This window comes from Pseudonocardia kujensis, from assembly GCF_021283305.1.
Classification (GTDB): Bacteria; Actinomycetota; Actinomycetes; order Mycobacteriales; family Pseudonocardiaceae; genus Pseudonocardia; species Pseudonocardia kujensis.
On the sequence record NZ_JAJSOK010000044.1, the window covers coordinates 1 to 56,304 of the forward strand.

The 56,304-nt window shown below is 74.7% G+C and carries 55 protein-coding genes and 1 pseudogene (1 of these 56 only partly in view); 26 read left to right on the top strand and 30 right to left on the bottom strand.

Translation table 11 applies throughout. From position 1 onward, the window contains the following. Positions 1-359: helix-turn-helix domain-containing protein (locus tag LWC35_RS25690; RefSeq protein WP_232872825.1), on the top strand; the 359-nt coding region annotated here is incomplete at its 5' end. 137 nt (positions 360-496) lie between these two features. On the opposite strand, the gene LWC35_RS25695 is transcribed toward LWC35_RS25690, so the two are convergent. Next, the gene (locus LWC35_RS25695; protein ID WP_232872826.1) at positions 497-1,543 is read right to left on the bottom strand and encodes an MBL fold metallo-hydrolase; all 1,047 of its coding nucleotides are present in this window, start codon (positions 1,541-1,543) and stop codon (positions 497-499) included. Positions 1,544-1,627: 84 nt separating this feature from the next. Between LWC35_RS25695 and LWC35_RS39575 the strand changes: the two genes are divergently transcribed. The 3 genes from LWC35_RS39575 to LWC35_RS25705 all read left to right on the top strand — a co-directional run bounded on the left by LWC35_RS39575 (position 1,628) and on the right by LWC35_RS25705 (position 4,484). Continuing rightward, positions 1,628-3,382, top strand: a complete 1,755-nt coding sequence (locus LWC35_RS39575) for a bifunctional lysylphosphatidylglycerol flippase/synthetase MprF (protein WP_269804785.1) — start codon at positions 1,628-1,630, stop codon at positions 3,380-3,382. Beyond that, positions 3,358-3,744, top strand: a complete 387-nt coding sequence (locus LWC35_RS39580; protein WP_308194667.1) for a phosphatidylglycerol lysyltransferase domain-containing protein — start codon at positions 3,358-3,360, stop codon at positions 3,742-3,744. Before LWC35_RS39575 ends, LWC35_RS39580 begins: the two co-directional genes overlap by 25 nt. Before the next feature lie 89 nt (positions 3,745-3,833). Continuing rightward, complete coding sequence (locus LWC35_RS25705; RefSeq protein WP_232872827.1) at positions 3,834-4,484, top strand: TMEM175 family protein; 651 nt, start codon at positions 3,834-3,836, stop codon at positions 4,482-4,484. 40 nt (positions 4,485-4,524) lie between these two features. Here the strand turns inward: LWC35_RS25705 and pheT are convergent, their stop codons facing one another. The 6 genes from pheT to infC form a co-directional block, all read right to left on the bottom strand. Continuing rightward, positions 4,525-7,017: a phenylalanine--tRNA ligase subunit beta gene (gene pheT, locus LWC35_RS25710; RefSeq protein WP_232872828.1), complete on the bottom strand. Its 2,493-nt coding sequence runs from the start codon at positions 7,015-7,017 to the stop codon at positions 4,525-4,527. A gap of 10 nt (positions 7,018-7,027) precedes the next feature. Then, positions 7,028-8,056 (bottom strand): phenylalanine--tRNA ligase subunit alpha, encoded by a 1,029-nt coding sequence (pheS, locus tag LWC35_RS25715; RefSeq protein ID WP_232872829.1) that lies wholly within the window; start codon positions 8,054-8,056, stop codon positions 7,028-7,030. A 9-nt stretch (positions 8,057-8,065) separates the two neighbouring features. Beyond that, a complete protein-coding gene (locus LWC35_RS25720) occupies positions 8,066-8,854 on the bottom strand; it encodes a TrmH family RNA methyltransferase (protein WP_232872830.1) in 789 nt (262 codons plus the stop codon). Positions 8,855-8,892: 38 nt separating this feature from the next. Continuing rightward, positions 8,893-9,279 carry a 50S ribosomal protein L20 gene (rplT, locus tag LWC35_RS25725; protein ID WP_232872831.1) on the bottom strand — a complete coding sequence of 129 codons (387 nt, stop codon included), beginning with the start codon at positions 9,277-9,279 and terminating at the stop codon, positions 8,893-8,895. A gap of 134 nt (positions 9,280-9,413) precedes the next feature. Beyond that, positions 9,414-9,608: a 50S ribosomal protein L35 gene (gene rpmI / locus LWC35_RS25730; RefSeq protein ID WP_232872832.1), complete on the bottom strand. Its 195-nt coding sequence runs from the start codon at positions 9,606-9,608 to the stop codon at positions 9,414-9,416. Positions 9,609-9,700: 92 nt separating this feature from the next. Further along, positions 9,701-10,294 carry a translation initiation factor IF-3 gene (infC, locus tag LWC35_RS25735; RefSeq protein WP_232872833.1) on the bottom strand — a complete coding sequence of 198 codons (594 nt, stop codon included), beginning with the start codon at positions 10,292-10,294 and terminating at the stop codon, positions 9,701-9,703. Positions 10,295-10,648: 354 nt separating this feature from the next. Between infC and LWC35_RS25740 the strand changes: the two genes are divergently transcribed. Further along, positions 10,649-11,050, top strand: a complete 402-nt coding sequence (locus LWC35_RS25740; RefSeq protein WP_232872834.1) for an endonuclease domain-containing protein — start codon at positions 10,649-10,651, stop codon at positions 11,048-11,050. Between the two features lie 27 nt (positions 11,051-11,077). On the opposite strand, the gene LWC35_RS25745 is transcribed toward LWC35_RS25740, so the two are convergent. Continuing rightward, the gene (locus LWC35_RS25745) at positions 11,078-11,419 is read right to left on the bottom strand and encodes a DUF3817 domain-containing protein (protein WP_232872835.1); all 342 of its coding nucleotides are present in this window, start codon (positions 11,417-11,419) and stop codon (positions 11,078-11,080) included. 156 nt (positions 11,420-11,575) lie between these two features. On the opposite strand from LWC35_RS25745, the gene LWC35_RS25750 reads away from it, so the two are divergent. Both LWC35_RS25750 and LWC35_RS25755 read left to right on the top strand, forming a co-directional pair. Further along, entirely contained in the window at positions 11,576-12,178 is a 603-nt protein-coding gene (locus LWC35_RS25750; RefSeq protein ID WP_232872836.1) for a TIGR03086 family metal-binding protein, read from the top strand. A gap of 27 nt (positions 12,179-12,205) precedes the next feature. Next, entirely contained in the window at positions 12,206-13,393 is a 1,188-nt protein-coding gene (locus tag LWC35_RS25755; protein WP_232872837.1) for a trans-sulfuration enzyme family protein, read from the top strand. A gap of 159 nt (positions 13,394-13,552) precedes the next feature. Here the strand turns inward: LWC35_RS25755 and LWC35_RS25760 are convergent, their stop codons facing one another. After that, the gene (locus LWC35_RS25760; RefSeq protein ID WP_308194668.1) at positions 13,553-15,886 is read right to left on the bottom strand and encodes a transglycosylase domain-containing protein; all 2,334 of its coding nucleotides are present in this window, start codon (positions 15,884-15,886) and stop codon (positions 13,553-13,555) included. A gap of 192 nt (positions 15,887-16,078) precedes the next feature. Between LWC35_RS25760 and tatA the strand changes: the two genes are divergently transcribed. Genes tatA through LWC35_RS25775 form a run of 3 tightly spaced genes read left to right on the top strand, consistent with a single transcriptional unit; the run spans position 16,079 to position 17,899 of the window. Beyond that, complete coding sequence (tatA, locus tag LWC35_RS25765) at positions 16,079-16,390, top strand: Sec-independent protein translocase subunit TatA (protein ID WP_232872838.1); 312 nt, start codon at positions 16,079-16,081, stop codon at positions 16,388-16,390. Positions 16,391-16,447: 57 nt separating this feature from the next. Continuing rightward, the gene (locus tag LWC35_RS25770; RefSeq protein WP_232872839.1) at positions 16,448-17,350 is read left to right on the top strand and encodes a TIGR03854 family LLM class F420-dependent oxidoreductase; all 903 of its coding nucleotides are present in this window, start codon (positions 16,448-16,450) and stop codon (positions 17,348-17,350) included. A gap of 57 nt (positions 17,351-17,407) precedes the next feature. Further along, complete coding sequence (locus tag LWC35_RS25775; RefSeq protein WP_232872840.1) at positions 17,408-17,899, top strand: DUF309 domain-containing protein; 492 nt, start codon at positions 17,408-17,410, stop codon at positions 17,897-17,899. A 25-nt stretch (positions 17,900-17,924) separates the two neighbouring features. Here the strand turns inward: LWC35_RS25775 and LWC35_RS25780 are convergent, their stop codons facing one another. Further along, the gene (locus LWC35_RS25780; protein WP_232872841.1) at positions 17,925-19,025 is read right to left on the bottom strand and encodes a dipeptidase; all 1,101 of its coding nucleotides are present in this window, start codon (positions 19,023-19,025) and stop codon (positions 17,925-17,927) included. 47 nt (positions 19,026-19,072) lie between these two features. Here LWC35_RS25780 and LWC35_RS25785 point away from each other — a divergent pair, with 47 nt between their 5' ends. Beyond that, complete coding sequence (locus LWC35_RS25785; RefSeq protein WP_232872842.1) at positions 19,073-19,999, top strand: NAD(+)/NADH kinase; 927 nt, start codon at positions 19,073-19,075, stop codon at positions 19,997-19,999. A 160-nt stretch (positions 20,000-20,159) separates the two neighbouring features. Here LWC35_RS25785 and LWC35_RS25790 read toward each other — a convergent pair whose 3' ends face one another. From LWC35_RS25790 to LWC35_RS25800, 3 genes are all read right to left on the bottom strand, one after another. After that, on the bottom strand, positions 20,160-21,275 hold the full coding sequence (locus LWC35_RS25790; protein ID WP_232872843.1) for an NDMA-dependent alcohol dehydrogenase: 1,116 nt from the start codon (positions 21,273-21,275) through the stop codon (positions 20,160-20,162). Between the two features lie 314 nt (positions 21,276-21,589). Beyond that, entirely contained in the window at positions 21,590-22,330 is a 741-nt protein-coding gene (gene dprE2, locus LWC35_RS25795; protein WP_232872844.1) for a decaprenylphospho-beta-D-erythro-pentofuranosid-2-ulose 2-reductase, read from the bottom strand. 22 nt (positions 22,331-22,352) lie between these two features. Then, on the bottom strand, positions 22,353-22,628 hold the full coding sequence (locus tag LWC35_RS25800) for a hypothetical protein (RefSeq protein WP_232872845.1): 276 nt from the start codon (positions 22,626-22,628) through the stop codon (positions 22,353-22,355). A 238-nt stretch (positions 22,629-22,866) separates the two neighbouring features. On the opposite strand from LWC35_RS25800, the gene LWC35_RS25805 reads away from it, so the two are divergent. The 6 genes from LWC35_RS25805 to LWC35_RS25825 all read left to right on the top strand — a co-directional run bounded on the left by LWC35_RS25805 (position 22,867) and on the right by LWC35_RS25825 (position 26,854). Beyond that, entirely contained in the window at positions 22,867-23,148 is a 282-nt protein-coding gene (locus tag LWC35_RS25805; protein ID WP_232872846.1) for an MSMEG_0570 family nitrogen starvation response protein, read from the top strand. 25 nt (positions 23,149-23,173) lie between these two features. After that, a complete protein-coding gene (locus tag LWC35_RS25810) occupies positions 23,174-24,025 on the top strand; it encodes a shikimate dehydrogenase (protein WP_232872847.1) in 852 nt (283 codons plus the stop codon). Positions 24,026-24,147: 122 nt separating this feature from the next. Beyond that, positions 24,148-24,390, top strand: a complete 243-nt coding sequence (locus LWC35_RS25815; RefSeq protein WP_232872848.1) for a DUF3253 domain-containing protein — start codon at positions 24,148-24,150, stop codon at positions 24,388-24,390. After that, complete coding sequence (locus LWC35_RS25820; RefSeq protein WP_232872849.1) at positions 24,391-25,176, top strand: methyltransferase domain-containing protein; 786 nt, start codon at positions 24,391-24,393, stop codon at positions 25,174-25,176. 92 nt (positions 25,177-25,268) lie between these two features. Then, positions 25,269-25,520, top strand: coding sequence for an NAD(P)-binding protein (locus tag LWC35_RS40480; protein WP_308194670.1), 252 nt, complete (start codon positions 25,269-25,271; stop codon positions 25,518-25,520). Next, on the top strand, positions 25,421-26,854 hold the full coding sequence (locus LWC35_RS25825; RefSeq protein WP_308194671.1) for a flavin-containing monooxygenase: 1,434 nt from the start codon (positions 25,421-25,423) through the stop codon (positions 26,852-26,854). Before LWC35_RS40480 ends, LWC35_RS25825 begins: the two co-directional genes overlap by 100 nt. On the opposite strand, the gene LWC35_RS25830 is transcribed toward LWC35_RS25825, so the two are convergent. The 3 genes and pseudogenes from LWC35_RS25830 to shbA form a co-directional block, all read right to left on the bottom strand. Beyond that, positions 26,821-27,396 (bottom strand): class I SAM-dependent methyltransferase, encoded by a 576-nt coding sequence (locus tag LWC35_RS25830; protein WP_232872850.1) that lies wholly within the window; start codon positions 27,394-27,396, stop codon positions 26,821-26,823. The genes LWC35_RS25825 and LWC35_RS25830 overlap by 34 nt on opposite strands. A 1,041-nt stretch (positions 27,397-28,437) precedes the next feature. After that, positions 28,438-29,202, bottom strand: a pseudogene (locus tag LWC35_RS25835) (maleate cis-trans isomerase family protein); the annotation flags it as partial. Positions 29,203-29,290: 88 nt separating this feature from the next. Continuing rightward, positions 29,291-29,878 (bottom strand): RNA polymerase sigma factor ShbA, encoded by a 588-nt coding sequence (gene shbA / locus LWC35_RS25840; protein ID WP_232872851.1) that lies wholly within the window; start codon positions 29,876-29,878, stop codon positions 29,291-29,293. A gap of 181 nt (positions 29,879-30,059) precedes the next feature. Between shbA and LWC35_RS25845 the strand changes: the two genes are divergently transcribed. Beyond that, positions 30,060-30,713 (top strand): DsbA family oxidoreductase, encoded by a 654-nt coding sequence (locus LWC35_RS25845; protein ID WP_232872852.1) that lies wholly within the window; start codon positions 30,060-30,062, stop codon positions 30,711-30,713. 4 nt (positions 30,714-30,717) lie between these two features. Here the strand turns inward: LWC35_RS25845 and LWC35_RS25850 are convergent, their stop codons facing one another. The 3 genes from LWC35_RS25850 to ilvD all read right to left on the bottom strand — a co-directional run bounded on the left by LWC35_RS25850 (position 30,718) and on the right by ilvD (position 33,766). Beyond that, the gene (locus LWC35_RS25850) at positions 30,718-31,146 is read right to left on the bottom strand and encodes an LLM class oxidoreductase (protein ID WP_232872853.1); all 429 of its coding nucleotides are present in this window, start codon (positions 31,144-31,146) and stop codon (positions 30,718-30,720) included. A gap of 143 nt (positions 31,147-31,289) precedes the next feature. Then, the gene (locus LWC35_RS25855) at positions 31,290-32,057 is read right to left on the bottom strand and encodes a hypothetical protein (RefSeq protein WP_232872854.1); all 768 of its coding nucleotides are present in this window, start codon (positions 32,055-32,057) and stop codon (positions 31,290-31,292) included. Positions 32,058-32,086: 29 nt separating this feature from the next. Further along, positions 32,087-33,766, bottom strand: coding sequence for a dihydroxy-acid dehydratase (ilvD, locus tag LWC35_RS25860; protein ID WP_232872855.1), 1,680 nt, complete (start codon positions 33,764-33,766; stop codon positions 32,087-32,089). 210 nt (positions 33,767-33,976) lie between these two features. Here ilvD and LWC35_RS25865 point away from each other — a divergent pair, with 210 nt between their 5' ends. Then, a complete protein-coding gene (locus tag LWC35_RS25865) occupies positions 33,977-34,480 on the top strand; it encodes a L,D-transpeptidase (RefSeq protein ID WP_232872856.1) in 504 nt (167 codons plus the stop codon). 85 nt (positions 34,481-34,565) lie between these two features. Here LWC35_RS25865 and LWC35_RS25870 read toward each other — a convergent pair whose 3' ends face one another. Next, entirely contained in the window at positions 34,566-36,221 is a 1,656-nt protein-coding gene (locus tag LWC35_RS25870) for a DEAD/DEAH box helicase (RefSeq protein WP_372463102.1), read from the bottom strand. A gap of 541 nt (positions 36,222-36,762) precedes the next feature. On the opposite strand from LWC35_RS25870, the gene LWC35_RS25875 reads away from it, so the two are divergent. After that, positions 36,763-37,467 carry a tyrosine-protein phosphatase gene (locus tag LWC35_RS25875; protein WP_232872857.1) on the top strand — a complete coding sequence of 235 codons (705 nt, stop codon included), beginning with the start codon at positions 36,763-36,765 and terminating at the stop codon, positions 37,465-37,467. A gap of 83 nt (positions 37,468-37,550) precedes the next feature. On the opposite strand, the gene LWC35_RS25880 is transcribed toward LWC35_RS25875, so the two are convergent. Next, positions 37,551-39,989, bottom strand: a complete 2,439-nt coding sequence (locus LWC35_RS25880) for a Tex family protein (RefSeq protein WP_232872875.1) — start codon at positions 39,987-39,989, stop codon at positions 37,551-37,553. 277 nt (positions 39,990-40,266) lie between these two features. Here LWC35_RS25880 and LWC35_RS25885 point away from each other — a divergent pair, with 277 nt between their 5' ends. Continuing rightward, positions 40,267-41,778 (top strand): alpha/beta hydrolase, encoded by a 1,512-nt coding sequence (locus tag LWC35_RS25885; RefSeq protein WP_232872858.1) that lies wholly within the window; start codon positions 40,267-40,269, stop codon positions 41,776-41,778. A gap of 22 nt (positions 41,779-41,800) precedes the next feature. Here LWC35_RS25885 and LWC35_RS25890 read toward each other — a convergent pair whose 3' ends face one another. The 3 genes from LWC35_RS25890 to LWC35_RS25900 are packed head-to-tail and all read right to left on the bottom strand — an operon-like array spanning position 41,801 to position 45,997. Next, positions 41,801-42,670 (bottom strand): HTD2 family dehydratase, encoded by an 870-nt coding sequence (locus LWC35_RS25890; protein WP_232872859.1) that lies wholly within the window; start codon positions 42,668-42,670, stop codon positions 41,801-41,803. Positions 42,671-42,699: 29 nt separating this feature from the next. Then, entirely contained in the window at positions 42,700-43,911 is a 1,212-nt protein-coding gene (locus LWC35_RS25895) for a class I SAM-dependent RNA methyltransferase (RefSeq protein ID WP_232872860.1), read from the bottom strand. After that, positions 43,895-45,997: an APC family permease gene (locus LWC35_RS25900; protein WP_232872861.1), complete on the bottom strand. Its 2,103-nt coding sequence runs from the start codon at positions 45,995-45,997 to the stop codon at positions 43,895-43,897. The genes LWC35_RS25895 and LWC35_RS25900 overlap by 17 nt, the downstream gene beginning before the upstream one ends. Positions 45,998-46,125: 128 nt before the next feature. On the opposite strand from LWC35_RS25900, the gene LWC35_RS25905 reads away from it, so the two are divergent. Continuing rightward, positions 46,126-46,788: a potassium channel family protein gene (locus LWC35_RS25905; RefSeq protein WP_232872862.1), complete on the top strand. Its 663-nt coding sequence runs from the start codon at positions 46,126-46,128 to the stop codon at positions 46,786-46,788. A 22-nt stretch (positions 46,789-46,810) separates the two neighbouring features. Then, positions 46,811-47,470 (top strand): potassium channel family protein, encoded by a 660-nt coding sequence (locus LWC35_RS25910; RefSeq protein ID WP_232872863.1) that lies wholly within the window; start codon positions 46,811-46,813, stop codon positions 47,468-47,470. A gap of 43 nt (positions 47,471-47,513) precedes the next feature. On the opposite strand, the gene LWC35_RS25915 is transcribed toward LWC35_RS25910, so the two are convergent. From LWC35_RS25915 to dut, 4 genes are all read right to left on the bottom strand, one after another. Further along, complete coding sequence (locus LWC35_RS25915) at positions 47,514-48,245, bottom strand: DUF3159 domain-containing protein (RefSeq protein ID WP_232872864.1); 732 nt, start codon at positions 48,243-48,245, stop codon at positions 47,514-47,516. 44 nt (positions 48,246-48,289) lie between these two features. After that, on the bottom strand, positions 48,290-48,670 hold the full coding sequence (locus LWC35_RS25920; RefSeq protein ID WP_037051928.1) for an OB-fold nucleic acid binding domain-containing protein: 381 nt from the start codon (positions 48,668-48,670) through the stop codon (positions 48,290-48,292). A gap of 502 nt (positions 48,671-49,172) precedes the next feature. Then, positions 49,173-52,484: a DUF3710 domain-containing protein gene (locus LWC35_RS39585; RefSeq protein WP_308194672.1), complete on the bottom strand. Its 3,312-nt coding sequence runs from the start codon at positions 52,482-52,484 to the stop codon at positions 49,173-49,175. Further along, the gene (gene dut / locus LWC35_RS25930; protein WP_232872876.1) at positions 52,481-52,957 is read right to left on the bottom strand and encodes a dUTP diphosphatase; all 477 of its coding nucleotides are present in this window, start codon (positions 52,955-52,957) and stop codon (positions 52,481-52,483) included. Before dut ends, LWC35_RS39585 begins: the two co-directional genes overlap by 4 nt. Before the next feature lie 62 nt (positions 52,958-53,019). On the opposite strand from dut, the gene LWC35_RS25935 reads away from it, so the two are divergent. Continuing rightward, the gene (locus tag LWC35_RS25935) at positions 53,020-53,508 is read left to right on the top strand and encodes a DUF3093 domain-containing protein (RefSeq protein ID WP_232872865.1); all 489 of its coding nucleotides are present in this window, start codon (positions 53,020-53,022) and stop codon (positions 53,506-53,508) included. A 129-nt stretch (positions 53,509-53,637) separates the two neighbouring features. Here the strand turns inward: LWC35_RS25935 and LWC35_RS25940 are convergent, their stop codons facing one another. Then, positions 53,638-53,940, bottom strand: coding sequence for a DUF4193 domain-containing protein (locus LWC35_RS25940; RefSeq protein WP_232872866.1), 303 nt, complete (start codon positions 53,938-53,940; stop codon positions 53,638-53,640). Between the two features lie 329 nt (positions 53,941-54,269). On the opposite strand from LWC35_RS25940, the gene cei reads away from it, so the two are divergent. Further along, on the top strand, positions 54,270-54,911 hold the full coding sequence (cei, locus tag LWC35_RS25945) for an envelope integrity protein Cei (protein WP_232872867.1): 642 nt from the start codon (positions 54,270-54,272) through the stop codon (positions 54,909-54,911). 43 nt (positions 54,912-54,954) lie between these two features. Here the strand turns inward: cei and LWC35_RS25950 are convergent, their stop codons facing one another. Then, a complete protein-coding gene (locus LWC35_RS25950; protein ID WP_232872868.1) occupies positions 54,955-55,836 on the bottom strand; it encodes an inositol monophosphatase family protein in 882 nt (293 codons plus the stop codon). A gap of 324 nt (positions 55,837-56,160) precedes the next feature. Between LWC35_RS25950 and LWC35_RS25955 the strand changes: the two genes are divergently transcribed. Next, positions 56,161-56,304: the 5' end (the start) of an RNA polymerase sigma factor gene (locus LWC35_RS25955; protein ID WP_308194673.1), read on the top strand. The gene runs 1,230 nt beyond the window's last position; 144 of the gene's 1,374 nt are visible here — the first part of the coding sequence; the start codon lies at positions 56,161-56,163; the stop codon falls past the right edge of the window.

A 56,304-nucleotide genomic window follows, 5' to 3' on the forward strand; every position in this document is an offset into this window, starting at 1 on the left:
TGGCCGGCGCCCTGAGCGTCTCCCTGCTCGCCGTCACCGGCATCACCAACAAGAGCCTGCGCGCCTTGATGACCGGACTGCTCGGCCAGCCCTACCCCACCAGCCGGGCCAGCTACGACCTGACCCGACTGCGCCGCAACGGCCTGATCACCCGCGTCGAAGGCCGCAACCTCTACCGGCTCACCGACGACGGCCACGCCTTCGCCATCTTCTACACCAAGGTCCACAACCGCCTGCTCCGACCACTCATGGCCAGCGCACCACCCACCCCGCCACCCCTGCGGGGGGCGCTGCGCACCATCGACCAGCACATCAACGCCCGCTTCGCCGAAGCCCGTCTACCGTCGGCGACCGCCTGAAACCCTGGACAACTGCCAAAGCCCTAGCGACCAAGGATCGCTAGTCCCGCGAGTCGGCACTTCCGGGTCACCGAACCGCACCTCCCGGGACCGCACGTTCGGTCGCGCGGGAGTGCCGGCTCGCGGATCAGCTCCCATTAGAGGGTGTAGGTGCTGCCGGCGCTGGGGGCGATCCACGCGTCGGGCAGGGCGGCGGCGAGGGCGTGCTGGGCACGCCAGCCCGTGCAGTGCCCGGGGACCAGCACGGCCGGGTCCGCCGCGCGCAGCGCCGCGACGGTCGGTGCGATGACCGGCTCGAAGTGGGGACCGCCGAGGTGCAGGCCGCCGATCAGCGCGTACAGCCCGGCGACGCCGGTCAGCCGCTGCGCGTGCCGGACGATGTTGACCGCGCCGGCGTGCCCGCAGCCGGTGAGCACCACCAGCCCCTTGTCCCGCACGTGCACGACGAGCGCCTGGTCGTCGACCACGGCGGCGTCGTGCTCCCAGGCCGACCCGGTCCACGCCTGGTGCGCGGGCGGCATGCCGCGCTCGAACTCCGTGGTCCGGTCGACCTCGCCGGTGATCAGGACCGCGCCGTCGAGCAGCACCGACGGGACCCGCCGCTCGACGAGCGCGAACCCCTCCCCCGCCAGCGCCCGGGGGCTGAGCGTCGGCAGCTCCCGGGTGTCGCCGCCGGGCAGCGCGAACCGGCGCCGGGTCCACGCCGCCGGGTGCAGGACCATCGGGAGCGCGCGCGGGCCCTTCCGCCCGGCGAGCCCGGCCAGCCCGCCCGCGTGGTCGGGGTGCCCGTGGCTGAGCACGATCGCCTGCACGCCGGTGAGGTCGGCGCCGACGCGCTCGGCGTTGACCGTGAGCGCATCGGGCGAGAGGCCGGCGTCGAGCAGCAGCGAGGTGGTCGCCGCGCCGCGCCGCACCGTGACCAGCGCGGCGAACCCGTGCTCGGCCCTCAGCCCGACGTCGGCGGCGCCGCCCACGAACTGCGCGGCGGTGGCGCGGCCCGCGCCCAACCCGACGCGCGAGACCCGCTCGTCGCCGGTGAGCAGGGCGTCGAACACGTTCTCCACCAGTGTGGTGATCCGCACCTCGTCGACGGGTTCGAGCTGGATCGGGTCGACCGCGGGTCCCTCGGCGGGCCGGGGCACGCCCTGCGCGACCTCGGTCGGGCTCGCATGTCCGTCGCACATTGCCGCACCGTAACGCCGCCCTCGATCCGCCGAACAGCCAGCAGACGACGGCGCGGTCACGGCGCGGCGCCCGGGGAGGCGATCATGACCGACGGCACGACGGCTCGTCCCGCCCGCCGCCTCCCGGCACTCGCCCCGCTGGCGGCGAAGGTGCGGACGCTGGTGCGCCGCACCCCGTTCACCAGCACGGTCGTGCTCGTGATGATCGTCGCCGGGTTCGCCACCGGTGCGTTCTGGCGAGCCGCCGACGGCCAGGCCTGGTACCCGTGGATCGCCTACGGGGTGCCCTCGCTGGAGAGCGGCCGCTGGTGGACGGTGCTCACCGGGCCGTTCCTCGCCGTCGTCCCGCCCTTCTACCTCGCCATGACCGGCAGCTTCGCGCTGTTCGTCGGCTGGGCGGAGTGGCGGCTGGGCACCGGGCTCGCCGCGCTCACCGCCGTCGCCGGGCAGCTGCTCGGCATCCTCACCGCGCTGGGCTTCCTGCTCCTGGTGCGCGGCAACGGCTGGCCCTGGGCGGACGCCACGAGTCGGTTGCTCGACGTCGGGTTCTCGGCGGGCGCGCTCGCCGCGCTCGCCGTGACCAGCGCGACCCTGCGCCCGCCGTGGCGGCTGCGGCTGCGGCTCGCCCTGGCCCTCTACGTGCTCGCCTCGGCGGTCTACCTGGGCTCGCTGGCCGACCTGGAGCACCTCGTCGCGGTACTGATCGCGCTGGTGGTGGGGCCGCGGTTGGTCCGCGGCCGGGCGGTGCCGGCCGGACGGCCGAGCCGGCGGGAGTGGCGCCTGCTCGCGGTGTTCGTGCTGATCCTCCAGGCGGCCGGGTCGGTGCTGAGCTTCCTGCTCCCCAACGACGGCCCGCTCGGGCCGACCGGGAACCCGGAGTCGAGCTGGATCGACCTCGCGATCACGGTCGTCGTGGTCGCGCTGCTGGTCAACGGCCTGCGCAAGGGCCGGCGCGTCGCCTGGCGATGGGCCGTGGGGCTGTCCGTGTTCAACGTGCTCCTGGGCCTGCTCGTCGCCGCGGTGTTCGTCGTCGCGGCGCATGTGGAGGGGGGTGCCGCGACCCTCGACCAGCCGGGCATCTTCGTCGCCGACCGGCTCGCCTGGACGGTGCTGCTCGTGCTGCTCCTGGTGGGGCGGCGCGCGTGGCGGGTGCCGTCGCGCCGGGCCCGACGAGCGGTCGGCGGCGTCACCGACCGCGAGACGGCGGTCGCCCTGCTGCGCCGGCACGGCGGCGGCACCGTCTCGTGGATGGCCACGTGGCCGGACAACGAGTGGTTCGTGACCGCGGACGGCGAGTCCTGCGTGGCCTTCCAGCGGCACGCCGGGGTGGCCATCGGCCTCGGCGACCCGATCGGGCCGCAGCCGCTCGCCGCCCTCGGGGAGTTCGGGGTGCGCAGCGAGACGGCCGGGCTCATCCCGTGCCTCTTCTCCGCGTCCGACCGCACCGCCCGCGCGGCCCGGGACGCGGGCTGGTTCAGCGCGCAGGTCGCCGAGGACACCCTCGTCGACCTGCCCGACCTGGAGTTCCGCGGGAAGGCCTGGCAGGACGTGCGGTCGGCGCTGAACAAGGCGGGCAAGCAGGGGATCACCCACCGGCTCGTCCGGCTGGCCGACGAGCGGCACGCGGTCGTCGACCAGGTGCGGGAGCTCTCCGAGCAGTGGGTCGGCGGCAAGGGCCTGCCGGAGATGGGGTTCACCCTCGGTGGCGTCGACGAGGCTCTGGACCCGAACGTCCGGGTCGGGCTGGCGGTCGACGCCGACGGCCTGGTGCACGGCGTGACCTCGTGGCTGCCGGTGTACGCCACGGGCGGCACGTGCGGGGCTGGACGCTCGACGTGATGCGGCGGCGGGAGGGCGGGTTCCGGCCCGTCGTCGAGTTCCTCATCGCCTCGGCCTGCCTGGCGTTCCGCGAGGAGGGGGCGGCGGTCGTGTCGCTCTCGGGCGCCCCGCTGGCCCGTACCGACGCCTCCGGCGACACGGCGGTGCTCGACCGGCTCCTCGACACCCTCGGCGCCCGGCTGGAGCCGCTGTACGGCTTCCGCTCGCTGCACGCGTTCAAGGCCAAGTTCCAGCCGCGGTACGAGCCCATGCACCTGGTCTTCCGCGACGAGGCGGACCTCCCGCGGCTGGGTGTGGCGCTCACCCGCGCCTACCTGCCGGACACCTCGACCCGCGAGCTCGTGCGGCTCGCCCGGGCGTAGGCACTCCTCCGGCCGGTGCCTGCTCCCCCGCCGGCCGGCGGGGGTCGTGAACCGTTCCCGCCGGGGGGACTGATCGCTAGAGTCCGCGCATGGCCGAGGCGTCCGCCCAGCAGTCCGAGGACGAGTTCGCTCCGACCGAGCGCGGCGCGGCCGAGCGGCTCACCTTCTTCTCCGACGCGGTCGTGGCCATCGCGATCACGCTGCTCGCGATCGAGCTGCCGGTGCCGCAGGGCGCCACCGCCGCCGAGCTCGCGGCCGGGTTCCTGGCCAACCGCGGCGAGTACCTGGCGTTCCTCATCAGCTTCGCGGTGATCGCCCGGCACTGGATCAGCCACCACCGGGTCTTCCGCTACGTCGGGCGCGCCACCCTCCCGCTGACCTGGCTGAACATGCTGTGGCTGCTGATCATCGTGCTCACGCCGTTCTTCACCCGGCTCATCTCCGAGGAGCACATCGACTTCGCGCGCTTCGCCGTCTACGCCCTCGCGGAGACCGTGCAGATCGGCACCTTCGCCGTCATCCTCGCGGTCCTCAGCCGCAGCCGGGGGTACATCGTCGGGACGCCGGGGCAGCTCGTCCGCTACGGCTGGGTGCCGTCGGCGGTCACCGGGTTCGCGTTCCTGGTGTCCATCCCGTTGTTCCCGCTGCTCGGCGTGTGGTCGTTCGCCGTCTGGGCGGTCGTGCCCTTCCTCGGGGACCGGATCACCGCCGCGATGGGCATCACCGGCGACGACATCTGAGCCGGTGCGACACGCACGCCGGGGCCGGCCGCCGGGGCGGTCACCGCAGGACGGCCCCGACGCGCTCGGCCGCGAGGGCGACCGCGGCGTCGCGGGCCGCGTTCGCCTCCTCGTTGGTCAGCGTGCGGTCCGGAGCCCGGAACCGGAGGGCGTAGGCGAGCGAGCGGTTCCCCTCGCCGACCTGCGCACCGGTGTAGACGTCGAACAGCCGGACCTCCTCGAGCAGCGCGCCGCCGCCCTCGGTGAGGGCCGCGGCGACCTCGGCCGCCGGGACCGCCTCGTCCGTGACCAGGGCGACGTCGACCGAGACCGGCGGGTACGGCGAGACGTGCGGCGCCGGCCGCGCGTCCTGCAGCGGGATCGCGTCGAGGTCGAGCTCCATCGCGCAGGTGCGCGGCGGAAGGCCCAGCGCCTCCACGACCTTCGGGTGCAGCTCGCCGGCATGCCCGACGACCCACTCCCCCACCCGCAGCGCGCCGCACCGGCCCGGGTGCCACGGGGCCAGCTCCGCCTTGGTCACCCGCAGCGCGACGCCCGCGGCGGCGCCGACGAGCCGGCCCGCCTCGATCGCGTCCTGCCAGCCGGCCCTGCGCCCGGGGCCCCACCAGCCGCGCGGCTCGCGGTCCCCGGCCAGCACGACGCCGACGTGCACGGGCTGGGCGGGCAGCGCCGCCTCGATCATCGCGATCTCGGAGTCCGTCGGCCGCCGGTCGACGCCCGGGTCCGGCATCGGCACGGGGTTGCGGTGCGGCAGCACGACCTGGGACAACGCGTAGAGCGCGAGGTCGTCGAACCCGCGGGCCTTGTTGCGCACCAGCGTCTCGAGCAGGCCCGGCAGCAGCGTGGTCGCGAGCCGGTCGCGGTCCGCGTCGAGCGGGTTGGCCACCGTGACGGTCCGCCGCCGGACGTCGTCCTCGGGCAGGCCCAAGGCGTCCCACACCGCGTCGGCGACGAACGGGAAGGGTTCCACCTCGACGTGCCCGGCCTCGGCCAGCGCGCGGGACACGGACCGCTTGCGCAGCTGGGCGGGGGTCAGCCCACGCCCGGCCGGCGCCGGCGGCAGGGTCGACGGGATGGTCTCGTAGCCCTCGAGCCGCAGGACCTCCTCGACCAGCGCCGCGGGCAGGTCCAGGTCCGGCCGCCACGACGGCGGCGTCGCGACCACCAGGGTGGTCGAACCGGCCTTGCCGTCGCCGCTGGTCTCCAGCTCCACCGCGCAGCCGACCTGGGCGAGCCGCGCGACCGTCGCCCCCCGCGCGTAGGTCACGCCGGCGGTGCGGTCCGGCAGGTCCAGCGCCATCCGGACCGGCGGGAGCACCGGCGCGGCGCCCACGTCGGTGCGGCCCGGCTCGATCCGGCCGCCGCCGTGCTCCACCAGCAGGTTCGCGACCGCTTCGGCCGCGATCGGCGGGAGCTGCGGGTCGACGGAGCGCTCGAAGCGCTTCGACGCCTCACTGGGCAGCTTGTGCCGGCGGGCGGCGCGCGCGATGACGGTCGGCGCGAAGTGCGCGGCCTCGATCACGACGTCGACCGAGCCCGTCCTGTCCAGCGGGATCTCGGTGGAGGCCCCGCCCATCACGCCGGCGAGGCCGATCGCCCCGGAGTCGTCCGCGATGACCAGGTCGTCCGGGTCGAGGGTGCGCTCGACGTCGTCGAGGGTCCGGAGCTTCTCCCCCGCCTCGGCCCGGCGCACGACGATCTCGCCCTGCAGCCGGGTCGCGTCGTAGGCGTGGATCGGCTGGCCCAGGTCGAGCATCACGAAGTTGGTGACGTCGACGGTGAGCGAGATCGGCCGCATCCCGGCGGCCAGCAGCCGGCGCTGCATCCACCACGGGGTGGGAGCGCTCGCGTCGACGCCGGTGACCCGCCGGGTGACGAACCGCGGGCAGCCGGCCTCGTCGGCGATGCGGACCGGCCAGGCCGGGCCCTCCGCCTCCGGGACCTGCACCCGTCGGGCCGGGTCGGTGAAGTCCTCGCCGAGGGACGCGGCGAGCTCGCGGGCGATCCCGCGCACGGCGAAGCAGTAGCCCCGGTCCGGCGTGATGGCCAGCTCGACGACCGGGTCGTCGACCCCGAGCAGCGGCAGCGCGTCGGCCCCGGGCTCGGCGGTGCCCGGCGGCAGCACGAGGATGCCCGAGTGGTCGGCGCCGAGGCCGAGCTCCTTGGCCGAGCAGATCATCCCGTTCGAGGTGCGGCCGTAGGTCTTGCGCGCCGAGATCGGGAACGGGCCCGGCAGGACCGCGCCGGGCTGCGCGACGACCACGAGGTCGCCCGCCACGAAGTTCCGCGCGCCGCAGACGATCCCGCGCACGCCGTCGCCGAGGTCGACCTGGCAGTACCGGATCGGCTTCTTGAACTCGGTGAGCTCCTCGATCTCCAGCACGCGCCCGACGGTCAGCGGACCGGTCAGCTCCGGCGTCCCGTGGATCTCCTCGAGCTCCAGGCCGACGCGCACGAAGGCCTCGCCGACCGCCGCGGCGTCGGCGGGCACCTCGGCGACGTGGTCGCGCAGCCAGGACAGGGGGACTCGCACCGAATACTCCTCAGATACCGAACGCGCGGCTGAACCGGACGTCGCCCTCGACCATGTCTCGCATGTCGGGCAGGCCGTTGCGGAACTGCAGGGTGCGCTCCAGGCCCATGCCGAAGGCGAAGCCGGAGTAGACCTCCGGGTCGACACCGCAGGCGCGCAGGACGTTGGGGTTGACCATCCCGCAGCCGCCCCACTCGACCCAGCCGGCGCCGCCCTTCTTCTCCGGGAACCAGACGTCCACCTCGGCCGACGGCTCGGTGAACGGGAAGAAGCTCGGCCGCAGCCGGGTGGTCGACTCGGCCCCGAACATGGCGCGGGCGAACGCGTCGAGCGTGCCCTTGAGGTGCGCCATGGTGATGCCCTTGTCCACCGCCAGGCCCTCGACCTGGTGGAAGACGGGGGTGTGGGTGGCGTCGAGCTCGTCCGTGCGGAAGGTCCGGCCCGGGCAGACCACGTACACCGGCAGCTCGCGCTCCAGCAGGGCGCGGACCTGCACCGGCGAGGTGTGCGTGCGCAGCACCGTGCCCTGGTCCGAGCCCAGGTAGAACGTGTCCTGCATGGTGCGCGCCGGGTGGTCCTTGCCGAAGTTCAGCGCGTCGAAGTTCAGCCAGGAGGACTCCACCTCGGGGCCCTCGGCGACCTCGTAGCCCATCGCGACGAACACGTCCGCGATCCGCTCGGCGATCTGGGTGATCGGGTGCCGGGCACCACGCGGCCGCCGGTCCCAGGGCAGGGTGACGTCGACGGACTCCTCGGCCAGCACGCGCGCGTCCCGCTCGGCGAGGAGGACCTCGCGGCGGGAGTCGAACGCGGTCTGGACCTCCTGGCGGGCGGCGTTGACCCGCTTCCCGGCGTCGGCCCGCTCGGGGCCGGGCAGGCTGCCGAGGGAGCGGCGGGCCAGCAGCACCGGCGCCTTGTCGCCGAGGTGCGCGGGCTTGGCCGCGGCCAGGGCGTCGAGATCACCCGCGGCGTCGAACGCCTCGACCGCGGCCTTGACGGCGGCGTCCAGCGACGCGGCGTCGAGCAGGTTCTCGGTCATCGGGTTCCCTCATGCACGGTCGGTGATCCTAGAGCGCCGGTGTGCGGCGCTCGCGTACAGGCAGACCGCCGCGGCGGTCGCGAGGTTGAGGCTCTCGGCGCGGCCGTAGAGCGGCACCCGGACCCGGTGGTCGGCCGCGTTCAGGACGGTCTCCGGGACACCGTGTGCCTCGCCACCGAATATCCATGCCACCCGGCCGCCGAGGACCTCCGCGGCCTCCGGGGCGTGCAGGTCGAGCTCGCCGCGCCCGTCGGCCGCGAGCAGGGTCAGCCCGGCGGCGCGGCAGGCCTCGAGCAGGCGGGGGGTGTCCCGGTCCCGCGCGACGGGCAGGTGGAAGACGCTGCCGGTGGAGGCCCGGACCGCCTTGCCGTTGTGCGGGTCGACGCTGTCGCCGGCCAGGACCACGGCGTCGGCGCCCGCCGCGTCGGCGGCGCGCAGCACGGTGCCGGCGTTGCCGGGCTCGGACACGCCCGCCAGGACGGCGACGAGCTGCGGGGAGTCCGCGAGTGCGGCGGCGACCGGGACGTCGATCAGGTCACAGACGGCCACGAGGCCCTGGGGGGTGACCGTGTCGGAGAGGACCTCGGCGACCCGGTCGCTCACCACGGTCACCGGGATGCCCCGGCCCTCGGCGATCCCGACGATGTCGGCGTTGCGCTCGACCGCGAGCGGGGTCGCGAAGAGCTCGTGCACCCGGACCTCGGCGGTCACGGCCTCCCGCACGGCCTGGGCGCCCTCGACGAGGAACCGCCCGGCCTTGTCACGACCCGCGCGCCGCAGCAGCTTGCGGGCTGCCACGACGCGCGGGGTGCGTTCCGTACCGAGCACGTGCTCGGTCAGGCGGCACTCTCGTTCTGCGGCGCCTGCGCCGGGACGTTGGCCTTGGCCAGGTCGACCAGGGCGGCGAACGCGGTCGGGTCGCTGATCGCGAGCTCCGACAGGTTCTTGCGGTCCACCTCGACGCCCGCGGCCTTGAGGCCCTGGACGAAGCGGTTGTAGGTCATGCCGTTGGCACGGGCCGCGGCGTTGATGCGGGTGATCCACAGCTGCCGGAAGTCGCCCTTCTTGGCGCGACGGTCGCGGTAGGCGTAGGTCATCGAGTGGAGCTGCTGCTCCTTGGCCTTGCGGTAGAGCCGCGACCGCTGACCGCGGTAGCCGGCGGACGCCTCGAGGATCGTCCGGCGCTTCTTCTGGGCGTTCACCGCGCGCTTGACGCGTGCCATGGGTCTGTCCTGTCTCTCGGGTGGCCGGCCCCGGGGGATGGGCAGGCCGGTTCAGCGGGTGGGTGCGGTGAGCCTCGCGCAGATGTTCGCTGCGCAAGCTGCGCCTGCGCAGACGTTCGCTGCGCAAGCTCCGCTCAGCGGCCGAGCAGCTTCTTGACGCGCTTGACGTCGGCCTTGTTCACCGGGACGACACCGGACAGGTCCCGGGTCTCCTTGCTCGACTTGACCTCGAGGCGGTGGCGCAGGCCGGCCTGCTGGCGCAGGAGCTTGCCGCTGCCGGTCACCTTGACCCGCTTGGCCGTTCCCTTGTGCGTCTTGTTCTTGGGCATGGCTGATCCGTTCGGTGTCGCGGTGCGCCCGGGGACGCACCGTGGGGTACCTCCCGGCCGGGACCGGGAGGTTCGTGCCGCTTGCTTCAGACTCAGGCCTGGGGCTCGGCCTCGGCGGCGGCGGCCTGCTGGGCCGCCGGGCGCTTGACCGGCTTCTTGGTCGGAGCGAGCACCATCGTCATGTTGCGGCCGTCCTGCTTCGGGGCGGCCTCGACGGTCCCGAGCTCCTGCACGTCCTCGGCGAGCCGCTGCAGCAGCCGGTAGCCCAGCTCGGGCCGGCTCTGCTCGCGACCGCGGAACATGATGGTGACCTTGACCTTGTTGCCACCCTCGAGGAAGCGCACGACGTTGCGCTTCTTGGTCTCGTAGTCGTGGGTGTCGATCTTCGGCCGGAGCTTCTGCTCCTTGATCACCGTGAGCTGCTGGTTCCGCCGGGACTCCCGGGCCTTCTGCGCGCTCTCGTACTTGAACTTGCCGTAGTCCATGAGCTTGCAGACGGGCGGGCGGGCCTGGGCCGCGACCTCGACGAGATCGAGCTCGGCCTCCTGCGCCAGCCGCAGGGCGTCCTCGATACGCACGATGCCGACCTGCTCGCCGTTCGGGCCGACGAGTCGGACCTCGGGAACGCGGATGCGGTCGTTGATGCGTGTCTCTGTGCTGATGGGGTCTCCTCGTTGTGCCGTCATGTCCTGCGACGACAAGCAAAGACCCGTCGATCAGAGCGGCCCGCGCTGAGGCGGACCGCCGACCGGGACCCGATCACCTGTCACTGCAGGCGGTGAGCGGGTGGGAGCGGGGCTCCACTTGATCGCCCTGACGCGCGGTTCAACGCGCGACGGGGTGGTCGCATTCCGCAGCGTACACGGCCCCCTCTCCCCCCGTCATCGAGGGGGCGGGGTGGGGCGCATGAGCGTCGCATTCGGAACGAAGTCCGCGCTGAGCGCGGGTTCCGTTCCACTCCCGGCGATCATGGCGAGGAAGTGCGCACGAACTCGCGCGAAACAGCTCGCCGCGGCCGCTCCTCCGATCATTCTGCCCGCATGGGCAACATGGGTGCGCGCGGCTGGTCGCGGGCGGGCCGACTGAATGCCGCGGCGGCGGACCGGGCGGAGTCGGAGGCCGAGCGACGGTTCCGCGCCCTCCTCCGCGGGGCCGGCATCACCGGGTGGGTGCTCGGCCTGGAGACCCCCGCCCGCGAGGTCGACGTGGCGTTCCCCCTGGCTCGCGTCGCCGTCGAGGTGGACGGCTGGGCCTGGCACGTCGACGTCGACCGCTTCCGCGCCGACCGGCGGAAGCAGAACGCGCTGGTACTCGCCGGGTGGAACCTGCTCCGGTTCACGTGGCACGACCTCGTGAACCGACCCGACGCCGCCGTCGCGCAGCTCCGTGCCGCCCTCCGACTCGCAGCATGGTCACCGGACGCGGAACGGAACCCGCGGTGAGCGCGGATTTCGCTCCGGAGCCGGCGATCAGGGGGTCCGGAGCTTGCCCTGCCGGGCGGCGCGGCGCTCGAACCAGACGGTCATGAGCGGCGGGATGCTGGAGAAGAGCGCCAGGACCAGCGTGCCGGCGCTCCAGCGGAGGCGGCGCGCGGCGAGGAGCGCAACGATCACGTAGAGCACGAACAGGGCGCCGTGGATCGGGCCGAAGATCTTCACGCCGATCTCGTTCTGCACCACCACGTACTTAAAGAACATGCCGATCAGCAGGCCGACCCAGGAGCAGGCCTCGGCGATGGCGACGGCGCGGAAGAGCCGGCCGATCCCGGTGACGGCAGTGCCCGCGGCGGTGGTGTCGGTGCTCGTGCTCATCGGGCTCCCAGTCTGGATTGTCCGGATCGACGGTTCACCCTCCATGGTGCCCCATCGACGCCGCGGAACTTCTACCGGGTGTCGAACTCCACGTCCGCCGATGACTCCGGGAAACGGGCGCGGTCCTCCCTGCAGACCGACCACCGAGGAGGAGCCGTGACCGCCGCGACCGCCAGCACCGCCCCCACGATCGACCTGGGCCCCGCTGCCCGCCGGGTCGCCGCCCTGCTCCCGGCGATCCGTGCCGAGCAGCTCACCGCCCCGACGCCGTGCCCGGACTTCACCGTGGCCGCCCTGCTCGACCACCTCATGGGCCTGACCACCGCCTTCACCGACGCCGCCCACAAGACCCCGGCGGGCGGCGGGGCGCCCGTCCCGTCGGCCGCGCACCTCGACCCCGACTGGCGCACCGAGCTCCCGGACCGGCTGGCCGCGCTCGTCACCGCCTGGCGTGAGCCCGCCGCGTGGGAGGGCGAGACCGAGGCGGGCGGCGTCGTGCTGCCGGCGCAGGTGCACGGCGTGGTGGCGCTCGACGAGATCGTGGTGCACGGCTGGGACCTGGCCCGCGCCACGCGCCAGCGCTTCTCGGTCGACGCGGCGAGCGCGGCCGCGTGCCTGGAGTTCTGCTCGTCGTTCGCCCACGGTGAGGCGGTCGAGGGGCTGTTCGGGCCGGCCGTGCCGGTCGGCGCGGGCGCCCCGGTCTTCCACCAGGTGCTGGGCTACGCCGGCCGCGACCCCCGCTGGTCCGCGAACCGGTGACCGCGGGGCGGCGGCGAGAATGCCGCCGTGCACCATCTGCAGACCCTCAGCGTCCACGCGGGCAACGACGTGGACCCCGGGACCGGCGCCATCCGCCGCCCGGTCGTCATGGCCAACTCCTACGCACTGCCGGACGACCCCTCCACGCTGAGCTGGTCGGACTTCGGCACGCCCCTCTACACCCGCAACGGCGGCGCCAACCAGGGCTGGCTCGAGGAGAAGCTCGCCCTGCTCGAGACCGCGGGCGAGCGCGGTGAGGTCGACGCCGTCGCCCTGGCCAGCGGGGTCGCGGCCCTGCACGCGGTCTTCTTCACGTTCCTGCGCAGCGGGGACCACGTGGTGTCGTCGGACGTGACGTACGTGGCCGTGTACCGGCTGCTCACCGAGCTGCTCCCGGAGAAGTACGGGATCACCGCGACGCTCGTCGACTCGTCCGACCCGGAGGCCGTGCAGGCCGCGATCCGGCCGGAGACGCGGCTCGTGCACGTCGAGACCCCGGCCAACCCGACGACGCGGATCACGGACGTCGAGGCCGTCGCGCGGATCGCGCACGAGGCGGGCGCCCTGCTCAGCGTCGACGCGACCTTCGCCACACCGGTCCTCCAGCGACCGCTCGCGTTCGGCGCCGACCTCGTCGTCCACTCGCTGACGAAGTACCTCAACGGCCACGGCGACGCGATGGGCGGCGCCGTGATCGGCGACCGCGCGCTGACCGACCGGATCCGGGCCGACGCGATGGTCAACGTCGGCGGCGCGATCAGCCCGTTCAACGCGTGGCTGATCATGCGCGGGGCGGTGACCCTGCCGTTGCGCATGCGCCAGCACTGCGAGAGCGCGCAGGCGGTCGCGGAGTTCCTGCAGGCGGACCCGCGGGTGGCGTATGTCGCCTACCCCGGGCTGGCGGACCACCCGCAGCACGCGCTCGCCGCCCGCACCATGAGCGGCTTCGGCGGGATGCTCGCCTTCGCGGTGCGGGGCGACGGCGACACGCAGAACCGTTTCGTCGCGAACCTGCGGGTGATCACGTCGGCGGTGTCGCTCGGGCACGACGAGTCGTTGATCGTGCACGTCGCGGGCGACGACGAGCGGGCCGGCGCCTACCCCGAGGAGTTCCGGCGGTGGGGCCACCTGCGCTTCTCGGTCGGGCTCGAGGACCCGCGGGACCTGGTGGCCGACCTCGACCGGGCCCTGACGACGACCCTCGGCCCGCGCTGACCCCTCCCGCGGGTCGGCGGTCCGAGGCTTCCGGACCGCACCTCTCGAGAGCTTCCGGGATGTGCAGTTCGCCCGGAAGTGCCGACTCGCGGGTCCGGAACGCGCGACTCGCGTGTTCGGAACGCGCGACTCGCGGAAGCCCAGCGCGCGACTCGCGGGTCAGTCGCCGTTGTCGCCCCCGTTGTTCCCGCCGTTGCCGCCTCCGTTGTTCCCGCCGCCGTTCCCTCCGTTCCCTCGTCCGCCGTTGCCGCCGTTGCCGCCGTTGCCGCCGTTGCCGCCGTTGCCGCCCCCGTTGTCGACGCCGTTGTCCCCGTTGTTGCGGCCGTTGCCGCCGTTGTCGCCGCCCCGGTCGCCGTTGCGGCCGGTGTCGTTCGGGGCGTTCTCGCCCTGGCCCTGGTCGGGGGCGGGCGGGGTGGCGACCTGGACCGACGGGATGGTGCCGGTGAGGTAGCGCGGGTCGGTGGGCGGCAGCGGCACGACCGGTTGGCCGGCGAGGATGTCGCCGAAGGCCCGGTAGAAGGTGCGGGCGGGGGCCTTGCCGCCGTAGATGTTGCCGCCGGAGCAGCTGCGCGGCGGGCTGCCGTCGCAGATCGGCCGGGGCGCGTTGGAGTCGTCGAACACGATGGCGGCGCCCGCGAGCTGCGGTGTCGCGCCGACGAACGCGGCGGACTTGTACTCCTGGGTGGTGCCCGTCTTCGCCGCGATCGGCCGGTTCCAGCCCATCTGCCCGGCGGCGGCCGCCGAGGTGCCGCCCGCGGCGTCGTCCTTCGACAGGCCGGTCATGAGGGTGTCGGCGATCGCCGGGTCGAGCGCCTGCCGGCACGCCGCCTGCGTGACCGAGACCGACTGCCCGGTCCGGTCGGTGATCGACTGCAGCGGTGAGGGCGGGCACCACGTGCCGTGGCTGGCCAGCGTGGCCTGCACGTTCGCCAGCTCCAGCGTGCTGGTCGGCGTGACGCCCAGGGTGAACGACGCCTGGTTCTGCTGCTTCATGACGTCGGCGATCGAGGCCGTGCCCGGCTTGCCGCTGTACGGCGTCTCGGCGAGCGAGGTGAGGCCCAGCCGGACCGCCATGTCGACCACCGGCGGGATCCCGGTGCTCTCCTCCAGCTTGACGAACGCCGTGTTGGGCGACTCGGCCAGCGCGTCCTGCAGGGTCAGCGCGGTCCGGTAGTTCCCGGCGTTGCCCACGGGGATCGGCCGCCCGGTCCCGTTCCTGTAGATCGGCGACGTGTAGCCGCTCGGCGGCACCGGGATCACGGTGTCGATGCCGATCAGGTGCTGCTCCATCGCCGTGGCCGCCGTGAAGATCTTGTAGACCGATCCCGCGCCCATGTTCTCGGGCTCGTAGGGCAGCCCGTAGCTCGACTGGCCCGGCTTGTTGCCGAAGGTGCGGTTGGCCGCCAGCGCGACGACCTGGTGGGTGTCGGCGCCGGGCCGGACCACGGCCATGACGTCGGCGACGTGCGGCTGCGTCGGCGGCACCTGCCCGTCGATCGCCGCCTTGGTCTTGGCCAGCGCGTCGGGGTCGAGGCTGGTCCGGATCGTGTACCCGCCGCCCGCGAGCTGGTCGGTCGGGAAGCCCGACTGCTTGAGGTAGGCGAGCACGTAGTCGCAGAAGTAGCCGGCGTCGCCCGCGCCGATGCAGCCCTCGGCCGGGATCGTCGGGTCCGGCACCACCCCGAGCGGCGCCGTCGCGGCGTGCGAGGCCTGCTCCTGGCTGATCGCGCCCTGCTGGCGCAGCGCCTCGATCACGACGTTGCGCCGGCCGGTGGCGCCGTCGGGGTGCGCGATCGGGTCGTACTCGGCCGGGCTCTGCACCATGCCGGCCAGCAGCGCGGCCTGCGGGACGGTGAGGGCGGAGGCGTCGACGCCGAAGTACGCCTTCGCCGCGGCCTGCACCCCGTAGGCGCCGTGCCCGAAGTAGACGACGTTGAGGTAGCGCGTGAGGATCTCGTCCTTCGACAGCTCGTGGTCCAGGCTGACCGCGAGCTCGGCCTCCTTCAGCTTGCGCGCGTAGCTGGGGGCGACGGCGGCCCGGCGCTCGGCGTCGGTCTGTGCGGCCACGTAGAGGTCGTAGTTCTTGACGTACTGCTCGGTGAGGGTCGACGCGCCCTGCGTCGCACCGCCGTTGGAGTTGTTGACCAGGGCGCGGGCGGCGCCGATCGGGTCGAACCCGCCGTGCTCGTAGAAGCGCCGGTCCTCGATGGCGACGATGGCCGCCTTCATCGCCTGCGAGATCCGGTTGCTCTCGACCGGGACACGGTACTGGTCGTACAGCGAGGCGACGGTCCTGCCCGTGGCGTCCTCGACCGTGGTGACCGCGGGCAGCACGCCCGCCTTCAGATCCGCGTTCGTGCCCACGGCGGAATCGCTCACCGCGCCGGCGAGGAGGCCGATTCCGCCGGCGAACGGGAACAGCATTCCGGCGACCAGGACCCCGGCCACGACGACCAGCACCGCCAGCCGCCGCACACCCCACGCGACACCCACGACTGCACTGTCTATCAGCAGCGACCGTCGGCCGCCGGTGAGCCCACGCGCGTGCCGAACCGCCCCTTCCGGACGATCATCCGCAATTCGTACGCAATTTCCTGCGGCTCCCGGAAATTGCCGACCCCGACGGTGGAGTGCGATTCCGGGGAGGCGCACACTGGGCGGGTCGCACGACGTGGAGGGACGGCGATGGGTGAGCTGAGCGCCTGGCACTGGCTGATCGTCATCGGGGTGTTCGTGCTGCTGTTCGGGGCGCGCAAGCTGCCCGAGGCGGCCCGCGGACTCGGCCGGTCCGCCCGCATCCTCAAGGCCGAGCTGCGGGCCGAGGACACCGCGCCCGAGGACACCGCGCCCGCCCCGGCCCCGCCCGCGGGACCGACGGCACCCGCGGCACCCCCGGCGCCCGCGACGGCACCCCCGGCGCCACCGACGCCCGCCGCGGCGGCCCCGGTCCCGGAACCCGCTCCCGCCCCCGAGACCGCCCGCCCGAACGGGACGTGACGATCCCCGCCCGACGGTCGGTCGACACCGCCCCGGCGGCGACCTAGCGTCATCCGGGTGAAGGTCAGGATCGGGATCGGGTCGCTGCCCACGCCGGCGACCGGGGGCGGCGGGTTCGCGGAGCTGGTCGACGAGCTGGAGGCCCGCGGGATCGACTCCGTCTGGCTGCCCGACCTGGTCGGCACCGACTCCGTCGACGCCCTCACGGGCATGGCGTTCGCCGTGGGTCGCACGCGCTCGCTCAAGGTCGGTACCGGGGTGCTCGTCCTGCCGGGCCGCAACCCCGCGCTCGTCGCCGCGCAGCTGGCGTCGCTCGCGGCGTTGGCGCCCAAGCGGATCCTGCCCGCGTTCGGCGTCCGCCCCGCCCGGCCGCGGGAGCGCCAGCTCTACCCCGTGCCCGAGGGCGAGCGGGCGGCCGTGTTCGAAGAGGCACTCGTCGTCGTCCGGCGGCTGCTGGCCGAGGAGCGCGTCACGCACCACGGCGCGTTCTTCCACCTCGACGACGCGACGATCGGCCCGCGCCCGCCGGGTCGCCTCGATCTCTGGCTCGGCGGCCGCGCACCCGTCGGCCTGGACCGGATCGGCCGGCTCGCCGACGGCTGGCTGGGCAGCTTCGTGACCCCCGCCGAGGCCGCCGAGTGCCGCGCGACGATCGAGCGGGCCGCCACCGCGGCCGGCCGGGAGATCGAGGAGGACCACTACGGCACCAACCTCGCCGTGGTCCCGCCCGAGGCGACGCCCGAGCAGGTCGAGGCGGCGCTCGCGGCGTCCCTGGACCGGCGGCCGGACGTGGACCCGCAGAAGATCGTGGCGCACGGCTGGGCCGAGGCGCGCGACCGGATCCGGGAGTACGTCGACGCCGGGTTGACCAAGTTCGTGGTGCGCCCGGCCACCCCGGTCGCCGCGTGGCGGGACTTCCTCGACCAGTTCGACCAGGAGCTGCGACCGCTCGAGACGTGAGTGGCCGGCCACGCCGCGACAGGAACGCCGGTCCCCGGTGTGGCAGGCTCCGGACACGTGAGCGCTCGACGGGTCCGTGATCGAGACGAGGCGGGACGCGCCCGCAACGCCCGCCCCCGGGACGCCTCCGGGCGGCCCCTCCCCTACGGCACCCCGGGCGTCCCGCAGGTGCCCGACGATCTCGACCTCACCCCCGAGGAGACCGTCACCGAGGCCCAGCGGCTGCTCGACGAGGGGCTGCCGTTCCAGGCGCACGAGGTCCTGGAGGCGGCGTGGAAGTCGTCTGGACCCGAGACCCGTGACCTGTGGCGGGCGCTCGCGCAGTACGGCGCCGGGCTCACGCACGCCCAGCGCGGCAACGCCCGCGGCGCCGTCTCGCTGCTCGAGCGGGCGTCGGACGGGATCGCCCGCTGGGTCGGCGACCCGCCCGCAGGCCTCGACCTGCGCGGCCTGCAGGACCACGGCTTCGCCCTCGCCGCACGGATCGAGCGGGCGGGCAGCACGGACGGCGTCACGGCCGAGGACCTGCGGCCGGCGCTGCGGAGGTGAGCGGGAGGGCGATCCGGGAGGCCGGTCAGGCCGCGACCTCGTCGACCGCCCGGAGCACCCGCAACGCGTTGCGGCCGGCCAGCTTCCCGCAGTCGGCGGCACTCCAGCCCCGGGCGAGCAGGGCGTCGAACAGCCGCGGGTAGCCGCTGACGTCCTCGAGGCCGGCGGGCAGCTCCGCCACGCCGTCGTAGTCGCCGCCGATCCCGATGTGGTCGATCCCGGCGACCTCGCGCACGTGCTCGAGGTGGGCGACCACGTCGTGGAGCGTCGCGCCGGGTGGCGGCGGGCCGTCCCAGCTCGCGGCGAAGGCCTCCCGCGCCCTCAGGTCCCGGTGGTCCTGCCCGGCCGCGGTCATCGCGTCGGCGAGCCGGGCGTCCCAGTCCGCGACGGCACGCGACACGAACCGCGGGACGAAGGTCACCATGCACACGCCGCCGTTGTCCCGCAACGACTCCAGGACGTCGTCGGGCACGTTGCGAGGATGGTCGGTGACCGCGCGGGCCGACGAGTGCGTGAACAGCACGGGCGCGGTGGTGGTCCCGAGGGCCGCGCGCATGGTGGTGGCGGCGACGTGCGAGAGGTCCACGATCATTCCGATCCGGTTCATCTCGGCGACGACGGTGCGGCCGAAGCCCGACAGCCCGCCGTGCACCGGCTCGTCCGTCGCGGAGTCCGCCCACTCCGTGTTCAGGTTGTGCGTCAGCGTCATGTACCGGACCCCGGAGCGACGCAGCGCCCGCAGGACCTGCAGCGAGCCGCCGATGCTGTGCCCGCCCTCGGCACCGAGCAGCGAGGCGATCCAGCCGTCGGCGAAAGCGGCCTCGACCTCGGCGGCCGTGGTGACCACGCGCAGGTCGGCCGGATAGGTCTCGGCGAGCCGGTGGACCCGCTCGACCTGCTCGACGACGGCCCGGACCGCGGCGTCGCCGGTGTAGGAGCAGGGCACGTAGACCGACCAGAACTGCCCGCCCACCTTCCCCGCGCGCAGCCGCGGCAGGTCGGTGTGCAGACGCGGCTCGCCCCGGGCCAGGTCGGGCTCGGGATCGCCGAGCGTGCGCAGGGCCCAGGGCAGGTCGTTGTGCCCGTCGATCAGCGGGGTGCCGGAGAGGAGGTCGGTGGCGTGCACAGCCGAGCAGTGTGCACCGATGATCGTGGACCGGCAGACTGGGCCGCGTGGACGGCTCCCCCGGTGTGGCCCGCGTGGCCCTGGTCCTGCACCCGCGCAACGACGTCACGGAGGTCGCCGAGCGCCTCGTCGGCCTCGCCCACGCCCACGGTCTGGAGGTGCTGGTGCGTGCCGCCGACGCACGCCGGGTACCCGGCGCGGTCCCGGTCGGGGCGGACGACCTGGCCGCGGAGGCCGACGGCGTGGTCAGCCTGGGTGGCGACGGCACCATGCTCGGCGCCCTGCGGCTGGTCGCCGACCGGCCCGTCCCGGTGCTCGGCGTGCACCTCGGCAACCTGGGGTTCCTCGTCGAGGTCCACCCGTCGGAGCTGGACTCCGCGCTGGCCCGGCTGCTCTCCGGGGACTTCGTGGAGGAGCCGCACAGCGCCCTGCGGATCACGGCCGGCGAGCGGCGGTCGGTGGCGTTCAACGACCTGGCCCTCGCCCGGCACCCCGGGCGCGGCACGGTCGACGCCACCCTCGCCGTGAGCGGTCTGCGGTACGGCTACTACCGGTGCGACGCGCTGGTCGTGGCCACGGCCGCGGGGTCGTCGGCGTACAGCTACGCGGCCGGCGGCCCGCTGGTGTCGCCCTCGGTGGGCGGGATCGTGGTCACGCCCTCGGCGCCGATGTCGGGGATCTCCCGGCCGCTCGTGCTGTCCGAGTCGGACACGCTGCAGCTGGAGCTCAACCCGCGGTGCGGGGCGCTCGCCCTGGAGGCCGACGGCATCGGCCAGGGCGAGGTCGGGGCCGGCGACCGGGTGGAGGTCGCCGTCCAGACAGCGGCCGGGCGGGTCGTCCGGCTGGATCCGGACGTCCACGCCCAGCGCAGCCGGGTCAAGCTGAGCCTGCTGGACCTCCCCCTGCTCCCCGAGCAGCTGCGCGAGCTGCTGCCCGGGGAGGTGCGGGAACGGCTGGAGGCCCGCAGCGGCTAGGCCGTGTCTCTCAATCCGGCGCCGCCGGGCCCGGTGATCCACGTCGTTCCCGGCAAGGCAGCCGGGCCGCCCTCATACCGGGCGTATTCGGGTGGCCCGGCAACGCCGGCGGGGACGGCGTGGGCGCCGGGAGCGGTGGTGGCGGATTGGGAGACACGGCCTAGTACAGGATCACGCCGCGGATGTTCTTGCCGTCGTGCATGTCCTGGTAGCCCTGCTGGATCTCGTCGAGCGAGTAGGTCTTGGTGATCAGCTCGTCGAGCTTGAGGTGCCCCTGCTGGTACATCTCCAGCTGGCGCAGGATGCCGAAGCTCGGCGCCGAGGCGCCGAACAGCGAGCCCTGCAGGCGCTTCTGGAACAGGGTGAGCTCGGAGATCGCGATCGGCACGCCGACCTCGGTGATGTCGCCCAGGCCCGTCACGACCGCCGTGCCCGCCTTGCGGATCGCGGCGAAGGCCTGCCCGACGTGCTCGGGCTTGGTCACGCCCACGGTGACGATCGCCGAGTCGGCGCCCTGGCCGTTGGTGAACTGCTTGGCGAGCTCCGTGGCCTCCTCCATCGTGTCGACCGCGTGCGTGGCACCCAGCTCCTGCGCCTTCTCGCGCTTGAAGGCCACCGGGTCCACGGCGATGATGTTCGACGCGCCGGCGTGCCGGGCGCCCTGCACGGCGTTGATCCCGATGCCGCCGATGCCCATGACGATCACGGTGTCGCCGGGCTGGACCTCCGCGGAGTTCACCGCCGAGCCCCAGCCGGTGCCGACGCCGCAGCCGACCAGGCAGGCCTTGTCGAGCGGGATGTCGTCCGGGACCACGACGGCCGAGTCGATCGCGACCGTGGTGGTCTCGCAGAAGGTCGAGATGCCGCACATCTGGCCGACGGGCCGGCCGTCGAGGTGCAGCCGGAAGCTCTCCGGGTCGTCCCAGCGCGAGCCCTGCAGCAAGGTGGATCCGAGGTCGCACAGGTTCTGCCGGCCCGTGGCGCACCAGCGGCAGCGGCCGCAGCCGGGCAGGAACGAGAAGACGACGTGGTCGCCCTCCTTGTAGCCGCGCGTACCCGGGCCGACCTTCGTCACGATGCCCGCGCCCTCGTGGCCGCCCGCGAACGGGTAGCAGCCGACCGGGATGTCGCCCGTGGCGATGTGGTCGTCCGAGTGGCACATGCCGGACGCGACCATCTGGACCTGGATCTCGCCGTTCTGCGGGTCGTCGAGTTCGAGATCGACCACCTCGTACTTGCCGGGCGCCTGCCGAATCACTGCTCCGCGGGTCTGCACGTCGTGTTCCTCCTGGGACACCGTCGTCACATGGGGAGATGCGCACCCGACCCTATGACCGGGGTCACGGAAGGGGAAGAGCCGGGTGGTCCGGCGTCACGCGACCGAGGAACGTCGGCCACCCGGCGCCGCGGGTCGGTACGGGCTGACGCCCCTGATGCTCTTGCCGCCGTGCACGTCCTGGTGCCCCTCGGCGACCGGGTCGAGGGTGGAGGTCCGGGTGACCAGCTCGTCGAGCGTGAGGACGCCGGCCTCGTACAGCTCCAGCCGACGGCGGACGTCGTCGTCCGGGTTGTGCGCCTACCGACCCGACCTCAGCGAGGCATGCGGCGCCAGAGCGCGCGGGGCGCGTGGCGGAGCAGGGCGAAGACCGGCTGCAGGATCCGCGGCACCCACACCTCGTCGCGCCCGCCCCGCAGCGCGGCGACCGTGGCCTCGGCGACCTGGTCGGGGGTGCTGGAGAAGGGCGCCGGCCGCATCCCCTCGGTCATCCGGCCGATCACGAAGCCCGGCCGCACGAGGACGAGCCGGACCCCCGAGCCGTGCAGGGCGTCCGCCAGCCCGGAGGCGAACCCGTCGAGCCCCGCCTTGGCGCTGCCGTAGACGTAGTTCGCGCGGCGCACCCGCGCCCCCGCCACGGACGAGAACACGACGATCGTGCCGCGCCCGCGCGCCCGCATGACCTGGGCGAGCTCGGTGAGGACCTGCACGTGCGCGACGTAGTCGGTGTGCACGATCTGCACGGCGTGCGCGGGGTCGACCTCGGCGCGCGCCTGGTCGCCGAGCAGTCCGAACGCGACGACGGCGAGGTCGATCCCGCCGTGCCGGGCCACCACGTCGTCGAGCAGGGGTCGGTGGGCGGCGAGGTCGTCGGCGTCGAACTCGACGCGCTCGACCGCCGCACCCTGCTCGCGGATCGCCTTCTCCTCGGCGTCGAGGTCACCGCTGCGGCGGGCGGCGAGCACGACGGTCGACGCCTCGCGCCCCGCCAGCCGCCGCGCCACCGCGATCCCGATCTCGCTCCGCCCACCCAGCACCAGCAGCGTCCCGGCCATGGCCGGAGTCTGGCAGGGGCGGTCAGTCGCCGAGCGACAGCCCGGGTCCGGAGCGGAGCTCGTCGGCGCTGGAGGTGAGGGTGCCCCGGTGCGACACGGTGACCTGGTAGAAGTCCTCGCCGGCCGGCACGTCGGGCACGGTGAAGGCGAAGTCGCAGGTGGTCGGGCTGCTCGCGCGGCCGGTCGCCAGCGCGCCGGTGGCGACCACGGCACCGGACGCGTTCGCGATCGTCACCCCGGTGCCGGCGTGGATGTCGGAGTAGCCGCCGCTGCCGCTGCAGGTCGTGCCGGAGCTCAAGCCGCGGTCACGGCCCCCTCACCCCGGACGACCTCGTCGGGCAGCTCCCCGGCCGGGTCGGCGGACGGGCGCTCGGGGTGGGTGGCGGTCATCGGGGTCCTCTCCGACGGCGATCGCGGACACCCGGCACATCGCCGCCCGGGCCGGGACCATGAACGACAGCGCAGCCGTTTCCTCACGATGAGGTACACAGCGCGCGGCAACACCGGCGAAACACGGGCCCCCTACCGTCGGGGGCGTGCCCGAGGTGATCTTCGACGTCCGCTGGCCGGACGGCTCCCGGCAGTCCTTCTACTCCCCCTCCCTGATCGTGGAGGAGCACTTCCGCGCCGGTGGGAGCTACCCGGTCGCCGACTTCGTCGACACGAGCCGGACCTGCATGCGCATCGCCGACCAGCGCGTCCGGCAGAAGTACGGCGTCGGCTGCGCCCAGTCCGTCGTGACCATGGCGGGCATCGAGCGGTCCGCCGCCCGCTTCGCCGGCGACGAGCACGTCACGCTGGAGGCGTTCCGGCGCTGAGGAGGCGCTGGACCATACTGGCCCGGTGACCGGCGAACGACGGGCCGCGGTGCTCGGCTCCCCCATCCGCCACTCGCTGTCCCCGGTGCTGCACCGAGCGGCGTACGAGGCGCTCGGGCTGACCGGTTGGTCCTACACGGCGCACGAGGTCGACGAGGCCGGGCTGCCGGAGTTCGTCGACGGGCTCGACGGGAGCTGGGCCGGGCTCTCGCTCACCATGCCGCTCAAGCGGGTCGCCCTGGAGGTCGCCGACCGGGTCAGCCCGCTCGCCGCGGCCACCGGCGCGGCGAACACGCTGGTCCTGCGGCCGGAGGGGCGGCTGGCCGACAACACCGACGTGGCCGGGATCGTCCGGGCCCTGCAGGCGGCGGGCGTCCGGGCGGTCGACCGGGCCGTGGTGCTCGGTGCCGGCGGCACCGCCCAGGCCGCCCTCGCGGCGCTGCGTGAGCTGGGCACGAAGGACCCGGTCGTCCTCGTGCGCAACGCCGGCCGGACCCGCGAGCTGGCGGGCGCCGCGGAGCGCCTCGAGGTCCATCCGGAGATCAGGGCGCTGCTGACCGGCGCCGAGGGTGACCTCGCGGCCGCGTCGGACCTGCTGACCGGGGCCGACGTCGTCGTCTCGACCCTGCCCGCGGGCGCGGCCGACGACTTCGGCGGGCTGCGCTGGGACCCCGCCACCGTGGTCCTCGACGTGATCTACGCGCCCTGGCCCACCGCCCTCGGCGCGGGCGCGGCCGCGGCGGGCTGCCGGGTCGCGAGCGGGCTGGACATGCTGCTGCACCAGGCGGTTGCGCAGGTCGAGCTGATGACGGGCCGCCCCGGGCCGGTCGCGGCGATGCGCGCCGCGCTCGACGAGGCGGTCCTCGCCCGCTCCTGAGCGCAGTACGGATCCACAACGCGCTCGGGCACCGGCCTCGCTCGCAGTATGGATCCACAACGCGCTGGAACCGCTGCTCCGGGCGCAGTATGGATCCACAACGCGCCGGGGGAGGTCGGTCGATGAGCGGCGACACCGAGCTGGAGGCGGCGATCGAGGAGCTGCTCGCCACCCGGACCGGCACCATCTGCCCCTCGGACGCGGCCCGGGCGGTCGACCCCGCGGGCTGGCGGGACAGGATGGACGAGGTCCGTGCCGCGGCCCGGCGGCTCGTCGCGGCCGGGAAGGTGGAGATCACGCAGAAGGGCGAGGTCGTCGACCCGGACACCGCCCGGGGACCGATCCGGATCCGTAGGGTCCGCTGAGTGAGCGACACCTACACCCACGGCCACCACGACTCGGTCCTGCGCTCGCACCGCAACCGGACCGTCGAGAACTCGGCCGCGTACCTCGCCCCGCTCCTCCGGCCCGGGCTCGACCTGCTCGACGTCGGCTGCGGGCCCGGCACCATCACCCACGACCTGGCCGCCCGCGTGGCGCCGGGCCGGGTCCGGGGGATCGACGTCGTCGAGGCACCCCTGGTCGAGGCGCGCGCAGCGGGCGACGGGGTCGAGTTCGCCGTCGACGACGTCTACGGGCTGGCCGACCCGGACGACTCCTACGACGTCGTCCACGCCCACCAGGTCCTGCAGCACCTGTCCGACCCGGTCGCCGCCCTGCGCGAGATGCGCCGCGTCGCCCGGCCCGGCGGGGTCGTCGCCGCCCGGGACGCGGACTACGCGGCCTTCACGTGGTTCCCGCACGACGACCGCCTCGACGCCTGGCTCGCCCTCTACCGCGCCGTCGCGCACGGCAACCGCGCCGAGCCCGACGCCGGCCGCCGCCTGCTCTCCTGGGCCCGCGCCGCCGGGTTCACCGAGATCACCCCGTCCGCCTCGGTCTGGTGCTACGCCACCCCGGAGAGCCGCGACTGGTGGGGCGGGCTGTGGGCGGAGCGGATCCTGTCCTCGTCGATCGCCGTGCAGGCGGTCGAGCGCGGCCTCGCCACCCGCGCCGACCTGGAGGACATGTCCGAAGCCTGGCGGGTCTGGGCCGCGAACGACGACGGGTGGTTCCTCGTCCCCCACGGCGAGATCCTGGCGCGGGCCTGAACGACCGTTCGGCGATTCGTACTGAACGAACGCTCAGCATTTCTCGGCGGAATCCTGCACGCTGAGGTGACCGCCGACACGAGGGAGTGCTGATGGTCGACACCGACGTGGTCATCGTGGGGGCCGGGTTCGCCGGCCTGTACCAGCTGCACCGGGTGCGCGGGCCGGGCCTGCGCCCGCGGGTGTTCGAGGCCGGCAGCGGCGTGGGCGGCACCTGGTACTGGAACCGCTATCCCGGCGCCCGGTGCGGCGTCGAGAGCCTCGAGTACTCCTCTTCCTTCCCCCCGAGCTGGAGCAGGAGTGGGACTGGACCGAGCGGTACCCCGCCCAGCCGGAGATCCTGAGCTACGCCGAGCACGTCGCCCACCGCTTCGACCTGCGCCGCGACATCACGTTCGACACCCGGGTCACCGCCGCGACCTGGCGCGGCGACCACTGGGAGGTCGGGACCGACGGCGGGGAGCGGATCACCGCCACCTACTGCGTGTTCGCCACGGGCTGCCTGTCCAGGCCCAAGGATCTCGACCTGCCGGGGGTCGGGACCTTCGCAGGGCCGACCTACCTCACGTCGAGCTGGCCCCACGAGGGCGTGGACTTCACCGGGCGCCGGGTGGCGGTGGTCGGGACGGGCTCGTCGGGCGTGCAGGCCATCCCGGTGATCGCCGAGCAGGCCGCGCAGCTCACGGTCTTCCAGCGCACGCCGAACTACGTCGTCCCGGCGCGGAACGGGCCGCTGGACCCGGAGGCGCAGCGGGCGCGCAAGGCGGACTACCGGCGGTTCCGGGAAGAGGCGAGCCACACGCTCGGCGGGCTGCTCGGCACGCCCTCCACGGTCTCCGCGCTGTCGGTGGACGAGGACACCCGGCGGAGCGCCTACGAGCAGGCCTGGGCGCAGGGCGGGCTCACGGCCTTCCGCCAGACCTACGGCGACATCGCGCTGGACCTGGCGGCCAACGACACCGCCGCCCGGTTCATCCGGTCGAAGATCCGCGAGGTCGTCCGGGACCCGGACACCGCCGCCGCGCTCGGGCCCACGAACCACCCCTTCGGCGCCAAGCGTCCGTGCCTGGACACCGGCTACTTCCAGACCTACAACAAGCCGACCGTCCGGCTCGTCGACCTGCAGAAGACGCCGCTCACCGAGATCGTCCCCGGTGGGGTGCGCACCACCGAGGAGCTCGTCGAGGTCGACGACCTGGTGCTCGCCACGGGGTTCGACGCGATGACGGGCGCCCTGCTCGCGATCGACATCCGGGGCCGGGACGGGGTCCGGCTGGCCGACGCCTGGGCGGACGGCCCGCACACCTACCTCGGCCTGGGTGTGGCCGGGTTCCCCAACCTGTTCACGATCACCGGGCCGGGCAGCCCGTCCGTGCTCTGCAACATGATGGTGGCGATCGAGCAGCACGTGGACTGGATCACCGACTGCCTCGCCGCGCTCGACGGGCGGACCATCGAGCCCGAGGAGACCGCGCAGGAGCACTGGACGGCGCACGTGGCCGAGGCCGGCACGAAGTCCATGATCATGCGCGGGAACTCCTGGTACCTGGGCGCGAACGTGCCCGGCAAGCCGCGGGTCTTCCTGCCCTACGTCGGCGGCCTCGGGCCCTACCGGGACACCTGCGACGAGGTCGCCGCCGAGGGCTACCGGGGCTTCCGGCTCACGGAGACCGCGTAGCCGCCACCGGTGTAGGGCTCGCGGTCCCAGGTCGCGAAGCGGTCCTCGGCCACGAGCCCGGCGGCGGCGCACCAGGCGTCGTACTCGTCGAGGCCGGGCCAGCCCACCTGCAGGCTGAACCCGGCGATCAGCCGGCCGCCCGGCGCGAGGTGCCGGGCGCTGCCGGCGACCACACCCGCGCGCTCCCGCGCGTAGGGGATCACGTTGCCGGCCAGCACCACGACGTCGAACCGGTCGGTGATGTCCAGGTCCTCCAGGCCGCAGCGGATCCAGCGCAGCTCGGGGGCCTTCGCCGTGGCGGCGGCGATCATGTCCGGGTCGGGGTCGACGCCGACCACCACGATCCCCCGCCGGGCCAGCTCGATCCCGACGCGCCCGGTACCGCAGCCGCCGTCGAGCACCGAGCCCGGGGAGTACGCCGCGACGAGGTCGGCCTCGCCGTGCACGTTCCTGCCGGCCGCGGCGAGGGCCTCCCACCGCGCGTCGTAACGGCCGACCTCGACCGTGTCCTTCCATTGCGACCAGTTCTCCGGGAGCGGCACGCCCGCAACCCTAGGACGCGGTCACGGCGCGGCGCGCGCGGTGAGGCGTCGGCGCAGCCACCGGCCCAGCCGCATGCCGCGGTAGTCCGGGTGCACCAGCAGGACCAGCTCCCCGTCGCCGCCCGGTGCCGGCCCGTCCAGGACGGTGCCGAGCCCGACGAGCGCGCCGGCCTCGTCACGCACCACCAGGGCCGGGCCCCGGGGCGTGACGAGGAGGTCGCGCAGCTCGCGGTCGGACCAGCCGGCGGCGTGGTTCTCCCCCGGCCCCAGCGCGGCGAGGCAGGCGCAGAGCAGGTCCTCGACGGCGCCAACCTCGTCGCCGGTCGCGGGTTCGGCGACGAGCTCGTCGCCGGAGAGCAGCACGATGTCCCAGCGTGGCCGGACGGGCTCGAGGTCCGTCGCGCGCAGGAACGCCTCCGCACGTGCATGCTCGGTGACGGTGAACGGCGCCCAGTCGCGCCTCGCGACCAGCCATCCGCCGTTCGGCGCGGGCACCGCGAGGACGTGCGGGTGGCGCGGGGGCTCGGCCGGCCGGATCCGGACGTCGTCGGCGTGCACCAGCGCGCGCAGGCCCCGGGCCAGCGCGGAGTCGTCCCCCGACGCCGCGCCGGCGACGGCCTGCACCGCGAGGTCGAGGGCGCGGGTCGGCGCGTCGACCAGGTCGTGCGGGTCGGCGGGCGTGACGAGTACGGCACCCGGGTCGCTCGTACCGAGCCCCTCGCGGACCGCGCGGGCGAGCTCGTCGGCGCCCCGCGAGGACCCGACGAACATCTCGTCGACCACCGAGCGCGAGTCCTGCCCGTGCACGGCGAGCCCGAGGATGTTGCCCTCGGCGCGGGCGACGGCCTCGGTGAGCCGGGCGAGGGCCCCGGCCTCGTCGGGCAGCCGGACGCGGACCTTGTGCAGCACCTGTGGGTCCCCGGGCCCGCCGCCCCGGCCGCCGGGCTCGCTCGCGCCCTCGGCGCGGACGTCCCGCGACGCCGGCTGGTCCGGCACCACGCGCAGGTGCGGTGTCGGGGTCGACCCGGCCGCGCCGTGGATGAGCGACTGCCCGGGCCCGACGGCACGGTGCCCGACGGCCCGCAGCGCGGCCCACATCGTGACCTGGTTCGCCGTGAGCACCGGCTTGCCGAGCAGCCGCTCCAGCGGGGCGATCACGTCGTAGGTGGACAGGTTGGTGCAGCTGATGAACACGGCCTCGGCCCCGGGCCGGTCGGCGGCGCGGACCGCGCGCACGACCTCCTCGTAGGACACCCGCCAGATCTGGCCGAGCAGCCCCAGCCCGACGCTCGCGACCGTCTCGACCCCGTGGGCGGCGAGGAACTCCTCGAGCCGGCGGGTGAGGTCGTCGACGTACGGCGTGACGACGGCGACCCGGTCCACCTCGAGCGACCGCAGGCCCTCGACGAGCGCCCCCGCGGTGGTGAGCGCGTGCGGGGCACCGGCCTCGCGGATCACCCCGGTGAGCGCGATCTCGCCCGCGGCCCCGTCGACGAAACTGCCGGAGGTGCAGGCGTAGGCGACGACGCCGGGCTCGGGGACCAGCACGTCCCGGGTGGCCCGGCGCACCGGCTCCGGGTCGGAGATGGCCCGCGCCATCTCCGCGGTGACCGGCGACGGGACGAACGGTGTGCGCGTGACGTGCAGGGCGGCGTCGTCGGGCACCCAGCGCCACAGCTCACGGTCGAGGGCGAAGTCGAACGGCACGATCACCCCGACCCCCGAGGTCGGCGACGGCCCGGGCGCGGCCAGGGCCTCCGCCGCGTGCTCACGGCCACCCACGGGGCCTGCGACGCTCTCCTGCATACCGCCACGGTGGATCTCCCGCATGTCGGCACCGCATCCGGCGTGTTGCCGACAGGTAAGGGAGCCGGACATCCCGGCGTGCCGCAGCTCAGCCGGCTGTGATCTCCGCGCTGATCCCCGCCGTGATCGCGCCAGGGGCACCCGCGGCGATCCCCGCGGCCTCCGCGTGCCGGCGCAGCGTGTTCAGCGCCCGGTGCTGCATCGCCCGGACCGCGCCCGGCGTGCTGCCCACGACCTGCGCGGTCTCGTCGGCGGACAGTCCCATGGCGACGCGCAGCACGAGGACCTCGCGGGCCGCCGCGCTCAGCCGGTCGAGGGCCGGCCGCAGCCGCGCGAGGTCGTCGCGCACCAGGGCCCGTTCCTCCGGCCCGGCCGCGTGGTCCGCCCGGTCCGGGACGAGGTCGGCCAGCTCCGGGCTGCGCGCGGCGGCGCGGTAGGCGTCCCCCACCTCGTGCACGGCGATCCGGTGCACCAGCGCCAGGAACGGCCGGCCGCGGTCCTCGTAGCGGGGCAGCGCCCCGAGCACGCCGATGCAGACCTGCTGGGCCAGGTCCTCGGCCGTGACACCGGGCAGCACCGTCCCCATCCGCGCGCGGCAGTAGCGCAACGCGAACGGCCGGACGATCCGCAGGACCTCCTCGATCGCCCCCGGTTCCCCCGCCGATGCCCGGGCCACCGTCCCCCGGTCCGGCCCCTCCGGCTTCCTCGCGCGCTCCCCTGTTCCCCGTCTCCCCCTCAACACCACTCCACGACCTTGGCCCGAACCGCTCGCGAAGCGGTAGGACGGCGCTGAGAGGACCCTGTGAGCCGGACGGCGGAATCGGGTTGACTCCTTCCGGGTTGGGCGGAGGGTGAAGGTGGAGATCTGGTCCGACGTCGTCTGCCCGTGGTGCGCCCTCGGCCGGCGCCGGTTCGCCGCGGCCCTCGCCCGCTTCCCGCACGCCGACGAGGTCGAGGTGCGCTACCGCAGCTACCAGCTGGACCCCGGGGCGCCGCGGCGGCACGAGGGCGACCGCGAGGAGCGGCTCGCCGCGAAGTTCGGCAGCGACCGGGCGCAGGTCCGTGCGATGCACGACCGCATGACGGCGATGGGTGCCGCCGAGGGCGTCGAGTTCCGGTTCGACGACGCACAGGACGGCTCGACGGTCGACGCGCACCGGCTCCTGCACCTGGCCTGGGACGAGGGCGGCGCGGCGTTGCAGGAGACGCTGAAGGAGCGGCTGCAGCGCGGGTACTTCGCCGAGGGCGAGCCGATCGGCGAGCCGGAGGCCCTGCGCCGCCTCGCGGTCGACGCCGGGCTGCCCGCCGCGTCCGTCGACCGCGTCCTGGGCTCCGACGAGTACCTCGACGCCGTCCGCGCCGACGAGGACCAGGCCCGCCGCCACGGCATCAGCGGCGTGCCCTTCTTCGTGGTGGACGCGACCTACGGCGCCTCCGGCGCCCAACCCGCCGACACCCTCCTCCGGCTGCTGGAGAAGGCGTGGGAGGAGGGGCGGGCCCGCTCCGCGTGAGCGGTCAGGTGGGCAGGAGGGCGTCGATCACGGCCAGGGCCTCGCCCGGGCCGACGGGCGGCACGAGGATCGGCAGCTCCACCCCGGCCTCGCGGTAGCGCGCCAGCCGCTCCCGGCACCGCGACACCGGTCCCAGCAGGCAGAACGAGTCGAGGAGGCGGTCGCTCAGGGCGGCCCCGCCCTCGCCCGCCGCCATCCGGTCGGTCTCCTCGACGAAACCCTCGGAACGCCACATCCGGCGGAAGAACGGGAAGGTCGTGTACAGGCCGAGGTTCTGCCGGGCGAGGTCACGGAGGGCGGGCAGGTCGTCGCCGACGAAGGTCGGGAGCCCGGCGAACCAGTCCCGCAGCTGGGCCGTGTAGCGCACCAGGTCGCCGCCCGGGTCGTCCATGGCGATGCCGAGCGCGGCGTTGACGGGCCGCGAAGCCGGCATCTTCAGCGGCCCGCGCGACCGTCCGCACGTCGGCCGCCCGCCAGCCCGCGCCGGGGATCACCGCGATTCCGATCGACTCCGTCGCCATGCGCGGATGGTCCCTCCGGCACGGCCGAACCGGCCATACGCGGACCTGCGTACCGTCAGGCCGGCGGGGGCAGGTACTCGTCGACCGCGCCCTCGCCGTAGAGGGCGACCAGGGCGGCGGAGATCCACATGAGGGCGGCGAGGTAGTCGTCGCCCAGCTCCTCGGCCACCGGGCCGATCGCCTCCGCCCGGTCCTCGTCGGAGCCGAGGATGCCGATCACGCGGTCGACCGCGACGGCGGGTCCGTCGCCCAGGGTCGAGCGCACCCACTCCGGCACGCGGGTGCGGGCGGACGCCGGGATCGGGCGCGGGCCGCTGTTGGCGAGCCAGCCGAGCAGCACCGCGAAGGCGAGGGCCTGGGCGGGGGCGCCGGCCGGGTCGCCCGGGGCCAGGTCCGGCGGGGCCGTCTCGCCGTCCGACGCCACGAGGCAGCGGACCTCCTCGCGGGCCGGCTCGGGCGACGAGGAGGCGAGGGTGTCCCCGACGGCCCGCCGCACCCGGTCGTCGATGATCTCGACGACCTGGTCGTCCTCCTCCGCCCCGGCGAGGGCGCCGACGTTGGCCTCCATGACCTCGAGCCACTCGGGGTTGCCGTCGTAGGGCCCGACCGCGCGCACCGTGCGGATCTCCGCGACGGCGTAGCGCATCTCGTCGACGGCCTGCAGCTCCTCGACCTCGGCCGGGTCGCCGTCGAGGCCGTACTGATCGAGCCCGGGAAGGGTCACCACGGGGCGCAGCGGCGCGGGCTCGCGCCTGACCTTCCTCCGCCGCGCCGCGACCTTCGCCGCCCGCTTCTGGCCCCGCGACTGCTGCTTCTTCCCCACACCGCTCCTCGTCCGCGTTCCGGCGCGGGTCAGTCCTGGGAGCAGACCGCCCCCTGCGCCGCCGACCCCACGAGTCTCGCGTACTTCGCCAGCACGCCCCGACGCCGCCCCGGGTCGCGCGGGGTCCAGCCGGCCCGCCGCTTCTCCAGCTCCTCCTCGGGAACGTCGAGGTCGAGGGTCTTCGTGGCCATGTTCAGCACGATCGGGTCGCCGTCCTCCACCAGCGCGATGGGGCCGCCGTCGGTCGCCTCCGGCGCGACGTGCCCGATGCACAGGCCGGTCGTCGCCCCGGAGAACCGGCCGTCCGTGACCAGCAGCACCTCCTTGCCCAGCCCGGCCCCCTTGATCATCCCGGTGACGGCGAGCATCTCCCGCATCCCGGGGCCGCCGCGCGGGCCCTCGTACCGGATCACCACGACGTCGCCCGGGACGACGGTGCCGTCGGCGACGGCGTCGAGCGCGCCCTGCTCGCCGTCGAACACCCGGGCGCGCCCGCGGAACTCGGCGGCGTCGAAGCCCGCCGACTTGACGACGGCACCGTCCGGGGCCAGGGACCCGCGCAGGATGGTGAGCCCGCCCGTCGGGTGGATGGGATCGGTCAGGGCACGGATCACCGTCCCGTCGAGGCCCGGCGGGTCGATCTCGTCGAGGTTCTCCGCGACGGTGCGCCCGGTGACGGTGAGCGCGTCGCCGTGCAGCAGGCCGGCGTCGAGCAGCGCCTTCATCACGACGGGCACGCCGCCGACCTGGTCGACCGTGCTCATCACGTGCGCGCCGAAGGGCTTGACGTCGGCCAGGTGCGGGACGCGCTCGCCGATGCGGTTGAAGTCGTCGAGCTCCAGCGGCACGCCCGCCTCGGCGGCGATCGCGAGCAGGTGCAGCACGGCGTTGGTCGAGCCGCCGAACGCCAGGACGACCGCGATCGCGTTCTCGAACGCCTCCCGGGTCAGGATCTGCCGGGCGGTGATCCCCTTCTCCAGCAGCCCGACCACGGCCTCGCCCGAGGCGCGGGCGATGCCGTCCCGCCGTCGGTCGACCGCGGGCGGGCTGGCCGAGCCCGGCAGCGCCATGCCCAACGCCTCGGCCGCGCTGGCCATCGTGTTCGCCGTGTACATGCCGCCGCACGCGCCCTCGCCGGGGCAGATCGCCCGCTCGATCTCGGTCAGCTCCTCGCGGCTGATCAGCCCGCGCGCGCAGGCCCCGACGGCCTCGAACGCGTCGGCGATGTTGACCTCGCGGCCGTCGACGTGCCCCGGCAGGATCGACCCGGCGTAGACGAACACGCCGGCCAGGTCGAGCCGGGCCGCGGCCATCAGCATCCCGGGCAGGGACTTGTCGCACCCGGCGAGCAGGACGGTGCCGTCGAGCCGCTCGGCCTCGACGACGGTCTCCACCGAGTCGGCGATGATCTCGCGGCTGACCAGCGAGTAGTGCATGCCGACGTGGCCCATGGAGATGCCGTCGGACACCGAGATCGTGCCGAACTCCATGGGGTAGCCGCCCGCGCGGTGCACGCCCTCCTTCGCCGCCTGGGCGAGGCGCTGCAGGGACAGGTTGCAGGGGGTGATCTCGTTCCAGCTCGACGCGATGCCGATCTGCGGTTTGGCGAAGTCGGCGTCGCGCATCCCGACGGCGCGGAGCATGCCGCGGGCGGCCGTGCGCTCGATGCCGTCGGTGACCTGGCGGGACCGGGGCTTCAGATCGGGCATGGCGGGCGCTCCTCGTCGATCGCGGTACGTGGTGGGCTCGAGGGTCATCGTGCTCCCTCACCGCCGTCTCGGCAGCTCTCGGCGACCTCGAGATCGCCGGGGGACGATCCGGACTCCGGGCACGTCCGGTCGAGTTGCGGTCACGGCCCGTCACCTGTATTGCGCGCGATCGTTGCGGCCTTCGGGAACGGGCGAAGGGACGACGAGACGATGGCACGACACGCCTGGCGCGCCGAGGGCGGCCGGCGACGGATCACGGGGCTCGCCGCGGCCGGTGCGCTCACCGCGCTGCTCGGCGGCGCGGCCCTCACCGGCGCGGCGTTCGCCGACGACGGGCACGACGGGCACTGGAACCAGACCGACGGCACGCCGTGCTCCAAGCAGGCGCGGGCGTGCGTCGACCTCGCCCACAACCAGGCCTGGCTGATCCACGACGGGAAGATCACCCGCGGCCCGGTCGGGATCTCGCACGGCGGGCAGGGCAAGGAGACCCCCACCGGGGACTTCGAGGTCCAGTGGAAGGACAAGGACCACAAGTCCGCGGAGTTCAACGACGCCGCGATGCCGTACTCGGTGTTCTTCGCCGACGGCGGCATCGCCTTCCACGAGGGCAACCCGCAGAACCCGTCCGCGGGCTGCGTGCACCTCGCCCACGACGACGCCGTGGCCTGGTACGCCGACCTCGAGGTCGGCGACCCCGTGGAGATCCACTAGAGAACGCGGAAGGGCCCCGCACCTCGACCGAGGTGCGGGGCCCTTCGCCGTGCGCGGGTCAGTCCGTGGCGCCCGCGGGTGGCGCTCAGTTCGTGGCGCGGTCCCGGCGGACGTTGGCCCGCCGGCCCTTCAGCGTGGTGACGCCGCGCAGCGAGCGGAGCACGTCGTCCGCCGCGTGCTCGGGGATCTCGACGAGCGAGTGCCGCTCGTGGATCTGGATGGCCCCGATGTCCCGGCCGGACAGCCGCGACTCGTTGGCCAGCGCGCCCACGATGTCCTGCGGGCGGATGCCCGCGGCCCGGCCGGCGGAGACGAACAGCCGCGTGGCACCGGCCCGCGGCGGGCGGGCACCCTGGCCGCGGCCGCCCGGACGGCCCTCCCGCGGACCGCGGTCACGGTCGCGCGGACCGCGACCCTCCCGGGGCGCGGACAGCGTCGGGATGTCGATCTCGTCGTCCGCGGTGGTGCTGCCGGCACGCGCGATCCGCACCGCCGCGGCGGCGACGTCGAGCGCGTCGAACTCGCCGGCCAGCGACTCGACCATGGCCCGGACGCCGTCCGGGTCCGAGTCCGCGTCGGCACGGAGGTCCGCGACGAGCTGCTCGTGCAGCTGGGTGCGGGTGCGCTCGAGCCGGGCCTGCTTGAGGTCCGCGACAGTGGGCACCGGGGCGACCGGCACGCTCTTGCCGATCAGCCGCTCGATGTTGCGCAGGTGGCGGATCGCGCCGGAGGGCACCAGCGTGATCGCGACGCCCTCGCGGCCCGCCCGGCCGACCCGGCCGATGCGGTGCACGTACGCCTCGGGCGACTTCGGCACGTCGTGGTTCACCACGTGCGTGAGCTGCTCGATGTCCAGCCCGCGGGCGGCGACGTCCGTCGCGACCAGCAGGTCGGTCCGGCCGGACCGCAGCCGCTCGACGACGCGGGTGCGGTGCTCCTGGTCCATGCCGCCGTGCAGCGCCTCGGCCCGCAGCCCGCGGGCGGTGAGGGTCTCGGTGACCGCGTCGACGTCCGCCCGGGTGCGGCAGAACACGATGGCGGCGGTGGGCCGCTCGAGCTCCAGGATCCGGCCGAGCGCGGTGGTGGTGTGGGTGCGCGGCACCATGTAGGCGGTCTGCCGCACGCGCGGCGCCTCGCCCGCCGGGACCTCCTCGCGCGCGATGCGCACGGTCACCGGGTTCTGCAGGTACTCGCGGGCCAGCGACTCGATGCGCCGCGGCATGGTGGCGGAGAACAGCACCGCCTGCCGGTCCGCCGGGGTGGCCTGCAGGATCGTCTCGATGTCCTCGGCGAAGCCCATGTCGAGCATCTCGTCGGCCTCGTCGAGGACGACGGTGGCGAGGGCGTCGAGGGACAGCGCACCGCGGTTCATCAGGTCGATCGCGCGGCCGGGGGTGGCCACGACGACGTCGACACCGCGCTTGAGCGCACCCAGCTGCGGGCCGATCGGGGCGCCGCCGTACACGGCGAGCACGCGCGCGCCGATCGCGGAGCCGTAGCGGGTGATCGCGTCGTTGACCTGCATGGCCAGCTCGCGGGTGGGGGCGAGGACCAGGCCGTAGGGACGGCGCTCGCCCCCGCGGTCGGTCTCGCTCAGGCGCTGCAGCAGCGGCAGCCCGAAGGCGGCCGTCTTGCCGGTGCCGGTGGCGGCCTGGCCCAGCAGGTCGCGCCCCTCGATCAGCGAGGGGATCGCCTCGGCCTGGATCGGGCTGGGGCTGTCGTAGCCGAGCTCGTCGAGCACGCGGAGGATGCCGGGCGCGAGGCCCAGCTCGGCGAAGCCGGCGTCGGCCGCGTCGTTCCCGGTGTCGTTCCCGGTGTCGTTCCCGGTGTCGTTCCCGGTGTCGTCGCCGTCCTCACGCTCGGAGGCGAGGTCGTTCTCGAAGTCGTCGAAGTCGTTCTCGGGCAGGTCCAGCAGAGTGCTCACTCAAGTCCTCGTCGCAGCGGGGTGGCCGACCGACATCCGGACGGACGACGCACCCGCGGGGAAGCCCGCGGGCCCGGAGCGGCTCGGTACCGCCGAAAAGGACCATGGGGCTCTCGGCTGACGTCATCGCTGACAGCCGACGGCACCCATTGTCACACGTGGGTCGCGGGAGATCGCAGCGGGCCGGGGTCCTGCCCGCCTACGCACGGATCAACACACGTCGGGGCCGAGGTGTTCCCGGTCGTTCCCGCCCTGTTCAGGCCCGTGATCGGGCGACATCGGTGATCCGCCGCGAACCGGACGTGCCTCCGGTCACCATTCCACCCGGCGTTCACCGACCGCGGGGACCCTCGGACGGGTGAGCACCTCGCTGCCCCCGGACCTGCGCACCCCGGCCAACCTCCGCGACGTCGGCGGTCTGCCGACCATCGACGGGCGCCGCGTGCGCGCCGGCGTGTACCTCCGCAGCGACGCCCCGCAGCCCGGCGACCGCACGCCGCTGGTGCCCGGCACGGTCATCGACCTGCGCTCGCGCGTCGAGACCCGCGGCCTCGCGCACCCGCTCGCCGGGGTCTCCGACGTGCACGAGGTGCCGCTCGGCGTCTCGCTCGCGCCCGACCTCGTGGCCGCCACCCCGACCGCCGACCGGGACCTCGCCTGGGCCTACCGCCTGCTCGTCACCGAGGCGACGGCCGAGCTGGCCCGGATCATCCGGATCGTGGCGCGCTCCCGCGGGCCGGTGCTGGTGCACTGCGCGGCGGGCAAGGACCGCACCGGGATCGTCACGGCGGTGGTGCTGGGCGTGGTCGGGGTGCCCCGCGAGCACGTGCTGGCCGACTACCTGCGCACCAACGAGAACCTCGAGCGGCTGTGGGCCCGGCTGGAGGCCGGCGGCGTCCCGCTGCCCGGCGACGTCCAGGGCCTGTTCGGCGTCGACCGCGCGGCCCTCGAGGCGGTGCTCGACGCCATGGAGGCCCGCCCGGGCGGCCTGCGCGGGCACCTGCTGGCCCACGGCACCGACCCGGACGACCTCGATCTGCTCACCCGCCGCCTGGTCGGCTGACCCGCCGGCGGCGGGCCCCGCCGCGGCGCCACCGCCGGAACGACCGGCGGCGGCCGCCGGAGCGGCCGCCGCCGTGGGAACGCCTACTTGAAACCGGCGCGCTTCAGGGCGTCGGCCATGGCGTTGTTCAGCGGTGCCGGCTTCTCCTGCCGGTTCCGCTGCCCGCCCTGCCGACCGCCCTGGCCCTGCCGGCCCTGACCGGCCTGACCACCCTTGCCGCCCTGACCGCCCTGCCGGTCGCGGCCGCCCTGCCTGCCACCGCCCTGCCTGCCACCGCCCTGCCGGTCGCCGCCCTGCCGGTCGTCGCGCCGCCGGTCCCCGCCGCCGCGGTTCTGCCGGCCGCCGCCGGCGCCGCCCTTGCCCGGCTCGTCGTCGAGGCGCAGGGTGAGCGAGATCCGCTTCCGGTCCTCGTCGACGTCGAGCACCTTGACCTTGACGACGTCGCCGGACTTGACGACCTCGCGCGGGTCCGACACGAACTGGCTGGACATCGCCGAGACGTGCACGAGCCCGTCCTGGTGGACGCCGACGTCGACGAACGCGCCGAACGCGGCCACGTTGGTGACCACGCCCTCGAGCACCATGCCCGGCCGCAGGTCCGCGATCTTGTGGACGCCCTCGGCGAAGGTCGCGGTGCGGAACGCCGGCCGCGGGTCGCGGCCCGGCTTCTCCAGCTCGGCGAGGATGTCGGTGACGGTCGGCAGCCCGAACCGGTCGTCGACGAACCGCTGGGGCTGCAGGCTCTTCAGCTTCGCGGTGTTGCCGAGGAGCTCGTCGATGCCGGCCTTCGCCGCCTCGACCATCTTCCGGACGACCGGGTAGGCCTCGGGGTGCACGCCGGAGACGTCGAGCGGCTCGTCGCCGCCGCGGATCCGGAGGAAGCCGGCGCACTGCTCGAAGGCCTTCGGACCCAGCCGTGGGACGTCGGCGAGCGCGGTGCGGGTGCGGAAGGGGCCGTTGGCGTCGCGGTGGGACACGATCGCGGCGGCCAGCGACTCGCTGATGCCCGACACCCGGCGCAGCAGCGGCGCGGAGGCGCTGTTGAGGTCCACGCCGACGGCGTTCACACAGTCCTCGACGACGGCGTCGAGCGAGCGGGACAGCGAGGCCTCGGGCAGGTCGTGCTGGTACTGGCCGACGCCGATGGACTTCGGGTCGATCTTCACGAGCTCGGCGAGCGGGTCCTGCAGGCGGCGGGCGATGGAGACCGCGCCGCGCAGCGAGACGTCGAGGTCCGGCAGCTCGGCGGACGCGTACGCCGAGGCCGAGTAGACCGACGCGCCCGCCTCGCTGACCATCACCTTGGTCATCTTCAGCCCGGGGTTCATCGCGACGAGCTCGCCGGCGAGCTTGTCCGTCTCCCGGGAGGCGGTGCCGTTGCCGATCGCGATCAGGTCCACGGAGTGCTCGGTGGCCAGCTTGGTGAGCCTGACCAGCGCGCCGTTCCAGTCCTTGCGGGGCTCGTGCGGGTAGATCGTGTCGGTGGCGACGACCTTGCCGGTCCCGTCGACCACGGCGACCTTCACGCCGGTGCGCAGGCCCGGGTCGAGACCCATCGTCGCCCGGGTCCCGGCGGGCGCGGCGAGCAGCAGGTCGCGCAGGTTGGAGGCGAAGACGCCGATCGCGCCCTCCTCGGCGGCGGTGCGCAGCCGCACCCGGATGTCGATGCCCAGGTGCAACAGGATGCGGGTGCGCCAGGTCCAGCGCACGACGTCGTTCAGCCACCGGTCCGCGGGCCGGCCCTGGTCGGAGATGCCGACGTGCGCGGCGATCAGGGTCTCCCAGTCGGTTCGCACGCCCGGCTCGGCCGGCTCGGCGTCGGGCTCCAGGGAGACGTCGAGGACCTCCTCCTTCTCCCCGCGGAAGACGGCCAGGATGCGGTGGCTCGGCAGCGAGGTGAACGGCTCGGAGAAGTCGAAGTAGTCCGAGAACTTGGCGCCCTCGACCTCCTTGCCCGGGCGGACCTTCGACACCAGCACGCCGCGGCTCCACATCCGCTCGCGCAGGCCGCCGATGAGGTCGGGTTCCTCGGAGAAGCGCTCGACGAGGATCGCGCGGGCGCCCTCGAGCGCGGCGGCGGCGTCGGCGACGTTCTCCCCGAGGTACTTCGCCGCCTCCTCCTCGGGGGTCAGCGAGGGGTCGGCGAGCAGGGCGTCGGCGAGCGGCTCGAGACCGTTCTCGCGGGCGATCATGGCCTTGGTGCGGCGCTTGGGCTTGTAGGGCAGGTAGACGTCCTCGAGCCGGGCCTTCGACTCGGCGGCCAGCACCTGCTGCTCCAGCTCGGGGGTGAGCTTGCCCTGCTTGCGGATCTCCTCGAGCACGGCGCTGCGCCGCTCCTCCAGCTCGCGCAGGTAGCGCAGCCGCTCCTCAAGGGTGCGGAGCTGGGCGTCGTCGAGCCCGCCCGTGGCCTCCTTCCGGTAGCGGGCCACGAACGGCACGGTCGACCCCTCGTCGAGGAGGTCGACGGCCGAGGCGACCTGGTGCCGGCGCACTCCCAGCTCGTCGGCGATGCGATGCTCGATCGACGGTTGGGGGGTGGTCTGGGCCGAGGACTGCGGAGCCGATGCCGCCCCGGTGGGGGCCGCGGGGGCCGCTGCGGGAACCGAACCTGTCACTCCCCCATCCTCCCCGGACGGCCCCCCGGCGGGTACGGGTGGGGTGGGGTCGCGCGAACCGGAGGTCGCCGCCCGCGGTGCGGGAGGGAGCCGCCCCGCCGGCGACGCGATCCGGCGCCGGATTCACAGCGGCTCCACAGCCTTCTCCGGGCTCGTCCCCAGCCGGCGCGGCAACGGTGCCCGGGTGGGTCACTACGGCCACGGCCTGTCCCTGCTGACCGGCTGGCTCCCTGTCGCGATCCCGGCGGTCACGGCCGCCGTCCTGCTCGTGGCCCTGGTGCGCCGCGCCGGGCGGCGGTGGTACCTCGTGTGGCTGCCGGTGGCCGCGGTGGTCGGTCTCGCGGCGAGCCTGTTGGTCCGCGAGCAGGTCACCGCCGACGGGCTGACGGACGACCCGGCGCCCGTCGTGCTCTGGATCTGGATCGGCGTGGCGGTCGGCGCGGCCGTCGTCGCGGTCGTCGGCTGGCGGCGGACGCCCTGGTGGCGACGGACGCTGTCGATCCTCGCGGTGCCGCTCGCGGTGCTCTGCGTCGCGTCGGTCCTCAACCAGTGGGTCGGCTACTACCCCACCGTGCAGGAGGCCTGGGGCGCCGCGACCGCCGGTCCGTTGCCGGACGAGGTCGACGACGCGCAGCTGGCGAGCCTCGCCTCCGCGTCGACGCGGCCCGCGCACGGTGCCCTGCTCGGCGTGGACATTCCCGCCACGGCCAGCGGGTTCACACACCGCGAGGAGTACGTCTACCTGCCGCCGGCCTGGTTCACCGGGAGCGACCACCATCCCGCCCTGCCGGCGCTGATGATGGTCGGGGGCGAGTTCAACACCCCCGCGGACTGGATCCGCACCGGCAACGCCCTGGACGTCGTCGACGGGTACGCGGCCGCGCACGGGGGCCTCACGCCGATCCTCGTCTTCGTGGACTCGGGCGGCTCCTTCAACAACGACACCCAGTGCGTGAACGGGCCCCGGGGCAACTCCGCCGACCACCTGACCGAGGACGTCCGGCCCTCCGTGGTCTCCCGCTTCGGCGCCTCCGCCGAACCCGCGAGCTGGGGGGTCGTGGGCTGGTCGATGGGCGGGACCTGCGCCGTGGACCTCGCCGTGATGCACCCCGAGCTCTTCGGCACCTTCGAGGACATCGCGGGTGACCTCGGCCCGGCCGTCGGCGGCAAGGACGAGACGATCAGCCGGCTGTACGGCGGGAACGCGGCGGCGTGGGCCCGGTTCGACCCACTCACCGTGCTGGCCGCGCACGGCCGCTACGCCGACACCGCAGGCTGGTTCGAGGACTCCTCCGGCGGGGGCCCGGGGTCCGGGCCCGGCGGACGGCCCGGGTTCGCGTTCCGCGGCGGACCGCGCCGGCCCACCGGGTCAGGGTTCGGCGGGCAGGCCGACCCGGGCGCGGAGGGGAGCGAGCCCCAGGAGGCGGCGCAGCTCTGCACCGCGATGACGGCGCAGGGCATCGCCTGCACGCTGCACACCACGCCGGGCGGCCACACGTGGCAGGTGGCCGCGACCTCCTTCGCCGACGCCTTCCCCTGGCTGGTGGGCCGGGTACAGGGCGGCACCGGGGTGGGCACGGCGCAGACCACGTCCACCGCCGGCGTTCCCGCCGCGGCGGCGGCAGTCGCCCCGACCGGCCCGACCGCCCCGGCCGGGAACACGGGCGGGGCCACGGCCGGGGGCACGACCTCCTGAGGCCGGCCGCCCGGGCCCGTGATCAGGCGAAGGTGACCTGTCCGGTGATGCTGGGGTCGGCGCCGGGCACCCCGCAGACCAGGTCGGAGCCGTCCGGCTTGCCCGTCGCCACCACCGGGGCACCGGCGAAGGCGGGCCGGCGCAGGCGGTAGGAGAACTCGGCGACCTGGCGGTCCGGGGCGAAGCGGCGGGGCAGCTCGAGCAACATCAGCGCGAGCAGCGGCCCGTGCACCACGAGCCCGGGGAAACCCTCGACGTCCCGGGTGTAGGGCAGGTCGTGATGGATCCGGTGGGCGTTGTAGGTCAGCGCGCTCATCCGGAACAGCAGCACCTCGTCGGGGCGCAGCACCGCCTGCCACTCCCCCGGGGCCGCCGGATCGGGCTCGCGCGGCTCCGGCGCCGCGGGCGCCGCGGTGCGCGCCGCCCCGGGCTCCTGCTCCCGGTAGACGACGTCGTGCTCCTCGACCTGGGCCACCTCGCCGTCGCGCAGGTACTCGTGGGTCAGGGTGACGAAGAGCATGTCGCCGGACCGGCCGGACTTCGGCGTGATCGAGCTCAGCGCGCTGCGCCGGGTCACCTCGTCGCCCACGCGCAGCGGCGCGTGCACGGTGAGCCGGCCGCCGGCGAACATCCGCCGGCGATTCGGGATCGGCGGCAGGAAGTGCCCCTCGCGCGGGTGCCCGTCCTCGCCGAGCTCCGAGGTGGCGGGCCGCTCGAGGAAGTGGAAGGCCGTCCACAGCGGCGGCAGCGCGGTCGACCCCTGCCCGGTCGCGTCGATCGGCGAGGGCTGGTCGAGCAGGCCGGCGAACGAGTCCGACGGGACGCGGTCCAGGACCTCCCGCACCTCGACGGGTCCGGGCTCCCAGCCCTCGACGTACTCGGCGATGCCCATGGTCCTCCTGTCTGCGGTCGTTCCCGCTGTCAGCGGGGGTCGCGCTCGGGTTCGAACAGCGCGACCGACTCCATGTGGTGCGTCATGGGGAAGGCGTCGAAGGAGCGCAGCGCGGAGAGCGCGTACCCCCGCGCGGCGAAGAGCCTGACGTCGCGGCCCAGGGCGGCGGGGTCGCAGGCCACGTAGACGACCCGCTCCGGCGCCCGGACGCACAGCTCCTCGACCATCGCCTTGCCCAGGCCCTTGCGCGGCGGGTCGGCGACGACGACGTCCGGATCGGGCAGTCCGGTGACCACCCGCTCCACCCGGCCCACCCGGAAGGCGACCTGCGGCAGGTCGCGCAGCGCGCGCTCGCCGTCGGCCACGGCCTGCCGGGCCGACTCGACGACCGTCACCGACCCCTCGGGCCCGACCTGCCCGGCCAGCACCGCGGCGAACAGCCCGACGCCGCCGTAGAGGTCCCAGGCCGTACCCCCGGAGGGCGCCGCCGCCCACTCCCGCACGATCCCGGCGAGGGTGTCGGCCAGATCCGGGTGCACCTGCCAGAAGGCGCCCGGCGAGAGCTCCCAGTCACGGCCGACCGCGTGCTGCACGGAGGCGCTGCGCTCCGCCGGCGGCACGCCTGCGCCGAGGTGCCGCTCGCCCCGGGCGTCGACGGCCACCTCGATCTCGTCGCCGGGGCGCCAGTGCCGCGCGAGCAGGTCGTCGAGCAGCCCGGCGGGCGCGAGCAGGCAGTCCGAGATCGGGACGACCTCGTGGCTGTGGTGCGCGCGCAGCCCGGCCCGGCCCTCGTCGTCGACCGCGAGGCGCAGGCGCTGCCGCCAGCCGAGCGGACCGCCGGGGAGCTCCTCGACCTCGACCGACCCGGCGAGCCCGCCGGTCAGCCCGCCGAGGCGGGTGAGCTGCTCGCGCAGCACGGCGGTCTTGAGGGCGCGCTGCGCGGGCGGCGCGACGTGCTGGAAGTCGCAACCGCCGCAGCCGCCGGCGCGCGCCCACGGGCACGGCGCCGGCACCCGGTCCGGCGAGGGCTCCGGCACGGAGATCGCGTCGGCCAGGCAGAACGACCCGCCCTGGTCCTCGGTCACCACCGCCCGGACCCGCTCGCCGGGCAGCGCGTGCCGCACGAAGAGCACGCGGCCCTCGTGCCGGGCGACGCAGTGCCCGCCGTGGGCGACCGGGCCGACCTCCAGCTCGAGCACGCGGTCGGTCCAGTCGAGGGTCTGCTCAGCGGACCGGGTCACCGCTGTCCTTCCTGGTGGAGGCCTCCGAGCCGGGTGTGGCGCGGGTGCCGGGGCTGCGGGTGGCGGTGGCGCTCGGGGTCTGGTCGCCGGGCAGCTGCTCCATCGAGGGGTAGCCGCGACGCGAGGCGCCCGGCGCGAAGTGCGGCGAGAGCGGCTGGGCGGCGGCCGAGGAGACCAGCTGCCACGGCACGCTCGTGACCATCACCCCGGGCTGGAACAGCAGCCGGCTCTTCAGCCGGAGCGCGGACTGGTTGTGCAGCAGCTGCTCCCACCAGTGGCCCACGACGTACTCCGGGATGTAGACGGTCACGACGTCGCGCGGGTTGTCCGAGCGGATCCGCTTCACGTAGTCCAGGACCGGCCGGGTGATCTCCCGGTACGGCGACTCGACGACCTTGAGCTTCACCGGGATCTTCCGCTTGCCCCAGTCCGAGATCAGTTTCTTGGTGTCCGCCTCGTCGACGTTGACGGTCAGCGCCTCCAGCACGTCCGGGCGCGTCGCCCGGGCGTAGGCGAGCGCCCGCAGGGTGGGCTTGTGCAGCGTCGACACGAGCACGACGGCGTGGTTGCGGCTCGGCAGCACGGCGTCGGACTCACCGGCCAGCAGCTCCGCCGAGACGCGGTCGTAGTGCTTCTGGATCGCGACCATGAGCACGAAGAACCCGGCCATCGCCACGATGGTGATCCACGCGCCGAGGGCGAACTTCGTGACGAGGACGGTCAGCAGGACGAGCCCGGTCATGATCGCGCCGAACCCGTTGATCGTCTGCGAGCGGCGCATCCGGCGCCGCTCCTTCGGGTCGGTCACCGTCTGCAGCTCGCGGTTCCAGTGCCGCACCATGCCGGTCTGGCTCAGCGTGAACGAGACGAACACGCCGACCGTGTACAGCGGGATCAGCCGCGTGACCTCCGCCTGGAAGCCGATCACCAGCACGACCGCGAAGGCCGCGAGGATCAGGATTCCGTTGGAGAACGCGAGCCGGTCGCCGCGGGTGTGCAGCTGGCGGGGCAGGAAGCGGTCCTGGGACAGGATCGAGCCCAGCACCGGGAAGCCGTTGAACGCCGTGTTCGCGGCCAGCGCCAGGATCAGCGCCGTCATGATCACCACGAAGTAGAAGCCGGGCCGGAAGCCGGAGAAGACGGCGTCGGCCAGCTGGGCGACCATCGTCTGCTGCTGGTACCCCGGGGGTGCGTCGGGGAACTGGCCGGCGGGGTCCTCGGCGATCTTCACCCCGGTGAGCCGGCCCAGTGCGATCAGGCCCATGAACATCGTCACCGAGATCAGGCCGAGCAACAGCAGGGTGGTCGCGGCGTTCCTCGACTTCGGCTTGCGGAAGGCCGGCACGCCGTTGGAGATCGCCTCGACACCGGTCAGCGCGGCCGCGCCCTGGGTGAACGAACGCAGGATCAGCAGCACCAGCGCCAGGCCGGTGAAGGTGTCGCCCTCCGCCACGAGGTGCAGGTTCGTGCTGGCCGTCACGACGTCCTGGCCCAGGATCAGCACCCGGGTCAGGCCCCAGAGGATCATCGTGCCGATGCCGATCATGAACAGGTAGACCGGCACGGCGAACGCCGCGCCCGCCTCCCGGATCCCGCGCAGGTTGATCGCGGTGAGGATCACGATCGCGAGCACGGCGAACAGCACCTTGTGCTGGGCCACGAACGGGATCAGCGCACCCACGTTCGCCGCGGCCGCCGAGATCGACACCGCGACGGTGAGCGTGTAGTCGACGAGCAGGGCGCTCGCCACGGTGAGCCCGGCCTTGCGGCCGAGGTTGACCGTCGCCACCTCGTAGTCGCCGCCGCCCGACGGGTAGGCGTGCACGTTCTGCCGGTAGCTGGTGACCACCGTGAGCAGCACGACGACGACCGCGAGGCCGATCCAGGGGGACAGCGCGTACGAGGTGACCCCGGCGACGGACAGGGTCAGGAAGATCTCCTCGGGCGCGTAGGCGACCGAGGACATGGCATCGGAGGCGAAGACCGGCAGCGCGATCCGCTTCGGCAGCAGCGTGCTGTGCAGGCGGTCGCTGCGCTGCGGGCGACCGACCAGGATGCGCTTGACGGCGACGCCGAGCTTGGACACGTCGGAAGCCTATGCTCTCGGCGGCGGACCGACGCGATAGCGTGCGCCGACGACGAGCCCCGGCCCCGATCGGAGGTGCCGCGGCCCGTCGGAACGTGAGACCGAGCGAGCCCGGGAGGGCCCATCCGATGTACGTCGTGATCATGGGCTGTGGCCGCGTCGGCGCGTCCCTCGCCGCCGGGCTCGAACGCCTCGGTCACGAGGTCTCCGTCATCGACCGGGACGTGCAGGCCTTCCGCCGGCTCGGCACGGACTTCCGCGGCCGTCAGGTCGTCGGGTTCGGGTTCCACCGCGAGGTGCTGATCGAGGCCGGGATCGAGAAGGCCGACGCGTTCGCCGCGGTCTCCTCCGGTGACAACTCCAACATCCTGTCCGCCCGGGTCGCCCGGGAGACCTTCGGCGTGGAGCGGGTGGTCGCCCGGATCTACGACGCCAAGCGCGCCGCCGTCTACGAGCGGCTCGGCATCCCCACCGTCGCCACGGTGCCGTGGACCACGGACCGGTTCATGCGGATGGTCCTGCCCGACGGCGTCGCGACGGCGTGGCGCGAGCCCGCCGGGACCGTCGCGATCCTGCCGCTGCCGCTGCACGAGGACTGGGTCGGGCACCCGATCCGCGAACTGGAGGAGGCCACCGGTTCCCGGGTGGCGTTCCTCGTCCGGTTCGGCACCGGCGTGCTGCCCACCCGCGAGACGGCCGTGCAGGCCGACGACACCGTCTACGTGGCGGCGGTCTCGGGCACGGTCTCCGACGTCACGGCCGCGGCGGCCGCACCGCCCACCGACTCCTGAGAACCCGAGAGGGCGTGAGGTCATGAGGGTCGCCATCGCGGGGGCCGGAGCCGTCGGCCGCTCCATCGCGCGGGAGCTCGTCGAGAACCAGCACCAGGTCATGCTCATCGAGCGTGACCTCAGCCACATCGACCCCGCCGCCGTCGAGGAGGCGGAGTGGGTGCACGCCGACGCCTGCGAGCTGCAGACGCTCGAGGACGCCGGCATCGAGAGCTGCGACGTCGTGATCGCCGCGACCGGCGACGACAAGGTCAACCTGGTCGTCTCCCTGCTGGCCAAGACCGAGTTCGCGGTGCGCCGGGTGGTCGCGCGGGTCAACGACCCCCGCAACGAGTGGCTGTTCGGCGAGAACTGGGGCGTCGACGTCTCGGTCTCCACCCCGCGGCTGCTCGCGGCCCTGGTCGAGGAGGCCGTGGCCGTCGGCGACCTGGTCCGGCTGCTCACCCTGCGGCAGGGCCAGGCGAACCTCGTGGAGGTCACGCTGCCCACGCACACGCCGCTGGCCGGGCGTCCCGTGCGGGACCTGGCGCTGCCGCCGGACTCCGCGCTGGTCACGATCCTGCGCGGCGGCCGGGTGATCGTCCCGCAGGCCGACGACGCGCTGGAGCCGGGCGACGAGCTGCTCTTCGTCGCGACCGCGGCCGTCGAGGAGGAGATCCGGGCGGCCGTCGTCGGGGCCTGACCCGGCCTCCCCGGGCCGCGCGCCGAGGCGGCCCGCGCGGCCCTCAGCTCGTGGCGGGGGTGCGCTCGGCGCGGCGGACGGCGACGACCGTCCCGACGATCGCGAGGCCGAGCAGCGGGTAGCCCATGACCAGGCGGGCGATCCCGAGCCAGGTCTCCTCGTCGGCGTTGTACAGCCAGCCCTGCACCACGAGCCGGGCGGCGAACACCAGCGCCCAGAGCGCGCTGGCCCAGCTGTACGCCTTCAGCATGCGGGGGTTGCGGCGCCAGTCCTGCCCGTGCCCGTTGACGGCGTGCCAGACGACGCCGGCGAGCGGCCACCGGACGACGATCGAGATGAGGAACGCGACCCCGAGCGCGGCACTGTAGAGCAGGCCGGGCAGATAGAACCCGCGCGCCTCGCCGGTGCGGTAGGCGATGAACGCGCAGACGGCCACCCCGAACAGCCCGGAGACCGCGGGCTGCAGCGGCTGCCTGCGGACGATGCGGAACAGCGCCACCAGCACGCCGGCCGCGATCGCGGCGATCAGGGCGGGCTTGAGCGCGAACAGGACGTTGGCGACGACGAACACCGCCACCGGGACCGTCGACGCGATGATGCCGGGGATGCCGCCCATCTGTTCGAGGAGCGTGGGGCGGCGCTCGGTGTCGACCGTGTCGTTCGCGGTGTTCGCGGTCTCCGCGGCGCGGTCCGCCGGGGCGCCCGCGGTCTCCCTGGCCGGGACGCGCGGGATTGGGCCCGTGGCCGAGTCATGGTCCGCCGGTTCGCCGGCCACCCGCGGGAGACGGGTGGTCGGCTGGTCCCCCTCGGGACCCGACGTCACTGCGCCTGGCAGATCTCGTAGTACGGGTTGTACAGGACCTTCCGCCCGTCGCGGACCGAGATCCTGCCGCGCACCCGCATCGTCCGGCCGGGCTCGATGCCCGGGATCCGGCGTCGACCCATCCAGACCAGCGTCACTCCCTCGGTGCCGTCGTACAGCTCCGCCTGGAGCTGCGCGCTGCTGTCGTCCTCGGGGCAGAACTCCACACTCCGGAGGCGACCCAGCATGGTCACCTCCTGGCCGCACGCACACTCGCTCGCGCGTTGCGCGCCGGAACGCTCGGAATCCTCGGACAGGTCGTCCGCGTCCAGGACGTCGACGTCGCTGGTGAGCTTGCGAAGCATGCGGCGGAACGCCCCACCGTCCGTGCTGCCCATCTCTCTCCTCGGCTGCTGGGGCGCGCGCCGTCTCCCTTGATCCGGCCGCTGCCCGTGCAAGGGTAACGCGGGAGAAAGGGGAAGTGTGCCCCGAACGAGCGGGTTCATGCGCCCGGGCGCACTCCCGATCTCCTCCGTCGGTGAGCGGCGCGACCACGGCGCCGACCTGCGGCTGCCCGGACGGGTGAGAAGCCGGTCCGCGTCCGGATGATGCCGTTCTGGGCGGATCTCCCGGCGCAGGGTCCCGCTCGTCGGCGCGGTGGGTGGTCGTGACCCTGCTCGCACGCCGTTCGGCGTGCCGGTGGGGTGACGGCGGCGTTCTCGGCAGAGGTTCGATCGTCGTCCTTCGCGCCACCGGTCGGGGCATCGTCCAGGAGCTCCGACGTGCGCGGAGGACGGGCCGTGTGGGTGAGCGCCAGGAATGCGTCTTCGCGCGTCGGACCCGGCGGCGCGCTCCGTGCTGGTGTGCCGGCCGGTCGCCACGGGTGTGGCGGGCGGCGGCCTACTCGGGCCGGCGGTGACGGCCGCGGTCGGGGTCGCCGCCGTCGAGCGGGTCGCCGCCGTCGAGCGGATCACCGCTGTCGAGCGGGTCACCGCTGCTGAGCGGGTCACTGCCGTTGAGGAACGACAGCGCCGGCCGGGCGCCCGGGCCGTGGCCGTGGCGGCGCTCGTCGGGATCGGGCTTCCCCTGGCCGTGAACCGCGCCGGGCTCGGGCGCGCCGTACCCGTTCGGGCTGCCGTGGCCGTTCGGACCGCCGAAGCCGTTCGGGCTGCCGTGGCCGTTCGGAGGGCCGTAGCCGTTCGGAGCGCCGTAGCCGTTCGGAGCGCCGAAGCCGTTCGGAGCGCCGAAGCCGTTCGGAGCGCCGAAGCCGTGCGGAGCGCCGAAGCCGTGCGGAGCGGGCCGGCCGTCCGGGCTGCCGTGGCCGTTCGGGGCACCCCGGCCGCCGGGGCCCGGGGCGTCGTGGCCGGGCGCCCCTCCGGGGCCTTCGCCGTTCGGGCCGCCCCAGCCGTTGCGGCCGCCGTGACCGTTCGCGCTCCCGTGGACGGCGTGCCCGTTGCCGGGATTGTTGCCGTTGCGGGGGGCGGGACGGTGGTCCGCGGCGCGGTCGGTGGACTCGGCCATGAGCGCGTCGAACAGGCTGGTCGGGACGTCGGCCGGCGAGCCGGGGCCCGTGCGGACGCCCGCGAACCCGGTCACCTCGCGGCCACCGACCTGCGACGACCAGCCGGAGGCGGTGTACCCGTACTGCGGCAGCCGCCCGGAGTCGCGGTCGACGGTCTCGTAGCCCGGACCGGGCGGCTGGTGCACGGTCGGGGTCCAGCCGTCGGGCCGGCCGTCGGCGGTGTGGCCGCCCTGCGGCGCCCCGTACAGGCCGTCCCGGGGTCCGGCGCCGCCCGCCCGGGGCGGGCCGCCGGCGACACCGTTCTGCCGTTCGGCGCCCCAGCCGGTCGCCGACGGGTTCGGGTTCCCCCCGGCGCTCGCGGCCGGCTGCGGCCCGCCGGCCCAGCCGCTCGGCTGCTCCGACACGCGGCCGGGCTGCCCGCCGGCGCCTGCCCAGCTGCCGCTCGGCTGCTCGGAGGCCCGGGCCGGGCGCGGCGCGTCCGGGAACTGCGGGTCGTGCCCGGGCCGGGCGGACCCCGGCGCGCCGGACCAGCCGTTCTGCTGGTCGGCCCAGCCCGAGGGCGCGTCGGCGGGGCGACCACCGGTCGCCCGGGCACCGCTCGTCCGGTCGGCCTGCGGCTCCGCGTGCCGCGCACCGCCGCCCGCCCGGAGCTGTGCGGAGTCCGGCCCGCGGTGGGCCGGCTCCTCGTCGGACCAGTCGGGTCGGTACTCCGCGGTCGCCCACCCACCGCTGTGCGGGGTGGCCCGCGGCGCGGGGTCGACGGTGCGGTCGGCCCAGGGCTCGGCGCCGGCCCCACCCCGACCGACGACGGGCAGGGCGCGCGTCTCGCCCGCGCCGGCCGGGCCACCCCGGCCTGCGGCGTCCGAGGGCGCCGGGGCACCGGGTCCACCCGCCGGGAACCCGCTCGGGCCCGCGTGCGCACCGGTCGAGGGCGCGGCCGGACCGCCGAGGAGCGGGTCCGGGCCGGGGCCCTGCGGGCCCTGCTCGCCCGGCACGTGGCCCACGCCGTCGGCGGGCGGGAAGGGCGAGCCGGCCGGGGCGAACGAGCTCCCGGTTCCGGGGCCGTAGGCACCGGACCAGCCGGTCGCGGGAGCACCACCCGGAGCACCGGGCACACCGCCCTGCTGGACCGCGGGGCCGGGTCCGCCCGCGGCTCCGAAGCCACCACCGGGCCCGAAGCCTCCGCCGGTCTCCGCTCCCCCGGGAACGCCGTGCCGACCGCTCGGGTCGCCGAACGGACCCGGCCCGCCGGCCGGTCCGCCGATGCCCGGGGTGGACGCACGTCCGCGCGGGTCGGGGCCGAACGGTGCGGGGGCCGCCGGGCCCCCGAACGCCGCCGCGCCCCCACCCCGACCACCGGCTGCGGGGCCACCGAAACCGGGACCGCCGCCCGCCGGGCCGCCGCCGGTCGGGCCGCCGAAGTCCGCACCGCCGGCCGGGGCACCGAAGACCTGGCCGTCGGACGCCGGGCGACCGGTCGGGCCGCCGAAGACCTGGCCGTCGGACGCCGGACCACCGAACGAGGGGCCGCCGAAGCCGGGCTCGCCGCCGGGCTGACCGACGGCGGGCCCACCGAAGCCAGGTCCACCGACGCCGGGCCCACCGGAGCCGGGTCCGCCGGCACCGGGCCCACCCGTCGCGGGGCCGCCGGAGCCACCCCCGGGCACACCGAAGCGGCCGCTCCCGGGCCCGCCGACCGCGGGGCCGCCGAACTCCGGACCGCCGGGCCGCGGCCCGCGCGGCAGGCCGGGCTGCGGCGCACCCGTCACACCGGCACCACCGGGCGCACCGGGCGCACCGCCACCAGGCGCACCGGGCGCGACGGCACCAGGCGCACCCTGCGCCCCTGCCGATGCCGCGGGTGCCATCGGACGGGCCCCGCCGGGAGCACCGCCCTGCCCGATCGGAGCCGGCCCGCCGGGCGCCGGCGGCGCCACCGGGTCGGACCCGCTCGCGACCGGCTCCTCCGCCTCCGTGGCGGGCGAGACCGTGCGCGTCCGCAGGGTGAGCGTGGCCTTGGGCTGCGGCGCCTCGGCATCGGGATCGGGGGCCTCGTCGACCGCCGACGGGAGCGTCAGGGGCAGCACCGTCCGCGGCGGGTACGGAGACTTGCCGCGCACCACGATCGTGCCGCGCAGCATCCGCCGCATCTCGGCGTCGAGCCGCTCGGCCTGCTCCTCGGGACCGGCCGCGACGCCGTAGACCATCCAGCGCTCGCCGTCGATGCCCACGAACACCGAGGACGCGATCTGCGTGGTCGCGCGCAGCTCCCGGCCCCACTCGCCGGTGTAGGAGCGCACGGTGGCGCCGCCCTCGCGCAGCGACTCCGCGATCTCCTCGCAGAGGTCCTTCCACAGCCCGCCGGAGCGGGGCGCCGCGAGCGCGGACAGCGACAGCCGCCCGCCGCCCGGCATCGAGATGTGCACCGCGGACAGCCGCGCGCCGTCCTCCGGCTCGACGACGCTGCCCTGCGGCGGGATCGGCACCTGCACGGCGCCGAAGTCCATCCGCGTGAGCGCGTCGGTCATCTCCGGGTCGAGCTTGGCGACGTCGAACGGGCCGAAGTCCGGCCCGTCGTAGTCGCTGTCGTACTCCTCGTCGAACTCACCGTCGTAGTCGCCGTCGTACCCGGGATCCACCGAGTCGTCGGCCTCCAGGTCCTCGAGGTCCTCGCCGTAGCGGACGCTCACGGTCCGTCCCCTCCTGCCAGCCGGTCGTGCCCGCCCGTCGAGCCGTGGCCGCCCGGTCCCCGGTCGGAGGCCGGGAGCTCGGACACCTCGACGAAGCGCGCGTACTCCACCTTCTGAACGACCAACTGGGCGATCCGGTCACCCCTGCGCAGCGAGATCTCCTCGCGAGGGTCGTGATTGATCAGACACACCTTGATCTCGCCGCGGTATCCGGCGTCGATCGTGCCCGGCGCGTTGACGACCGACAGCCCCGCGTGGGCGGCCAGCCCGGAGCGCGGGTGCACGAAGCCGGCATAGCCCACGGGCAGCGCGATCGCGACCCCCGTGCCGACGACGGCGCGCTCGCCGGGGGCGAGGACGAGGTCGGACGTGGTCGCGAGGTCCGCCCCCGCGTCGCCGGGTCGGGCGTACGCGGGCAGGGGCATCTCGGGGTCGAGGCGGGTCAGCAGCACGTCGACGAGCGGCGTGACCATCGGCTCGTGCGGGGGAGCATCGATCGGGCCGGGCACGACGGGCGACGTTACAGTGGGTCGTCGTGAGCGAGCACCCGTCCAGCGCCGGTCCTGCGACGTCCGGCCGTCCTGGGTTCGACGAGCGGTTGAGTACGCCGCTCTGGTGGTTCCTGTTCGCCGGCGGCGTCGCCGTGCTGCTGGGCGCCGAGATCCACATGGGATATCCGGGGGTGCGCTCCTGGATCGGCTACGTCGTGCTGATCCCGCTGGCCCTGCTGGTGGTGTGGCGGCTCGGCAGCGTCCGGGTCCGGGTGACCGGGACCGAGCTGGTCGCCGGCGACGAGCGGATCGCCCTGGAGCACGTCGGCCGGACGCAGATCGTGTCCAAGGAGGACAAGCAGCAGGCGCTGGGCCCGGAGCTGGACCCGATCGCCCACGTCCTGCACCGGGGCTGGATCGGCCCGGTCGTGCGGATCGAGACGCGCGACCCGGCGAGCCCGGTGCCGTACTGGGTGGTCAGCAGCCGCCGCCCGGAGGAACTGGTGGCCGCGCTGAGCGCCGCCCGGGCCTGAGCGGGCCCGAGAACGCCGAAAGGGGCGTCCCGGCAACCCGGGACGCCCTCGTCGGTCTCCGCGGCGGATCCGGGTGGATCCGCGTCATGTCGCTGTCGTGTCGCTCCGGTCGGGGCGGTGGCGCCGTCGTCAGGCCGCGCAGTCGCGGCAGATGAACAGGTTGCCGCGGGTCTCGGCCAGCCGGCTGCGGTGGTGCACCAGGAAGCAGCTGCCACAGGTGAACTCGTCCGCCTGCTTCGGCAGGACCTTGACCGTGAGCTCCTCGCCCGAGAGGTCCGCCCCCGGGAGCTCGAAGCTCTCCGCCGTGTCCGACTCGTCGACGTCGACCACGGACGACTGCGCCTCGTTCCGACGGGCCTTGAGCTCGTCGAGCGAGTCCTCCGCCATGTCGTCGGCCTCGTTGCGCCGCGGTGCGTCGTAGTCGGTAGCCATCGTTCCCACCCTCAGTACTCTTCGTCTTCGGTCGTGCCGCTGCACAACGTTCCGGCCGCGGGCGTTTGTGCCCGACGTCGGAGTGACGCCGGTCTCACCCGTTTGCGGAAGAGCGCAGCCCGGTCGGGACCAGGGCGCGGACCCACCGGCTCGGCCCCGCGACCGGGCCCCGCGAAACGTCGTGGCTCCCCCGTCGGCGCGCAGAGGGTAGCCGAGCGGTCAAGCCCCCTGCACCGGGCCCACCCGTGTCGTCCGCCCGTCGCCGCCCCGCGGGGGCGTTAGGGTTCCGCCGTGCTGATCCGCGGGGTGTGTACGGCTGGGGTGGACGCGTGAACGCGGGGCTGCGTCCGTACCGGCGGCGCCGCACCCGGCCGGTCGCGATCACCGTCGCGGCCCTCGCCGTGGCGGCCCTCGTGACCTGGACGATCGTGTTCGTCAACTCCGCCGCGGAGTCCGGCCTCGCCGCCTGCAACACGCCGGCCCCGGGGTCGGCCGGCAGCGTGCTCGACTCCGACGCCCTGGCCGCGGCCGCCCCGACGCCGCCCGCGGAGGTCCGGGCGACGGTCCTCAACGCCGGCGGCCAGCGCGGCCAGGCCAACCTCGTGGCCGCGCAGCTCGGCGACCTCGGGTTCGGCGAGGCCCGCCAGCCGGACAACGACCCGCTGTACCCGAACGGCGACCTCGAGTGTCACGGCCAGCTGCGGTTCGGGCAGTCCGGCGAGGGCGCCGCGGCCACCCTGCAGCTCGTCCTGCCCTGTCTCGAGCTGGTGCAGGACGAGCGCGGGGACGACACGGTCGACGTCGCCGTCGGCACCGGGTTCACCGACGTCAACCCCGTCCGCGCCGTCCGCGACGCCCTGGAGCAGCTGGGCGCCCCGGGTTCCGGCGAGACGGGCGAGGGCCAGCAGGTGGCCACGCCACAGCTCGACCCGCAGGTGCTGGCCGAGGCGCGCGCGGCCGCCCGCTGCTGACCGGCCCGGCCGGCGGCGGACCGTCGGCACTCGGAGATCCGGGTCAGACCCCGGCCGCACCCGCCTCGCGCAGGAGCTCCGCGAACGCCGCCGCCACCCCGGGCGCGGCGGCGATCGTCACGTCCTCCCCCAGCTCGGTGCCGTCCGTGCGGCGTCGTCCGGGCGCGGGTCGCACCCGGACGACGGCCCCCGCCTCCCGCGCGATCAGCGCCGCGGCCGCCCAGTCCCACCAGTGGATGCCGTGCTCGACGTAGGCGTCGAGCTGCCCCGCGGCCAGCCCGCACAGGTCGAGGGCCGCCGACCCGGTCCGCCGCAGGTCACGGACCCGTGGGAGCACCGCCGCCATCATCGCCGCCTGGCGCGCACGCCGGCCCGCGTCGTAGGAGAAGCCGCAGGCGACCAGCGCCTGGGAGAGCTCGGTCTCGGCGGTGACCCCCAGGGGCACGCCGTCGCAGGTGGCCCCCGCCCCGGCGGCCGCGCTCCACACGCGTCCCGACGCCGGCTCGACGACGGCCCCCGCCAGCGACACCCCGTCCCGCACCGCGGCGACCGACACGGCGTACCAGGGCATCCCGTAGAGGTAGTTCACGGTGCCGTCGATGGGGTCGACGACCCAGCGGGCGGCCGCGGCGTCGCCCGCGGCCTCCTCGCCGTACACCGGCTCGCCGGGCCGCAGCCGCGCCAGCCGGTCGCGGACGAGCCGCTCCAGGGCCTGGTCCGACTCCGTGACGACGTCCGTGGGCGTGCTCTTCGTGCCGACCGCGCCGGTCTCCCGGGGTGCCGGCAGCGTGCGCAGGTGGGCCGCGGCCTCCCCCGCCACCTGCTCCGCGACACGCCGGAGCTCGGCGAGCTCGGCGGCGTCCGGAAGGGTGGTCGTGTCCGTGCCGGGTACCCCGGCCGTACCGGGAGGGCTGCTCGGGACCATGTCGCCCATCCGACCACAGGCCGCAGGTCGGCGACGGTTTCGGTCCGGCCCGCCGGGTGCCGCCCGGCGCAGCGGGGCGTCCGTCCGGCCCGCCCGGGCCCTCTCTGAACCGATGCGGGTGCTCTGAAGAGGGCGCGACCGGCGAGCACCGGGCCGCAGCGCAGTTACAATGGCTCAGAACTTCACCCCCGGGACGCGCGCCGACCCCACGAGAAACGGCGGCGACCGGCGAGGCGAAGTCACTCGAAGCCAGCCGGACCGGAGCGCCCGTCGCGTTCTCGGCAGCTCCGGCGGACCGCAAGCGCACGCAGCGAGAGGGCCTAGGTGGCAGCCGCAGACTCCGCAACCCGAACCGACTCGACCGTGGACGAGACGGCGGCCGCACCCGCCCGTCGTGGCCGCGGGGCGGGTACCGCGACGAAGTCCCGGCCGGCGCGCCCACGTGGGGGCGCGAAGCCCGGCCCGAAG

What these genes read in the sequence shown, in the direction of transcription:
- LWC35_RS25695 (WP_232872826.1), bottom strand. Translation starts at nt 1,543, where the DNA reads ATGTGCGACGGACATGCGAGCCCGACCGAGGTCGCGCAGGGCGTGCCC.
- LWC35_RS39575 (WP_269804785.1), top strand. Translation starts at nt 1,628, where the DNA reads ATGACCGACGGCACGACGGCTCGTCCCGCCCGCCGCCTCCCGGCACTC.
- LWC35_RS25705 (WP_232872827.1), top strand. Translation starts at nt 3,834, where the DNA reads ATGGCCGAGGCGTCCGCCCAGCAGTCCGAGGACGAGTTCGCTCCGACC.
- pheS (WP_232872829.1), bottom strand. Translation starts at nt 8,056, where the DNA reads ATGACCGAGAACCTGCTCGACGCCGCGTCGCTGGACGCCGCCGTCAAG.
- rplT (WP_232872831.1), bottom strand. Translation starts at nt 9,279, where the DNA reads ATGGCACGCGTCAAGCGCGCGGTGAACGCCCAGAAGAAGCGCCGGACG.
- rpmI (WP_232872832.1), bottom strand. Translation starts at nt 9,608, where the DNA reads ATGCCCAAGAACAAGACGCACAAGGGAACGGCCAAGCGGGTCAAGGTG.
- infC (WP_232872833.1), bottom strand. Translation starts at nt 10,294, where the DNA reads ATGACGGCACAACGAGGAGACCCCATCAGCACAGAGACACGCATCAAC.
- LWC35_RS25740 (WP_232872834.1), top strand. Translation starts at nt 10,649, where the DNA reads ATGGGCAACATGGGTGCGCGCGGCTGGTCGCGGGCGGGCCGACTGAAT.
- LWC35_RS25745 (WP_232872835.1), bottom strand. Translation starts at nt 11,419, where the DNA reads ATGAGCACGAGCACCGACACCACCGCCGCGGGCACTGCCGTCACCGGG.
- tatA (WP_232872838.1), top strand. Translation starts at nt 16,079, where the DNA reads ATGGGTGAGCTGAGCGCCTGGCACTGGCTGATCGTCATCGGGGTGTTC.
- dprE2 (WP_232872844.1), bottom strand. Translation starts at nt 22,330, where the DNA reads ATGGCCGGGACGCTGCTGGTGCTGGGTGGGCGGAGCGAGATCGGGATC.
- LWC35_RS25815 (WP_232872848.1), top strand. Translation starts at nt 24,148, where the DNA reads ATGAGCGGCGACACCGAGCTGGAGGCGGCGATCGAGGAGCTGCTCGCC.
- LWC35_RS40480 (WP_308194670.1), top strand. Translation starts at nt 25,269, where the DNA reads ATGGTCGACACCGACGTGGTCATCGTGGGGGCCGGGTTCGCCGGCCTG.
- LWC35_RS25850 (WP_232872853.1), bottom strand. Translation starts at nt 31,146, where the DNA reads ATGCCGGCTTCGCGGCCCGTCAACGCCGCGCTCGGCATCGCCATGGAC.
- ilvD (WP_232872855.1), bottom strand. Translation starts at nt 33,766, where the DNA reads ATGCCCGATCTGAAGCCCCGGTCCCGCCAGGTCACCGACGGCATCGAG.
- LWC35_RS25865 (WP_232872856.1), top strand. Translation starts at nt 33,977, where the DNA reads ATGGCACGACACGCCTGGCGCGCCGAGGGCGGCCGGCGACGGATCACG.
- LWC35_RS25890 (WP_232872859.1), bottom strand. Translation starts at nt 42,670, where the DNA reads ATGGGCATCGCCGAGTACGTCGAGGGCTGGGAGCCCGGACCCGTCGAG.
- LWC35_RS25905 (WP_232872862.1), top strand. Translation starts at nt 46,126, where the DNA reads ATGTACGTCGTGATCATGGGCTGTGGCCGCGTCGGCGCGTCCCTCGCC.
- LWC35_RS25910 (WP_232872863.1), top strand. Translation starts at nt 46,811, where the DNA reads ATGAGGGTCGCCATCGCGGGGGCCGGAGCCGTCGGCCGCTCCATCGCG.
- LWC35_RS25920 (WP_037051928.1), bottom strand. Translation starts at nt 48,670, where the DNA reads ATGGGCAGCACGGACGGTGGGGCGTTCCGCCGCATGCTTCGCAAGCTC.
- dut (WP_232872876.1), bottom strand. Translation starts at nt 52,957, where the DNA reads ATGGTCACGCCGCTCGTCGACGTGCTGCTGACCCGCCTCGACCCCGAG.
- LWC35_RS25940 (WP_232872866.1), bottom strand. Translation starts at nt 53,940, where the DNA reads ATGGCTACCGACTACGACGCACCGCGGCGCAACGAGGCCGACGACATG.
- LWC35_RS25950 (WP_232872868.1), bottom strand. Translation starts at nt 55,836, where the DNA reads ATGGTCCCGAGCAGCCCTCCCGGTACGGCCGGGGTACCCGGCACGGAC.